The 57,305-nt window shown below is 71.2% G+C and carries 51 protein-coding genes, 1 tRNA gene and 1 other RNA gene (1 of these 53 running past the window's edge); 38 read left to right on the forward strand and 15 right to left on the reverse strand.

Annotated elements, in window-relative coordinates:
• On the forward strand, positions 1–483 hold a 483-nt coding region (locus tag ACGFZA_RS30550; RefSeq protein ID WP_393683341.1), incomplete at its 5' end, for an LPXTG cell wall anchor domain-containing protein.
• Between the two features lie 157 nt (positions 484–640).
• On the opposite strand, the gene ACGFZA_RS30555 is transcribed toward ACGFZA_RS30550, so the two are convergent.
• A complete protein-coding gene (locus ACGFZA_RS30555; protein WP_385283164.1) occupies positions 641–844 on the reverse strand; it encodes a hypothetical protein in 204 nt (67 codons plus the stop codon).
• 279 nt (positions 845–1,123) lie between these two features.
• On the opposite strand from ACGFZA_RS30555, the gene ftsE reads away from it, so the two are divergent.
• The 11 genes from ftsE to ACGFZA_RS30610 all read left to right on the forward strand — a co-directional run bounded on the left by ftsE (position 1,124) and on the right by ACGFZA_RS30610 (position 13,116).
• Positions 1,124–1,813: a cell division ATP-binding protein FtsE gene (gene ftsE, locus ACGFZA_RS30560; protein ID WP_024489199.1), complete on the forward strand. Its 690-nt coding sequence runs from the start codon at positions 1,124–1,126 to the stop codon at positions 1,811–1,813.
• A gap of 23 nt (positions 1,814–1,836) precedes the next feature.
• Complete coding sequence (gene ftsX / locus ACGFZA_RS30565) at positions 1,837–2,754, forward strand: permease-like cell division protein FtsX (protein WP_393683343.1); 918 nt, start codon at positions 1,837–1,839, stop codon at positions 2,752–2,754.
• Between the two features lie 67 nt (positions 2,755–2,821).
• Complete coding sequence (locus ACGFZA_RS30570) at positions 2,822–4,009, forward strand: S41 family peptidase (protein WP_385283158.1); 1,188 nt, start codon at positions 2,822–2,824, stop codon at positions 4,007–4,009.
• A gap of 18 nt (positions 4,010–4,027) precedes the next feature.
• On the forward strand, positions 4,028–4,516 hold the full coding sequence (gene smpB, locus ACGFZA_RS30575) for an SsrA-binding protein SmpB (RefSeq protein ID WP_385283155.1): 489 nt from the start codon (positions 4,028–4,030) through the stop codon (positions 4,514–4,516).
• Between the two features lie 120 nt (positions 4,517–4,636).
• Positions 4,637–5,024, forward strand: a transfer-messenger RNA (tmRNA) gene (ssrA, locus tag ACGFZA_RS30580).
• Positions 5,025–5,390: 366 nt separating this feature from the next.
• The gene (locus ACGFZA_RS30585; protein WP_385283152.1) at positions 5,391–6,074 is read left to right on the forward strand and encodes a hypothetical protein; all 684 of its coding nucleotides are present in this window, start codon (positions 5,391–5,393) and stop codon (positions 6,072–6,074) included.
• Positions 6,075–8,270: a glycosyltransferase gene (locus tag ACGFZA_RS30590; RefSeq protein WP_393683346.1), complete on the forward strand. Its 2,196-nt coding sequence runs from the start codon at positions 6,075–6,077 to the stop codon at positions 8,268–8,270.
• Positions 8,267–9,670: an acyltransferase family protein gene (locus tag ACGFZA_RS30595; RefSeq protein WP_393683348.1), complete on the forward strand. Its 1,404-nt coding sequence runs from the start codon at positions 8,267–8,269 to the stop codon at positions 9,668–9,670. Before ACGFZA_RS30590 ends, ACGFZA_RS30595 begins: the two co-directional genes overlap by 4 nt.
• 143 nt (positions 9,671–9,813) lie before the next feature.
• The gene (locus ACGFZA_RS30600; RefSeq protein ID WP_393683350.1) at positions 9,814–11,145 is read left to right on the forward strand and encodes a nitrate/nitrite transporter; all 1,332 of its coding nucleotides are present in this window, start codon (positions 9,814–9,816) and stop codon (positions 11,143–11,145) included.
• A gap of 192 nt (positions 11,146–11,337) precedes the next feature.
• The gene (locus ACGFZA_RS30605) at positions 11,338–12,480 is read left to right on the forward strand and encodes a uroporphyrinogen-III synthase (protein ID WP_385283142.1); all 1,143 of its coding nucleotides are present in this window, start codon (positions 11,338–11,340) and stop codon (positions 12,478–12,480) included.
• Between the two features lie 51 nt (positions 12,481–12,531).
• On the forward strand, positions 12,532–13,116 hold the full coding sequence (locus ACGFZA_RS30610; protein ID WP_393683352.1) for a GNAT family N-acetyltransferase: 585 nt from the start codon (positions 12,532–12,534) through the stop codon (positions 13,114–13,116).
• Between the two features lie 13 nt (positions 13,117–13,129).
• Here the strand turns inward: ACGFZA_RS30610 and ACGFZA_RS30615 are convergent, their stop codons facing one another.
• Complete coding sequence (locus ACGFZA_RS30615; protein WP_393683354.1) at positions 13,130–13,672, reverse strand: GNAT family N-acetyltransferase; 543 nt, start codon at positions 13,670–13,672, stop codon at positions 13,130–13,132.
• Between the two features lie 117 nt (positions 13,673–13,789).
• Between ACGFZA_RS30615 and ACGFZA_RS30620 the strand changes: the two genes are divergently transcribed.
• The 6 genes from ACGFZA_RS30620 to ACGFZA_RS30645 all read left to right on the forward strand — a co-directional run bounded on the left by ACGFZA_RS30620 (position 13,790) and on the right by ACGFZA_RS30645 (position 20,955).
• The gene (locus ACGFZA_RS30620; RefSeq protein WP_393683356.1) at positions 13,790–14,413 is read left to right on the forward strand and encodes a CGNR zinc finger domain-containing protein; all 624 of its coding nucleotides are present in this window, start codon (positions 13,790–13,792) and stop codon (positions 14,411–14,413) included.
• A gap of 88 nt (positions 14,414–14,501) precedes the next feature.
• A complete protein-coding gene (locus tag ACGFZA_RS30625; protein ID WP_385283135.1) occupies positions 14,502–15,089 on the forward strand; it encodes a sigma-70 family RNA polymerase sigma factor in 588 nt (195 codons plus the stop codon).
• Entirely contained in the window at positions 15,086–15,937 is an 852-nt protein-coding gene (locus ACGFZA_RS30630; protein WP_385283132.1) for an anti-sigma factor family protein, read from the forward strand. Before ACGFZA_RS30625 ends, ACGFZA_RS30630 begins: the two co-directional genes overlap by 4 nt.
• A 152-nt stretch (positions 15,938–16,089) precedes the next feature.
• Positions 16,090–18,468, forward strand: coding sequence for a HelD family protein (locus ACGFZA_RS30635; protein ID WP_393683359.1), 2,379 nt, complete (start codon positions 16,090–16,092; stop codon positions 18,466–18,468).
• Positions 18,469–18,897: 429 nt separating this feature from the next.
• Positions 18,898–20,331 carry an NAD-dependent malic enzyme gene (locus tag ACGFZA_RS30640; RefSeq protein WP_385283127.1) on the forward strand — a complete coding sequence of 478 codons (1,434 nt, stop codon included), beginning with the start codon at positions 18,898–18,900 and terminating at the stop codon, positions 20,329–20,331.
• Positions 20,332–20,673: 342 nt separating this feature from the next.
• Entirely contained in the window at positions 20,674–20,955 is a 282-nt protein-coding gene (locus tag ACGFZA_RS30645) for an HU family DNA-binding protein (protein WP_003968811.1), read from the forward strand.
• Between the two features lie 128 nt (positions 20,956–21,083).
• Here ACGFZA_RS30645 and murA read toward each other — a convergent pair whose 3' ends face one another.
• Positions 21,084–22,424, reverse strand: a complete 1,341-nt coding sequence (murA, locus tag ACGFZA_RS30650) for a UDP-N-acetylglucosamine 1-carboxyvinyltransferase (RefSeq protein ID WP_030922987.1) — start codon at positions 22,422–22,424, stop codon at positions 21,084–21,086.
• Positions 22,425–22,699: 275 nt separating this feature from the next.
• Between murA and ACGFZA_RS30655 the strand changes: the two genes are divergently transcribed.
• The 9 genes from ACGFZA_RS30655 to ACGFZA_RS30695 all read left to right on the forward strand — a co-directional run bounded on the left by ACGFZA_RS30655 (position 22,700) and on the right by ACGFZA_RS30695 (position 33,691).
• Entirely contained in the window at positions 22,700–23,260 is a 561-nt protein-coding gene (locus ACGFZA_RS30655; RefSeq protein WP_385283124.1) for a YqgE/AlgH family protein, read from the forward strand.
• Positions 23,261–23,289: 29 nt separating this feature from the next.
• Complete coding sequence (locus ACGFZA_RS30660) at positions 23,290–23,583, forward strand: DUF3039 domain-containing protein (RefSeq protein WP_148018922.1); 294 nt, start codon at positions 23,290–23,292, stop codon at positions 23,581–23,583.
• A 228-nt stretch (positions 23,584–23,811) separates the two neighbouring features.
• Positions 23,812–25,119 carry an extracellular solute-binding protein gene (locus ACGFZA_RS30665; RefSeq protein ID WP_393683362.1) on the forward strand — a complete coding sequence of 436 codons (1,308 nt, stop codon included), beginning with the start codon at positions 23,812–23,814 and terminating at the stop codon, positions 25,117–25,119.
• Positions 25,120–25,121: 2 nt separating this feature from the next.
• Positions 25,122–26,096 (forward strand): carbohydrate ABC transporter permease, encoded by a 975-nt coding sequence (locus tag ACGFZA_RS30670; RefSeq protein ID WP_385283118.1) that lies wholly within the window; start codon positions 25,122–25,124, stop codon positions 26,094–26,096.
• The gene (locus tag ACGFZA_RS30675) at positions 26,093–26,941 is read left to right on the forward strand and encodes a carbohydrate ABC transporter permease (RefSeq protein ID WP_385283115.1); all 849 of its coding nucleotides are present in this window, start codon (positions 26,093–26,095) and stop codon (positions 26,939–26,941) included. Before ACGFZA_RS30670 ends, ACGFZA_RS30675 begins: the two co-directional genes overlap by 4 nt.
• A gap of 4 nt (positions 26,942–26,945) precedes the next feature.
• Complete coding sequence (locus tag ACGFZA_RS30680; protein WP_393683365.1) at positions 26,946–28,580, forward strand: beta-N-acetylhexosaminidase; 1,635 nt, start codon at positions 26,946–26,948, stop codon at positions 28,578–28,580.
• 322 nt (positions 28,581–28,902) lie between these two features.
• Positions 28,903–29,799, forward strand: a complete 897-nt coding sequence (locus tag ACGFZA_RS30685) for an FAD binding domain-containing protein (RefSeq protein ID WP_385283109.1) — start codon at positions 28,903–28,905, stop codon at positions 29,797–29,799.
• Entirely contained in the window at positions 29,796–31,352 is a 1,557-nt protein-coding gene (locus ACGFZA_RS30690; RefSeq protein ID WP_393683368.1) for a 2Fe-2S iron-sulfur cluster-binding protein, read from the forward strand. The genes ACGFZA_RS30685 and ACGFZA_RS30690 overlap by 4 nt, the downstream gene beginning before the upstream one ends.
• Positions 31,349–33,691, forward strand: coding sequence for a xanthine dehydrogenase family protein molybdopterin-binding subunit (locus tag ACGFZA_RS30695; RefSeq protein ID WP_385283103.1), 2,343 nt, complete (start codon positions 31,349–31,351; stop codon positions 33,689–33,691). Before ACGFZA_RS30690 ends, ACGFZA_RS30695 begins: the two co-directional genes overlap by 4 nt.
• A 190-nt stretch (positions 33,692–33,881) precedes the next feature.
• On the opposite strand, the gene ACGFZA_RS30700 is transcribed toward ACGFZA_RS30695, so the two are convergent.
• A tRNA-Cys gene (locus ACGFZA_RS30700) sits at positions 33,882–33,953 on the reverse strand.
• Between the two features lie 196 nt (positions 33,954–34,149).
• Between ACGFZA_RS30700 and ACGFZA_RS30705 the strand changes: the two genes are divergently transcribed.
• The 4 genes from ACGFZA_RS30705 (at position 34,150) to ACGFZA_RS30720 (ending at position 38,188) form a co-directional block, all read left to right on the forward strand.
• Complete coding sequence (locus tag ACGFZA_RS30705; RefSeq protein ID WP_385283100.1) at positions 34,150–35,628, forward strand: MFS transporter; 1,479 nt, start codon at positions 34,150–34,152, stop codon at positions 35,626–35,628.
• 40 nt (positions 35,629–35,668) lie between these two features.
• Positions 35,669–35,869, forward strand: coding sequence for a ribbon-helix-helix protein, CopG family (locus ACGFZA_RS30710; protein WP_026290595.1), 201 nt, complete (start codon positions 35,669–35,671; stop codon positions 35,867–35,869).
• Complete coding sequence (locus ACGFZA_RS30715) at positions 35,866–36,255, forward strand: type II toxin-antitoxin system death-on-curing family toxin (protein ID WP_385283096.1); 390 nt, start codon at positions 35,866–35,868, stop codon at positions 36,253–36,255. The genes ACGFZA_RS30710 and ACGFZA_RS30715 overlap by 4 nt, the downstream gene beginning before the upstream one ends.
• Before the next feature lie 151 nt (positions 36,256–36,406).
• Positions 36,407–38,188 carry a DEAD/DEAH box helicase gene (locus tag ACGFZA_RS30720; RefSeq protein WP_393683372.1) on the forward strand — a complete coding sequence of 594 codons (1,782 nt, stop codon included), beginning with the start codon at positions 36,407–36,409 and terminating at the stop codon, positions 38,186–38,188.
• A 76-nt stretch (positions 38,189–38,264) separates the two neighbouring features.
• On the opposite strand, the gene ACGFZA_RS30725 is transcribed toward ACGFZA_RS30720, so the two are convergent.
• Positions 38,265–38,816 carry a hypothetical protein gene (locus ACGFZA_RS30725; protein WP_385283090.1) on the reverse strand — a complete coding sequence of 184 codons (552 nt, stop codon included), beginning with the start codon at positions 38,814–38,816 and terminating at the stop codon, positions 38,265–38,267.
• 291 nt (positions 38,817–39,107) lie between these two features.
• Between ACGFZA_RS30725 and ACGFZA_RS30730 the strand changes: the two genes are divergently transcribed.
• From ACGFZA_RS30730 to ACGFZA_RS30745, 4 genes are all read left to right on the forward strand, one after another.
• The gene (locus tag ACGFZA_RS30730; protein ID WP_393683375.1) at positions 39,108–40,727 is read left to right on the forward strand and encodes a WxL domain-containing protein; all 1,620 of its coding nucleotides are present in this window, start codon (positions 39,108–39,110) and stop codon (positions 40,725–40,727) included.
• Positions 40,728–40,842: 115 nt separating this feature from the next.
• Positions 40,843–42,855: a hypothetical protein gene (locus ACGFZA_RS30735; RefSeq protein WP_393683377.1), complete on the forward strand. Its 2,013-nt coding sequence runs from the start codon at positions 40,843–40,845 to the stop codon at positions 42,853–42,855.
• A gap of 336 nt (positions 42,856–43,191) precedes the next feature.
• Positions 43,192–43,833: an IclR family transcriptional regulator gene (locus tag ACGFZA_RS30740; protein WP_266779352.1), complete on the forward strand. Its 642-nt coding sequence runs from the start codon at positions 43,192–43,194 to the stop codon at positions 43,831–43,833.
• Positions 43,834–44,361: 528 nt separating this feature from the next.
• Positions 44,362–45,150 (forward strand): PDZ domain-containing protein, encoded by a 789-nt coding sequence (locus tag ACGFZA_RS30745; RefSeq protein WP_385288919.1) that lies wholly within the window; start codon positions 44,362–44,364, stop codon positions 45,148–45,150.
• On the opposite strand, the gene ACGFZA_RS30750 is transcribed toward ACGFZA_RS30745, so the two are convergent.
• The 8 genes from ACGFZA_RS30750 to ACGFZA_RS30785 all read right to left on the reverse strand — a co-directional run bounded on the left by ACGFZA_RS30750 (position 45,080) and on the right by ACGFZA_RS30785 (position 51,584).
• Positions 45,080–46,429, reverse strand: a complete 1,350-nt coding sequence (locus ACGFZA_RS30750; RefSeq protein ID WP_393683380.1) for an MFS transporter — start codon at positions 46,427–46,429, stop codon at positions 45,080–45,082. The two genes, ACGFZA_RS30745 and ACGFZA_RS30750, sit on opposite strands and share 71 nt — an antisense overlap.
• A 2-nt stretch (positions 46,430–46,431) precedes the next feature.
• Positions 46,432–46,632, reverse strand: coding sequence for a hypothetical protein (locus ACGFZA_RS30755; RefSeq protein ID WP_393683382.1), 201 nt, complete (start codon positions 46,630–46,632; stop codon positions 46,432–46,434).
• A 15-nt stretch (positions 46,633–46,647) separates the two neighbouring features.
• Positions 46,648–47,256, reverse strand: a complete 609-nt coding sequence (locus ACGFZA_RS30760; protein WP_385288924.1) for an ArsR/SmtB family transcription factor — start codon at positions 47,254–47,256, stop codon at positions 46,648–46,650.
• A gap of 78 nt (positions 47,257–47,334) precedes the next feature.
• Complete coding sequence (locus ACGFZA_RS30765) at positions 47,335–48,300, reverse strand: glycine betaine ABC transporter substrate-binding protein (RefSeq protein ID WP_393683384.1); 966 nt, start codon at positions 48,298–48,300, stop codon at positions 47,335–47,337.
• Between the two features lie 11 nt (positions 48,301–48,311).
• Entirely contained in the window at positions 48,312–49,196 is an 885-nt protein-coding gene (locus tag ACGFZA_RS30770; protein WP_385288929.1) for an ABC transporter permease, read from the reverse strand.
• Positions 49,193–50,455, reverse strand: coding sequence for a betaine/proline/choline family ABC transporter ATP-binding protein (locus tag ACGFZA_RS30775; RefSeq protein ID WP_385288932.1), 1,263 nt, complete (start codon positions 50,453–50,455; stop codon positions 49,193–49,195). Before ACGFZA_RS30775 ends, ACGFZA_RS30770 begins: the two co-directional genes overlap by 4 nt.
• On the reverse strand, positions 50,448–51,095 hold the full coding sequence (locus ACGFZA_RS30780) for an ABC transporter permease (protein WP_385288935.1): 648 nt from the start codon (positions 51,093–51,095) through the stop codon (positions 50,448–50,450). The genes ACGFZA_RS30775 and ACGFZA_RS30780 overlap by 8 nt, the downstream gene beginning before the upstream one ends.
• Before the next feature lie 15 nt (positions 51,096–51,110).
• Positions 51,111–51,584: an Lrp/AsnC family transcriptional regulator gene (locus ACGFZA_RS30785; protein WP_385288938.1), complete on the reverse strand. Its 474-nt coding sequence runs from the start codon at positions 51,582–51,584 to the stop codon at positions 51,111–51,113.
• A 132-nt stretch (positions 51,585–51,716) separates the two neighbouring features.
• On the opposite strand from ACGFZA_RS30785, the gene hppD reads away from it, so the two are divergent.
• Positions 51,717–52,862, forward strand: a complete 1,146-nt coding sequence (gene hppD, locus ACGFZA_RS30790; RefSeq protein WP_385288941.1) for a 4-hydroxyphenylpyruvate dioxygenase — start codon at positions 51,717–51,719, stop codon at positions 52,860–52,862.
• Positions 52,863–52,941: 79 nt separating this feature from the next.
• On the opposite strand, the gene ACGFZA_RS30795 is transcribed toward hppD, so the two are convergent.
• A complete protein-coding gene (locus ACGFZA_RS30795; protein ID WP_393683387.1) occupies positions 52,942–54,681 on the reverse strand; it encodes a tetratricopeptide repeat protein in 1,740 nt (579 codons plus the stop codon).
• A 97-nt stretch (positions 54,682–54,778) separates the two neighbouring features.
• On the opposite strand from ACGFZA_RS30795, the gene ACGFZA_RS30800 reads away from it, so the two are divergent.
• Positions 54,779–56,146 (forward strand): FAD-binding oxidoreductase, encoded by a 1,368-nt coding sequence (locus tag ACGFZA_RS30800; protein WP_385278562.1) that lies wholly within the window; start codon positions 54,779–54,781, stop codon positions 56,144–56,146.
• A gap of 28 nt (positions 56,147–56,174) precedes the next feature.
• On the opposite strand, the gene ACGFZA_RS30805 is transcribed toward ACGFZA_RS30800, so the two are convergent.
• The gene (locus ACGFZA_RS30805; RefSeq protein ID WP_385278560.1) at positions 56,175–56,651 is read right to left on the reverse strand and encodes an SsgA family sporulation/cell division regulator; all 477 of its coding nucleotides are present in this window, start codon (positions 56,649–56,651) and stop codon (positions 56,175–56,177) included.
• A gap of 245 nt (positions 56,652–56,896) precedes the next feature.
• Between ACGFZA_RS30805 and ACGFZA_RS30810 the strand changes: the two genes are divergently transcribed.
• A protein-coding gene (locus ACGFZA_RS30810) for an RDD family protein (RefSeq protein WP_393683390.1) crosses the window boundary here: on the forward strand, positions 56,897–57,305 show its 5' portion. It continues 1,157 nt past the right edge of the window; the window shows 409 of its 1,566 coding nt (coding positions 1–409); the start codon lies at positions 56,897–56,899; its stop codon lies off the right edge, out of view.

Consider the following 57,305-nt stretch of genomic DNA (forward strand, 5'->3'; position numbering starts at 1 on the left):
GGTGGCGGGGATGCCGCTGCTGGTGGCGGGGACGCTGCTGCTGGTGGCGGGGATGCCGCTGCTGGTGGCGGGGATGCCGCTGCTGGTGGCGGGGATGCCGCTGCTGGTGGCGGGGATGCCGCTGCTGGTGGCGGGGACGCTGCTGCTGGTGGCGGGGATGCCGCTGCTGGTGGCGGGGATGCCGCTGCTGGTGGCGGGGACGCCGCGACCGGCGGCTCCGGCTCCGGGACCAACGGCTCCACCACCGGCGACACCGGCACCTGCACCGTCTCCCTCGACGGTGCCGAGTGCGTCGACTCCGACAACACCGACACCGACTCGGTCGGCAACCAGCCGGTCGAGCAGGGCAAGGGCAAGGACGAGCTCGCCGAGACCGGTGCGGCGGAGACCACGTTCCTGCTGGTCGGCGCCGCGACGATGATCGCCGGAGGCATCGGTTTCCGGATCCTCCCGCGCCTGGTGAACGGCCGCACCGCCGCCTGACGGGCAGCAGCGGTATGCGTACACGTACGCACGCAGGGGCCTCGGATACCGATCACTGGTATCCGGGGCCCCTGTGCATGCGCCTGCGCGTACGAGGATGAACGTTTTGCCGACCTGGCGAAAGCCGGAAGCGCGGGCGGGTGGACAGGCGGACGCGCTACACGGTCTGGTGCGCCAGCAGCGCCAGCGCGGCCAGCAGCACCACCATCAGGGCGATCAGCATCGCGGGGCTGAGCCCCGCGAACGGTCCCTGCTCCTGCTCCTGCTGCTCCAGTCGCGCGCGGCTGGCCCGGCATACGGGGCAGCGCCCCTCGCTCACGGGCGCCGCGCAGCTCGCGCACACCAGTCGGTCATAGGTCATGCGCTTTCCTCCTCCCGCGCGGCGGAGCCGCACAAGCCTTCTCTCCGCACAACGCTCACGGAAACGCAACCGTTCCCCCTACCACTGTGCCAGCTCGCGCGGATTTCGGCGCGGCCCGCCGGATACCTCCCGGTCCGGGAGGGGAGCGGGCCCGTTCCGGCGGTGTCCGACCGCTGCCGTTTCACCGTAAATCACCCATCCCGGTACGCGCGCCTGCACGCCTGAGCCCGGTTCGCGTATGGTCACGCTCACCTACTCCCGGCCGACCGTGGTGCATCCGTGATCCGATTCGACAACGTCTCCAAGACCTACCCGAAGCAGAGCCGTCCCGCTCTACGGGATGTGTCTCTCGATATCGAGAAGGGCGAGTTCGTCTTCCTGGTGGGCTCCTCCGGCTCCGGCAAGTCCACCTTCATGCGTCTCATCCTCCGCGAGGAGCGCGCCAGCCAGGGCATGGTCCACGTCCTCGGCAAGGACCTCGCGCGCATGTCCAACTGGAAGGTGCCGCACATGCGGCGCCAGTTGGGCACGGTGTTCCAGGACTTCCGCCTCCTTCCCAACAAGACCGTCGCGGAGAACGTGGCGTTCGCCCAGGAAGTGATCGGCAAGCCGCGCGGCGAGATCCGCAAGGCCGTCCCGCAGGTCCTCGACCTCGTCGGTCTCGGCGGCAAGGAGGACCGGATGCCCGGTGAGCTCTCCGGTGGTGAGCAGCAGCGCGTGGCGATCGCGCGGGCCTTCGTCAACCGGCCCATGCTGCTGATCGCGGACGAGCCGACCGGCAACCTCGACCCGCAGACCTCGGTCGGGATCATGAAGCTGCTGGACCGGATCAACCGGACCGGCACCACCGTGATCATGGCGACCCACGACCAGAACATCGTCGACCAGATGCGCAAACGCGTCATCGAGCTCGAGCAGGGCCGTCTCGTCCGCGACCAGGCGCGCGGCGTCTACGGCTACCAGCACTGAGCACCCAGCACTGAAAGGACGCCATGCGCGCCCAGTTCGTCCTGTCGGAGATCGGCGTCGGCCTCCGTCGCAACCTCACGATGACCTTCGCCGTCGTCGTCTCCGTCGCCCTCTCGCTCGCCCTGTTCGGTGGCGCGCTGCTCATGCGCGAGCAGGTCAGCACGATGAAGGACTACTGGTACGACAAGGTCAACGTCTCCATCTACCTCTGCGGCAAGGGCGACGCGGAGACGGTGGTCCAGTGCGCCAAGGGTGCGGTCACCGACCCGCAGAAGAAGCAGATCGAGGGCGATCTGAACAAGATGGACGTCGTGGAGAAGGTGATCTACGAGTCGTCCGACGAGGCGTACAAGCACTACCAGGAGGAGTTCGGCGACTCCCCGATGGCGGGCAACATCACGCCGGACCAGATGCCGGAGTCCTTCCGCGTCAAGCTGCACGACCCCACGAAGTACAAGGTGGTCGCCACGGCCTTCGCCGGGCGTGACGGGGTGCAGTCCGTCCAGGACCAGAGAGGGCTCCTGGACAACCTCTTCAACCTGATGAACGGCATGAACGTCGCGGCGCTCTTCGTGATGGCGCTGATGCTCGTCATCGCCCTGATGCTGATCGTGAACACCGTCCGGGTGTCCGCGTTCAGCCGACGGCGGGAGACGGGCATCATGCGGCTCGTCGGCGCCTCCGGCTTCTACATCCAGATGCCGTTCATCATGGAGGCCGCGTTCGCCGGCCTGATCGGCGGTGTACTGGCCTGCGTCATGCTGCTGGGCGGGCGCTACTTCCTGATCGACGGCGGTCTCGCGCTCCAGGACAAGCTGAACCTGATCGACTTCATCGGCTGGGAAGCGGTCCTCACCAAGCTCCCGCTGGTCCTGGCAATCGGGCTGCTGATGCCCGCGGTCGCCGCTCTCTTCGCGCTGCGCAAGTACCTCAAGGTGTGACAAGCGCCCCAGCGGCGCGCGGCCAACGGGCCGTGCGCCCCCGGGGCGTTGTCCTAGACTCGGCGCCATGCCGGGCCCCGAATGTCGTGTCGGGCCCCGCGGTCTTCGCCGCGGGGCGGCCCTGACATTGGTCTTCGCGAGTGTGCTCGCCACGGCCGCGGCGACCGGCTCGCTGCCGCACGGGGGCGGGCACGACACCGAGGTGGAGACCCGGTCCGTCGCCGCCGCCGCCGACCGCGACGCGGTGGCCGACGCGGCTGCCGAGGCCGTGGCCGACGGCAAGTCCGGTACGGAGGCGGCCGAGGAGGTCGTCAGCCGCAGCGGGGACCGCTGGGGCGCGGTCTACGACGAGCGGGAGTACGAGGAGTTCGAGCAGGCCCTCGACGGCTCGTACACGGGCGTCGGGATCGCCGCCAGACGCTCCGCCGACGGGCTGGTCGCGGTCGCCCGGGTCCAGCCGGGCAGCCCCGCCGCACGAGCCGGAATCCGGGCGGGCGACGTGCTGCGCACGGTCGACGGCAGCCGGGTCGACCGGCGCCCGGTCTCCGACGTCGTGGCCCTGCTGCGGGGCGACCGCACAGGTGCGGCCGCGGGGAGCACGGTCGTGCTGGGCGTCCAGCGGGGCTCCGTCACCCGGACCGAGACGCTGCGGCGGGCCCGTCTCGCCACGGAGGCCGTCTCCGTGCGGCGGATCGGACCGGACCGGGCCGATTCCTCCGCGGCTGTACTGATCGACGTCGACTCGTTCACCAAGGGGTCCGGCGCCGCGGTCCGCGACGCGGTCCTGAAGGCGCCGGCGGACGCCGGTGTGCTGCTGGATCTGCGCGGCAACTCCGGCGGACTCGTCGCCGAGGCCGTCACCGCCGCCTCCGCCTTCCTGGACGGCGGCCTGGTCGCCACGTACGACGTGCACGGCGAGCAGCACGCCCTGTACGCCGAGGGGGGCGGCGACACCGAGCGGCCCGTCGTCGTCCTCATCGACGGCGGGACCATGAGCGCGGCCGAACTCCTGACGGGCGCGCTGCAGGACCGGGGCCGGGCGGTCACGGTCGGTTCGCGGACCTTCGGCAAGGGGTCGGTCCAGATGCCGAGCAGGCTCGCGGGCGGTTCCGTGGCCGAGCTGACCGTGGGGCACTACCGCACTCCGGCGGGCCGCGGCGTCGACGGCCGGGGCATCACGCCCGACCTCGCGGTGAGCGCGCGGGCCCAGGAGCGGGCCGAGACGGTATTGAGTGGCCTCGGGGGTGGGTCGTAGTGCGAAAATGGCCGCACTATGGCTAAGGAAAAAGACACCGGGCGCAAGATGGTCGCGCAGAACAAGAAGGCGCGCCACGACTACACCATCCTCGACACCTACGAGTGTGGCCTCGTCCTGATGGGGACCGAGGTCAAATCCCTGCGGATGGGCCGGGCCTCCCTGGTGGACGGTTTCGTACAGATCGACGGCGGCGAGGCGTGGCTGCACAACATCCACGTCCCCGAGTACGTCCAGGGGACCTGGACCAACCACGCCGCCAAGCGCAAGCGCAAGCTGCTGATGCACCGGGCCGAGATCGACAAGCTGGAGTCGAAGTCGCAGGAGACCGGGCACACGATCGTGCCGCTGGCCCTGTACTTCACCAACGGCCGGGTCAAGGTCGAGATCGCGCTGGCGAAGGGCAAGAAGGAGTACGACAAGCGGCAGACGCTGCGCGAGAAGCAGGACACGAGGGAGACGAACCGGGCGATCTCTGCGGCCCGCCGCCGTCAGCGGAGCGCCTGAGCGCCCCGCGCCAGTGACTGCCGGCCGGTGCGGCAGGAATACGCTGGCATCGTCGTGCGTTGGTCACGTACGATGGCACTGCACCCCACGGGGTGTGTACCACCTTTGAAAAATCAACATGGGGATGATCGGTTTCGACAGCGGATGTCGAAGCAGGGGAAGCGAGTCGAGGAAGCGGCAATGATCTCGTAAACCATATGTCGCAAACAATAATCGCCAATTCCAAGCGCGATTCCTCCGCCTTCGCCCTCGCTGCCTAATTAGCAGCTAAGCGAAGACTCTGCGGAGTGTCAGCCCGGGGGTGATCCCGACCCGGATCCTGGCATCACTAAGGGATCTAAACTTCTAAGCCCGGTCACGGGGCCTAGGAGGAAATCAAACAGTGGCTGGGCCTGTCGGAGGCTTGTTCGTGTGACCTCCGGGGCCGAGAAAAGCGTAGCGAACTGCACTCGGAGAAGCCCTGGTTCCGCACCGTTGGACGCGGGTTCGATTCCCGCCATCTCCACAATTCCCATGTGAACGAGGACCCCGCTGCCACCGGCAGCGGGGTCCTCGTTTTTGTGTCCCCCTGCGTCGTGCCGCCGAGGGCCGCGACCGGCGTGCAGGGGCGTGCGCCCCGGCGTGCACTCCTGCACCGTGCTCCCACGGCTGACCCCCTCGGGGCAGTGCCCGCACCACGGTTCGAAAACGGATGTATCTCTCATGAGGAACAACACCGCTCCGTGGGGCCGGAGTCTCCTCGGCGTGCGCTACATTCATGGCCCGGGTGCACTGTGGTAGGGGGCGCACGTGGACAGGGTGGGGGCCCGGTCCAGCGGCACATATCCGGTCAGTTGCGCGCACCCGGTCCTGAGTGGGGGAAGTGCGTACAACTGTGGAAACTTGGCGTGAAGGTGCCCGTACGGGGCACACCCACGAGCCGAACGAAGTCACCATCCAGCTCGACGGTCTGGGACGACAGCTCTCCGAGCTGCTCCCGGAACCCAGCGCTCCGGAGGGCTCCGACGGCCCGGTCTTCGTCGATGAGAGCGGCCGGCGCAGCAAGACGCTCCGGCGGCTCGGCTGGGTCCTGGCCGCGATCTGCGTCGGGTACGCGGTGACGCTCGTCGTCGCCCTGCTCGGAGGCAACTCCATGGCGCCCGTGCTGCCGCTCTCCGGTCAGGAGGAGCAGCAGAAGGCCGAGGAGGTACGGACACCGGCCACGCTCGGGGAGAGCCCGGGTGCCCAGGCATCACCGGGAGCCACCTCGGACGTCCCCCCGTCCGTCACCCCGGAGACCGGAGGAGGCGCGGCCGGAACCGGCGGCGCCGACGGGGAGGGGAGTGCCCCGGCCGCGCAGACCGGTTCCTCCGTCCCGGCCCGCGTCGTGCCGTCCGCGCACACCGGCGCGGCATCGAGCACCAGCGGCGGCGAGCCGGCGGGCGAGACGTCCGTCTCCGCGCCGGCCGTGGACCCCGGGACCCCGAGCACCGATCCGGCGCCCACGTCCCCGGACCCCGTGACGCCGCCCGCCACCACATCTGATCCCCCTGTGCAAGAGCAAGAAGGCGCCAGCTAGATGACCAACCCCGCCCCGCGGGTCAGGCACCACCGTAAGAAGCAGAGCCGGCGGCGCAGACTTCCCATGCGCTACATGCTGCCGTTCCTGTTCCTCGTTGCCCTGCTCGCCATGTTGATGCTGCGCGGCTACGTGCACAGCGAAATCCTCGCCGACCACCGGATCCAGCCACCGGCGGCCACCGACCGGGTGCCCGAGCAGGTTCTGGAGGGCGGCCCCGTCATCGACGCGCGCAGCGCCACCGAGCCCGCCGAGACGCTGCGGATCCCCGACCACCGGATCGTGCTGACCTTCGACGACGGCCCCGACCCGGTGTGGACCCCCCGGGTGCTGGACGAGCTGAAGAAGTACCACGCGCACGGCGTCTTCTTCGTCACCGGCACCATGGCCTCGCGCTACCCCGATCTGGTGGAACGCATGGTCGAGGAAGGGCACGAGGTCGGGCTGCACACCTTCAACCACCCCGACCTCTCCTACCAGTCCACCGACCGCATCGACTGGGAGCTGTCCCAGAACCAGCTGGCGCTGGCGGGTGCGGCCGGTATCCGTACGTCCCTGTTCCGGCCGCCGTACTCCTCGTTCGCCGACGCCATGGACGACAAGTCCTGGCCGGTCACCCAGTACGTCGGCAGCCGCGGCTACCTCACCGTCGTCAACAACACCGACAGCGAGGACTGGAAGCGGCCCGGGGTCGACGCGATCATCGACCGGGCCACGCCCGAGCACGGCGACGGCGCCGTCATCCTCATGCACGACTCCGGAGGCGACCGGTCCCAGACCGTCACCGCCCTGGGGAAGTTCCTGCCCGCGATGCAGGAGCGCGGCTACGAGTTCGACAATCTCACCGCCGCCCTCGGCGCCCCCAGCGCGCACACCCCGGTCACCGGATACGCGCTCTGGAAGGGCAAGGCGTTCGTCTACGCCGTGCAGGTCTCGGAGCACCTCACCGACGTGATGGTGGCGGGTCTCGCCGTCGTCGGGGTGCTGGTCCTGGCCCGGTTCGGCCTGATGCTGCTGCTGTCCTTCGCGCACGCCCGCCGGGTCCGCGGCCGGGACTTCAGCTGGGGCGAGCCGCTGACCCGCCCGGTGTCCGTCCTGGTGCCCGCGTACAACGAGAGCAAGTGCATCGCCAACACGGTGCGTTCGCTGGTGGCGAGCGACTATCCGCTGGAGGTCATCGTCATCGACGACGGTTCCACGGACGGCACCGCGGACCTCGTCGACCGGATGCGGCTGCCGGGCGTCCGGGTGGTGCGCCAGCGCAACGCGGGGAAGCCCGCCGCCCTGAACAACGGAATCGCGCACGCCCGTCACGACATCATCGTGATGATGGACGGCGACACGGTCTTCGAACCGTCCACCGTCCGCGAACTCGTGCAGCCCTTCGCCGACCCGCGGGTCGGCGCCGTCGCCGGCAACGCCAAGGTCGGCAACCGCGACTCGCTGATCGGCGCCTGGCAGCACATCGAGTACGTGATGGGCTTCAACCTCGACCGCCGGATGTACGACATGCTCCGCTGCATGCCCACCATCCCCGGTGCGGTCGGGGCGTTCCGCCGCGACGCGCTCAACCGGATCGGCGGCATGAGCGACGACACCCTCGCCGAGGACACCGACGTCACGATGGCCCTGCACCGCGACGGCTGGCGCGTCGTGTACGCGGAGAACGCCCGCGCCTGGACCGAGGCGCCGGAGTCCGTGCAGCAGCTCTGGTCGCAGCGCTACCGGTGGTCGTACGGCACGATGCAGGCCATCTGGAAGCACCGCCGCGCGGTGATCGAGCGCGGCCCGTCCGGCCGCTTCGGACGTGTCGGGCTGCCGTTCGTCGCCCTGTTCATGGTCGTCGCTCCGCTGCTGGCACCGCTCATCGACGTCTTCCTGCTGTACGGGCTCGTCTTCGGTCCCACCGAGAAGACGGTTGTCGCCTGGCTCGGCGTCCTCGCGGTGCAGGCCGTCTGCGCCGCGTACGCCTTCCGGCTCGACCGGGAGCGCATGACCCATCTGCTCTCGCTGCCCCTCCAGCAGATCCTCTACCGGCAGCTCATGTACGTGGTGCTGCTCCAGTCCTGGATCACCGCCCTCACCGGCGGCCGGCTCCGCTGGCAGAAGCTGCGCCGCACGGGGGTCGTGGAGGCGCCGCGTGCCCTGCCGAGCCAGGGGACCGGACGCAGCACCGACCGGAGGCCCGTCGCATGACCTACCCCAGCCCCAGACCCACCCCGCCCGGACCGGGCCCGCGCGGGAACGACGGGCCGTACCAGCCGTCCGCCGCCTACGAGCCGTACCCCGCGTACCAGCCGTACGACCCCTACGGCCCCCGGACCCAGCCGCTGCCGCAACAGGCATCGCCGGACCGGATCGTGCCGCCGGGGTTCCCGGACGCACCGGCCTCCGCGATCCCCGGGGCAGAACCCGCGCCCGGGCCGAAGAAGCCCGGCCGGGACCGCTACTTCGACCTGCTCCGGGCCCTCGCGCTGTTCCGCGTCGTCCTCTACCACCTCACCGGCTGGGCCTGGCTGCCGATCGTCTTCCCGTCGATGGGCGTCATGTTCGCCCTGGCCGGCAACCTCATGGCCCGCTCGCTGAAGCGGCCCGCCGCACAGGTGATCCGCAGCCGCGTCCGCCGTCTGCTGCCGCCGCTCTGGCTGCTCGGCGCGATCGGGGTCACCGGGATGGTGCTCCAGGGCTGGGGGCCGGACGCCGACGGGCACCCCGGCTGGTGGTGGACCCATCTGCTGCTCTGGATCCTGCCGCTGAGCGATCCGCCGTTCGCCGAGGAACTGCCGGGCATCCACGGCTTCCTGGGCGAGACCTGGGGGAGCGACCTCGCCGGGCCCCTCTGGTACATCCGCGCGTACCTCTGGTACGTCCTGATGTCGCCGCTGATCCTGCGGGGCCTGCGCAAGATGCCCTGGCCGACCCTGCTCGCCCCCCTGGCGCTGGCCTTCGTCATGTCCAGGGAGATGATCTCCACGCCGGAGCGCATCGACTCGGCGATCACCGACTTCAGCACGTTCGGTGCCTGCTGGGTGCTCGGGATGGCCCACCAGGAGGGGATCCTGAAGCGGCTGCCCTCCTACCTCGTGCCGTCGCTCGCCCCGGTCGTCGCCGCGCTCGGCCTGTGGTGGGCCTCGCACGAGGGATTCCGGGCCGGGTTCGACCTGGACGCCATTCCGCTGGCGCAGGCCCTGTGGTCGTTCGGCTGCGTCCTGCTCCTGCTGCACTACAGCCCGTCCTGGACCCAATGGCCCAAGCGGCTGCAGGGCTGGGACACCACGATCACGCTGCTCAACTCACGTGCGGTCACGATCTACCTCTGGCACAACGTCTGCATCCTCGTCGCGGCGACGGTGTACGACCGGCTGTGGGCCGTCGACTTCCTGGGCGAGAACGTGCCCTGGCTGCTGGAGAGCTGGGTACCGGTCCTGCTCTTCGCCTGGGCGCTGATCGCGGTGTGCATCCTCGCGTTCGGCTGGACCGAGGACGTGGCGGCGAAGCGGCGGCCGCAGCTGTGGCCGAACGGCGCCCCGAAGAGGACACGGCGGCCGGGGGCGGCCCGGAGCGGGCCCGAGCGGCAGCCGGTCCGCGGCCGCTGAACCCGGCCGCCGGCCACCGTCTCACCGGGCCGCCCCCGGCCCGGTGAGAGCAAGGTTGCGCACCGGTCACCTCGCGGCACCACACCGAAACGCGCGCTCTCTAGCGTCGGGGACAACACCCCGACCACCCGTGGAGGCGCGTGATGGCTGGCCGTTGGATCGAGCACTGGGAACCCGAGGACGAGACGTTCTGGCGGGAGAAGGGCGAGCGGATCGCCCGCCGGAACCTCTGGTTCTCCGTACTCTCCGAGCACATCGGGTTCTCCATCTGGACCCTGTGGTCGGTGATGGTCCTGTTCATGGGCCCGGAGTACGGGGTGGACCCGGCCGGGAAGTTCTTCCTGATCTCCACGGCGACGCTGGTCGGGGCCCTCGTGCGGATTCCCTACACCTTCGCCGTGGCCCGGTTCGGCGGACGGAACTGGACCGTGTTCAGCGCGTTCACGCTGCTGGTGCCGACGGTCGCCGCCTTCGTGGTGATGGAGCCGGGGACCTCGTACACCACCTTGGTGGCCGTGGCCGCGCTGACCGGCATCGGCGGCGGCAACTTCGCCTCCTCGATGACGAACATCAACGCCTTCTTCCCGCTGCGCAAGAAGGGCTGGGCGCTCGGACTGAACGCGGGCGGCGGCAACATCGGCGTACCCGTCGTACAGCTCATCGGGCTGCTCGTGATCGGAACCGCGGGCGCCATGCACCCGCGGATCGTGCTCGGCGTGTACATCCCGCTGATCGTCCTCGCCGGGCTGTGCGCGGCGAAGTTCATGGACAACCTGGCGCCCGTGCAGAACGACACCGGGGCCGCGAAGGACGCCGCGCGCGACCCGCACACCTGGATCATGGCGGTGCTCTACATCGGCACCTTCGGCTCCTTCATCGGCTACAGCTTCGCCTTCGGGCTCGTCCTGCAGACCCAGTTCGGCCGGACCCCGCTGCAGGCCGCGTCGCTCACCTTCGTCGGGCCGCTGCTGGGTTCGCTCATCAGGCCGGTCGGCGGCTGGCTGGCCGACCGGTACGGCGGTGCCCGGATCACCCTGGCGAACTACGCCGCCATGGCCGTGGCGACCGGTGTCGTCGTCTACGCCTCCGGCATCGAATCGCTCACCGTCTTCCTCGTCGGTTTCACGGCCCTGTTCGTCCTGACGGGGCTCGGCAACGGATCGACGTTCAAGATGATCCCGGGCATCTTCCACGCCAAGGCGATCGCCCAGGGGCTGCGCGGCGAGGAGGCGGCGGCCCAGGGGCGGCGGCTGTCCGGAGCGGCGATGGGGCTCATCGGCGCGGTCGGGGCGCTCGGCGGGCTGGCCATCAACCTCGCCTTCCGGCAGTCCTTCCAGACCTCGGGCACCGGAACGGCGGCCTTCTGGTCCTTCCTCGCCTTCTACGGCGTGTGTTTCGCACTCACCTGGGCGGTATACCTTCGCCGCACGACAGCGGTTCCGGCGAAGCCCCAGCTCAGCTACGCCGAAGTGTGATGATGACCTGCGGCCTCCTGTTCGGATCATGCCGGGCTCGTGGGGTCCGGCCCGATCCGGACGAAAGGCCCTGTCGATGTCGGGTGCCGTAACGGGCGGGAAATACGGGTGAACCGAGCCTGTCACGCTTCGTTGGCAGGCTCGGCCCTCCGCACCATTGAGCAGCAGCGGGACGAGAGCCGGGTAGACCATATGCACGACGACGAACAGCACGGGCCCCTCGCGGGTTTCACGGTCGGTGTCACCGCCGCGCGCCGGGCGGACGAGCTCGGCACCCTGCTGCGGCGGCGGGGTGCCACCGTGGTGCACGCGCCCGCCCTGCGGATCGTGCCTCTCGCCGACGACAGTGAACTGCTCGCCGCCACCAAGGAACTCATCGACGTGGTCCCCGACGTGGTCCTCGCGACCACGGCGATCGGCTTCCGCGGCTGGATCGAGGCGGCCGACGGCTGGGGCATCGGGGAACAGCTGCTGGACACCCTGCGCGGCGTCGAACTGCTGGCCCGCGGACCCAAGGTCAAGGGCGCGGTCCGCGCCGCCGGGCTGACCGAGACCTGGTCACCGGCGTCCGAATCCATGGCGGAGGTGCTGGAGCGGCTCCTGGAGGAGGGCGTCGAGGGCCGCCGCATCGCCCTCCAGCTGCACGGCGAACCCCTGCCCGGCTTCGTGGAGTCGCTGCGCGCGGCCGGCGGCGAGGTCATCGGCGTCCCCGTCTACCGCTGGATGCCGCCCGAGGACATCGCCCCGCTCGACCGGCTGATCGACATCACCATCGCCCGCGGTCTGGACGCGCTCACCTTCACCAGCGCCCCCGCCGCGGTGTCCCTGCTCCGCCGGGCCGAGGAACGCGGGCTGCTGACCGACCTGATGGGCGCCCTGCAGGGCGAGGTCCTCTCGGCGTGCGTCGGACCGGTCACCGCACTCCCTCTGCAGGACCGCGGCATCGACACCGCCCAGCCGGAGCGCTTCCGGCTCGGACCGCTCGTTCAGCTGCTCTGCCGCGAGCTGCCCTCCCGGGCACGGATCCTGCCGGTCGCCGGGCACCGCGTCGAGATCCGCGGCCACGCCGTCCTCGTCGACGACGAACTGCGTGCGGTGCCGCCCGCCGGCATGGCCCTGCTGCACACCCTGGCCCGCAGGCCGGGCTGGGTGGTGGCCCGCGCCGATCTGCTGCGCGCCCTGCCCGGCAGCGGTACGGACGAGCACGCGGTGGAGACGGCGATGGCCCGGCTGCGCACCGCGCTCGGGGTGCCCCGGCTGATCCAGACGGTGGTCAAACGCGGCTACCGGCTGGCCCTGGACCCGGCGTCGGACGCCAAGTACGCCGACTCCTGAGCGCCGTGAAAATGCTGGTGCGCTGCTGTGACCCGTGATTACGGTGGGCGGATGAGCAATGACACCCATCATCTCGGCAGCGGGGTGCGGCTGCGCCCCGTGAACGTGGCCGACGCGGGCCCCCTCGCCGAATCGATGACCCGCAGCCGTGCGTACATGAAGCCCTGGGAGCCCGCGCGGCCCGACTCCTTCTACACCGAGGAGGGGCAGCGCGAGCGGCTGGAGGGGTTGCTGGCCGACTACGCCGCGGGGCGCGTGATGCCCTGGGTGCTCTGCGACGCGCAGGACCGGGCGATCGGCGGGTTCAACCTGAACGCCATGGTGCTCGGTCCGTTCCGCAGCGCCACCCTCGGCTACTGGGTGGACGTGGACTACGCGGGCCGCGGACTGGCCACCGCCGCGGTACGGCTGATCTGCGAAATCGCCCGGGACGAGCTGCGGTTGCACCGGGTCGAGGCCGGGACGGTGCTCGACAACACGGCGTCCCAGCGAGTGCTCGCCAAATGCGGTTTCGAGGAGTTCGGCCTCGCCCCGCGCTATCTCCACATCAACGGGGAATGGCGCGACCACCGGCTCTTCCAGCGCATCCTGCACGACGGCCCGGTGACCGGCGCGGAGGCGGAGTCCGGAGCCTGAGGAGGCGGTCGGGTCAGGGTGCCCGGCGCGTGTGGCGGTGCCCCTCCCGCGGCCAGGGCGGGTGCGCGGGCAGCAGCTCCGCGAAGCCGTATCCGGCCTTCTCCGCGACCCGGCACGACGCGCCGTTGTCCACCTGGTGCAGCAGGTCGAGCCGGACGAGTCCGTCCCCGGCGAACGCCGTGAACGCCCAGTCGGTGAGCGCTCCGAGGGCCTGCGGGGCGATGCCCCGGCCGCGGGCGTGCGCCGCCGTCCAGTAGCCGACCTCGGCCGAACCGGACCCGGGCGCGGGACGCACGAGCACGACGTTTCCGACCGGCCCGTCCCCGAGCGCCGGGTCCACCACGGCGAAGCCGTGACGCAGCCCGGACGCCCGGCCCTCCTCCTGGCCGCGCAGCCAGCGCGCCGCCGCCTCCTCGTCGTTCACCGGGGCACGCGACCCCGCCTGGATCGCCGGGTCGCGGTACGCGTCGAGCAGGACCGCGAGGTCGTCCGGCAGCCAGGGGCGGAGCACCAGGGAGCCGGCCCGGATGCGGGCGGTGCGTGGGTGGTCGTCCATCCGGCCATCGTACGAGGGGAGTTGCGTCGGGTCCGCGCCGTGGCAGGGGTTACGGGCGGAGGCCGCGGCGGGCACTCTGGTGGGGACGGCGACCGGACCCGAGGCGGTGGCATGCGCATGGCGGCGCGCAAGGGCTCGTACCACTGGCGATTCGACTCCGGACGGCTCTGCCTGGACCTGGCCGCGACAGCGGCCGGGACCCCGGGCACCGCCGACCCGCTGGACCGGCCCGAACGGCTCGCCGAGTGGCTGGTCGCCGCCGGGGCCGTACCGCGGGGCACCCGGCTCGACGACGTGGACGACCACTGGCTCGTACGGTTCCGGCAGTTGAGGAGCGCCGTGGACCGGCTGCTCACCGCGCAGCTCGGCGGTCGGGCGGCGGACGGCGCCCTGGAGCGCGTCAACGCGCTCGCGGCCGCCGCGCCGCCCGGCCTGTGCGCCGTGCGCGCCGGTAACGGAGCCCTGGTGCGCGGCCTGAGCACCGAGCCCGGCTGCGGGGCGCTGCTGGCCGCCGTGGCGCGGGACACCGTGGAACTCCTGACCGATCCGGCCGCCCTGGCCAGGCTGCGCCGCTGCGAGGGGGACCACTGCCGCCGCGTCTACCTGGACACCTCACGCGGCCGGCGCCGGCGCTGGTGTTCCAGCGAGGTCTGCGGCAACCGCGAACGGGTCGCCCGGCACCGGCGGCGGCACACCGGGACGGCCGGCCCCTCCGCGGACCGCGAAGTCGCGGATCCGTAAAGAATCTTGGACGCGCGTTGAATGGACCGCCCCGCATCCCCGTATCGATGGCCAAGGAGCTCGACAGGGTCTCGACCGGGAGGTTCGGGTGCGCAAGGATGCGGCCGTGGCCGATGACCGTCCGCACAGGGCCCGGCATCGCGGTGGGCCGCCCCCCTCACCCTCCGCCGTCCCCGACGAGGAGCTGATGCGGGCGCTCTACCGCGAACACGCCGGACCTCTGCTCGCGTACGTGCTCCGCCTCGTCGCCGGCGACCGACAGCGCGCCGAGGACGTGGTGCAGGAGACACTCATCCGTGCCTGGAAGAACGCCGGTTCGCTCAACAGGGCCACCGGTTCCGTCCGGCCCTGGCTCGTGACGGTCGCCCGGCGCATCGTCATCGATGGCCACCGCAGCCGGCAGGCCCGGCCGCACGAGGTCGACCCGGCACCGCTGGAGGTCATTCCCGCGGAGGACGAGATCGACAAGGCGCTGTGGCTGATGACGCTCTCGGACGCACTCGACGATTTGACCCCGGCCCACCGGGAAGCGTTGGTCGAGACCTACTTCAAGGGCCGTACGGTCAACGAGGCGGCCGAGGCGCTCGGCATACCCAGCGGCACGGTGCGCTCCCGGGTCTTCTACGCACTGCGCTCGATGAAGCTCGCACTCGAAGAGAGGGGGATCACGGCATGAGCGACCAGGAATGGGAGCCCTTCGGGCCCCGGCCGGCCGGCCCCTCCGGTCCCCCCGGCCGTTTCACCGACGCCCCCGGCGGCCCCGTGGACGAGGCGGGCCACGACGCGGCGGGCGCGTACGTCCTGGGCGTTCTGGACGAGAGCGAGGCCGCCGCCTTCGAGACGCATCTGGCCGGCTGCGCCCGCTGCGCCGCCCACCTCGACGAGTTCGCCGGGATGGAGCCGATGCTCGCGATGCTCGCCGAGTCCCCGGCGGCCGTGCCAGGCGCGCGGCCGGTCCCGCACGTCCCGGCGCCGCCCGCGCCCCGGGTGCTCGGCAGCCTGATCGACGAGGTCGCGGCCAAGCGCGCCCGGCGCACCCGGCGGACGCGGTATCTGGTGGCGGCGGCAGCGGCGCTGATCATCGGTGGCCCGGTGGTCGCGGTGGCGGTCACCGGCGGCGGCCCGGGCAGCGTGGAGGCGGCCGACCCGCACCCCACCAGCCCCGCCGAGGACGCCTTCTTCCACCACATGAAGGAGAAGGCGGAGGCGACCGACCCGGTCACCGCGGTCGACGCCACGGTCGGCATGGAGCCGAAGGCGTGGGGCACCCACACCGTGCTGGAGCTGAAGAACGTGAAGGGCCCGCAGAAGTGCAGGCTGGTCGCCGTCTCGAAGACCGGTGAGGAGGAGGTCGTCACCTCCTGGTCCGTCCCGAAATGGGGATACGGCATCGCGGACTCCGCCCACCCCGCCGCCAGGTACCCGCTCTACGTCCACGGCGGGGCCGCCATGGCCCGGGCGGACATCGACCACTTCGAGGTCCGTACGTTCGACGGCGAACGGCTGGTGAGCGTCGGCGTCTGAGGGCCGCGGAACGGGCCCCCGGGGCCGGTCCCGCGGCCTCCGACACGCAATCGATACCCCGGAGTGCAAGATCGAGGGCGGCGGCAGGTGCGCGACGGCCCCCCTTCGCATAGGCTTGACGGCTGCCCAATGCACGTCAGAAGGGGGCCTCGGTGGCCGCGCAGGATGCCGCTGTCGATTCGTTGCGGGACCGGGAAATCGGTGTCGAGCAGGAACATCTCGACCGTGTTTACCACCGCCTCGAGGAGAAGATCCACGAGGCGGAATTTCTCATGAATGACGCCGTCAAGCGCGGCCAGGTGGGTACACCGGGAGCGCTCGCCGAACGTGACGCCCAGGTGTTCCGCGCCGGAATCCACCTCAACCGGCTGAACAGCGAGTTCGAGGACTTCCTCTTCGGAAGGATCGACCTGCTGCTCGGCAAGGACGGCGAACGCGGCCCGGACGGCGCGTTCACCTCCGTCGAACCCGCCGACGACGTCGTACGGGAGGACGGCACCGCCGACATCGCCGAGACGCTGCACATCGGCCGGATCGGGGTCCTCGACTCCGACTACGCGCCGCTGGTCATCGACTGGCGCGCCCCGGCGGCCGCGCCGTTCTACCGCTCGACGCCGAAGGAACCGGGCCGGGTGGTACGCCGCCGGGTCATCCGCTCCAAGGGCCGCCGGGTCCTCGGCGTCGAGGACGACCTGATGCGTCCCGAGCTGACCGCGTTCCTGGGGGGCGGCAAACTCCCCGTCATCGGCGACGGCGCGCTGATGGCGGCGCTCGGACAGGCCCGCAGCCACACCATGCGGGACATCGTCTCCTCCATCCAGGCCGAGCAGGACCTGGTGATCCGCGCGCCCGCTGCCTCGGTCACCGAGGTCTCCGGCGGTCCCGGCACCGGCAAGACCGCGGTCGCCCTGCACCGGGCCGCGTACCTGCTCTACCAGGACCGGCGGCGCTACGCGGGCGGCATCCTCGTCGTCTCGCCGACGCCGCTGCTGGTCGCGTACACCGAGGGCGTGCTGCCCTCGCTCGGTGAGGAGGGCCAGGTCGCGATCCGTGCGGTCGGCTCGCTCTCCGACGAGGCGGCCGGCAACGAGGGCGCCACCACCTACGACGAACCCGCCGTCGCCCGGATCAAGGGCTCCTCCCGGATGCTCCACGTGCTGCGGAAGGCTGCCCGCGGGGCGCTGGACCAGCCCGGCTCCCGCCCGGCGGCCCAGGAGGGCCAGCTGGCGTTCGGCGAGGCCGAGCAGGCCCCTCAGGAGACCGGCGCCCCGACCCGGCTCAGGGTGGTGGCCTTCGGCGCCCGCGTCGAACTGCACGAGGACGAGCTCCGGCGCATCCGCAACAACGTGCTCAGCGGCACCGCACCGGTCAACCTGCTGCGCCCCCGGGCCCGCAAGCTGCTGCTCGACGCGCTGTGGAACAGGTCGTCGGGCCGGGGCCGCTACACCGATCAGGAGCTGGCGGCCGAACTGCGCTCGTCGTTCGACGAGGACGTCTCCACCGAGACGCCGTTCATCGAGTTCCTGAACGCCTGGTGGCCCGAGCTCACCCCGCGCGGGGTGCTCGCGTCCATGGCCGACGAGAAGCGGCTCGCCCGGTGGGCGCGCCGCACCCTCAACCAGGGCGAGGTGCGCCGGCTCGCGCGCTCCCTGAAGCGTCTGGACGCGGAGGGCCGGGGGCCGCTCTCCGTCCACGACGTGGCGATCCTCGACGAACTCCAGACGCTGCTCGGGACGCCGAACCGGCCCAAGCGCAAGCGCGAGTTCGATCCGCTGGACCAGCTCACCGGTCTGGAGGAGCTGATGCCGCAGCGCGAGGAGACCCAGTGGGAGCGGGCCGAGCGGCTCGCCGCGGAGCGTACGGAGTACGCCCACGTCATCGTCGACGAGGCGCAGGACCTCACGCCGATGCAGTGGCGGATGGTCGGCCGCCGCGGCCGGCACGCCACCTGGACGATCGTCGGGGACCCGGCGCAGTCCTCCTGGTCCGATCCGGACGAGGCGGCGGCGGCCCGTGACGAGGCGCTGGGCAGCCGCCCCCGCCGGAACTTCACGCTGACCGTCAACTACCGCAACCCGGCGGAGATCGCCGAGCTGGCCGCCAAGGTCCTGGCGCTCGCGATGCCGGGCATGGAGTCCCCGGCCGCGGTCCGCTCGACAGGCGTGAAGCCGCGCTTCGAGACCGTGCGGGACGGCGATCTGGCCGGCACCGTGCGGGAGGAGGCCCGGCGGCTGCTCGGCGAGGTGGACGGCACGGTGGGTGTCGTCGTCGCGATGAACCGGCGGGCGCAGGCCCGCGGCTGGCTCGCGGAGCTCGGCGAGCGCGTGGTGGCGCTCGGCAGCCTGGAGGCGAAGGGCCTGGAGTACGACGCCACGGTGGTCGTCTCGCCCGCGGAGATCGCGGACGAGTCCCCGGCGGGGCTGCGGGTGCTGTACGTGGCGCTGACGCGCGCGACGCAGCAGCTCACGGTCGTCTCGGGGGAGCGCGACCTGCCCGACGAGGACGGGGTGCCGGACCTGCTCAGGGACTGACGGGCCCGGTCCGGCGGGGGTGCGGGAGCCTTTTTTCGGTCAACCTGCGCTGGGGGAATCACTTCCCCGGGGTGTTTGTTAGCCTGGAGTCGGCACCGGCTCGATCCAAGCCCCCGGGCCCAACCTTCGTCGCTTCGAGCGACCACTTGCCGCGAGGCGAGCATGGCGGGCCGGTGCCGTTCAACTGAAGAAGACAGACTCGCGTCACCTTGCGGTGGCGCGGGTCTGTTTTCGTTTACGGGCCCGGATACAGGGCCCGACAGGGGTTCCATCGACCCCCTCATATCTCGTATGGTGGAAAAAACTTTCCGAAGTGTGGCAGTCATTACCGGCTACTCGTCGGTAGGTGCGAATATCGGAAGGCGTGTCCGGCGGCAACAGATCCGGCCACGCATAGCAATGAAGCTAAGGAAAGCGAAGGACTCGGCCATGGCAACGGCGCCCAGCGTCTCGTACTCGATGACGGTCAGGCTGGAGGTGCCCACGAGCGGCACAGCGGTCTCCCAGCTCACCACGGCCGTGGAGTCCTCCGGCGGTTCGGTCACCGGCCTCGACGTGACCGCTTCCGGCCACGACAAGCTGCGGATCGACGTCACGATCGCCGCTTCCTCCACGTCGCACGCCGACGAGATCGTCGAAGGTCTGCGCGACATCGAGGGCGTCATCCTCGGCAAGGTGTCCGACCGTACGTTCCTGATGCACCTCGGCGGCAAGATCGAGATGGCGTCGAAGCACCCCATCCGCAACCGTGACGACCTCTCGATGATCTACACCCCGGGTGTGGCCCGGGTGTGCATGGCGATCGCCGACAACCCCGAGGACGCCCGGCGCCTCACCATCAAGCGCAACTCCGTCGCAGTCGTGACGGACGGCTCCGCGGTGCTCGGCCTCGGCAACATCGGTCCGATGGCCGCCCTGCCCGTGATGGAGGGCAAGGCGGCCCTCTTCAAGCGCTTCGCCGGCATCGACGCCTGGCCGATCTGCCTGGACACGCAGGACAGTGACGCGATCGTCGAGATCGTCAAGGCGATCGCCCCCGGCTTCGCGGGCATCAACCTGGAGGACATCTCCGCGCCGCGCTGCTTCGAGATCGAGGCACGGCTGCGCGAGGCCCTCGACATCCCCGTCTTCCACGACGACCAGCACGGCACCGCCATCGTCGTCCTGGCCGCCCTGACCAACGCCCTGCGCGTGGTGGGCAAGGGAATCGGGGACGTACGGGTCGTCATGTCCGGTGCCGGAGCGGCCGGTACGGCCATCCTGAAGCTGCTCATCGCCGCGGGCGTCAAGCACGCGGTCGTCGCCGACATCCACGGTGTGGTGCACGCCGGCCGCGAGGACCTGGTCTCCGCCGACGCCGACTCGCCGCTGCGCTGGATCGCCGACAACACCAACCCCGAGTCCGTCACCGGCACCCTCAAGCAGGCCGTCGTGGGCGCCGACGTCTTCATCGGCGTCTCCGCCCCGAACGTCCTGGACGGCGAGGACGTCGCGGCCATGGCCGACGGTGCGATCGTGTTCGCGCTCGCGAACCCGGACCCCGAGGTCGACCCGGCGATCGCACGCCGGACGGCTGCGGTCGTGGCCACCGGCCGCTCGGACTTCCCGAACCAGATCAACAACGTCCTCGTCTTCCCCGGCGTCTTCCGCGGGCTGCTGGACGCCCAGTCCCGCACCGTCAACACGGAGATGATGCTCGCCGCCGCGCGCGCCCTCGCCGACGTGGTCGCCGAGGACGAGGTGAACGCGAACTACATCATCCCGTCCGTCTTCAACGACAAGGTCGCCGGAGCGGTCGCGGGAGCCGTCCGGGAAGCCGCGAAGGCGGCCGGTACGGCTGTGACGGGCCCCACGTCCGTCTGATATCCGGCGCGTCGCGGGTCGCGGCGCCCCAAACGCCCCTTTAGGGTGGGCGGGCGACGCGTCCCGCAGAGCCCCGCATCAGGTGCGGACCGCTTCTGGGGAGTCGACGGAACGTCACCATGACGAGGCAGTGGTGCTTTTCGTGTGACTCCGGAGGGTGCCGGATTGGCTTTCCCGCCGCAGGTGGGGGCAGGATGCTTTCCCAAGGACTTCGTCCGGGGGAGACCCCACGGGGCGCGAAGGTCTAAAAAACGGACCCGGGTCCGGGGACTGTCCGAGGGCCCTGGCAGCATCGGCTTCGATCTCACGCCTCACAGGCAAGAAGAACACGGGAGTAACAACATGAACCGCAGTGAGCTGGTGGCCGCCCTGGCCGACCGCGCCGAGGTGACTCGCAAGGACGCCGACGCCGTGCTGGCCGCGCTCGCCGAGACCGTCGGTGAGATCGTCGCCAAGGGCGACGAGAAGGTCACCATCCCCGGTTTCCTGACCTTCGAGCGCACCCACCGTGCCGCTCGCACCGCTCGTAACCCGCAGACCGGCGACCCGATCAACATCCCGGCCGGCTACAGCGTGAAGGTCTCCGCGGGCTCGAAGCTCAAGGAAGCCGCCAAGGGCAAGTAAGACCCTGGGCACGACGAAGGGCGGTCACCCCGACCAGGGTGGCCGCCCTTCGGCGTACGGGCCGCAGAACGCCGTTCTGGGCCCGGGGGGAGGCAGTCCCGGGGGCGCGGGGCCCCCGGGAGCCGGACTCAGACCAGCGAACCGCCCGGCAGCTCCACCTTGGCGCCGAGCTTCTCCAGCTTGTCCATGAAGTTCTCGTAGCCGCGGTTGATCAGGTCGATCCCGTGCACGCGGGACGTCCCCTGGGCCGCCAGCGCGGCGATCAGGTACGAGAAACCGCCGCGCAGGTCGGGGATGACCAGATCGGCGCCCTGCAGCTTCGTCGGCCCGGAGACGACCGCGGAGTGCAGGAAGTTGCGCTGGCCGAAGCGGCAGTCGCTGCCGCCCAGGCACTCGCGGTAGAGCTGGATGTGCGCGCCCATCTGGTTGAGCGCCGAGGTGAAGCCGAGCCGCGACTCGTACACCGTCTCGTGCACGATCGACAGGCCGGCGGCCTGCGTCAGCGCCACGACGAGCGGCTGCTGCCAGTCGGTCTGGAAGCCGGGGTGCACGTCCGTCTCCAGCGCGATGGCGTTGAGGGCGCCGCCCGGGTGCCAGAAGCGGATGCCCTCGTCGTCGATCTCGAAGGCTCCGCCGACCCGGCGGAAGGTGTTCAGGAACGTCATCATCGAGCGCTGCTGGGCGCCGCGCACGTAGATGTTGCCCTCGGTCGCCAGCGCCGCGGACGCCCAGGAGGCGGCCTCCAGGCGGTCCGGGATCGCCCGGTGCGTATAACCGTCGAGGCGGTCGACACCGGTGATCCGGATGGTCCGGTCGGTGTCCATGGAGATGATCGCGCCCATCTTCTGCAGTACGCAGATGAGGTCCTCGATCTCCGGCTCCACGGCCGCGTTGGACAGCTCGGTGACGCCCTCGGCGAGTACGGCGGTCAGCAGTACCTGCTCGGTGGAGCCGACCGACGGGTACGGCAGCCGGATCTTGGTGCCGCGCAGCCGCTGCGGGGCCTCCAGGTACTGGCCGTCGGCCCGCTTCTCGATCGTCGCGCCGAACTGGCGCAGCACGTCGAAGTGGAAGTCGATCGGCCGGCCGCCGATGTCGCAGCCGCCGAGGCCGGGGATGAACGCATGGCCCAGCCGGTGCAGCAGCGGGCCGCAGAAGAGGATCGGGATGCGCGACGAGCCCGCGTGGGCGTCGATGTCGGCGACGTTCGCGCTCTCGACATGGGTGGGGTCCAGGATGAGCTCGCCCGGTTCGTCACCCGGACGGACCGTCACGCCGTGCAGCTGGAGCAGTCCGCGCACCACCCGCACATCGCGGATGTCGGGTACGTTGCGCAGCCGGCTGGGCCCGCTGCCGAGCAGCGCGGCGACCATTGCCTTCGGCACCAGGTTCTTGGCGCCTCGGACGCGGATCTCGCCCTCCAGCGGGGTTCCGCCGTGGACAAGCAGGACATCGTCTGTGCCGGTCATGAATCTCGCGTTCCGGAGTGGTCGGGCAGGGGGCCAACCGAAAGGGTAATGGCCCGGCACCCCCCTTCCATAAGAGAGCGGGGGGTGTACGAACGTCATGAATCCGCCACAACACGCTGTGCTCCCCGGATCTTGCGGAGGGTTACCGTCCGGATGGGCGGCCCGGCCGTGCGCTCCTCGTGCACCCGTGCGCCCTGAGCTGCGCTCGGGCACCTCGGGCCCCCGGACCCGCCCTTGGCCCCCGCGAAGGCCGAAGATGCGGGATCATTTCTGCCATGACGGAGGTGTCCTCGCTCACAGGGCGACTGCTCGTGGCCACACCCGCCCTCGCCGACCCGAATTTCGACCGCGCGGTGGTCCTGCTCCTCGACCACGACGAGGAGGGCTCGCTCGGCGTGGTCCTGAACCGCCCGACCCCGGTCGGCGTCGGTGACATCCTCGCGTCCTGGGCGGACCTGACCGGTGAGCCGGACGTCGTGTTCCAGGGCGGCCCCGTGTCGCTGGACTCGGCGCTGGGTGTGGCGGTGATCCCCGGCGACGAGGGCCCCCTGGGCTGGCGCCGGGTGTACGGGGCGATCGGTCTGGTGGACCTGGAGACGCCCCCGGAGCTGCTGGCCGCGGCCCTCGGTTCGCTGCGGATCTTCGCCGGTTACGCGGGCTGGGGCCCCGGCCAGCTGGAGACGGAGCTGTCCGAGGGTGCCTGGTACGTCGTCGAATCCGAACCGGGCGACGTCTCCTCGCCCCGCCCGGAGAATCTCTGGCGGGCGGTCCTGCGCCGCCAGCGCAGCGAACTGGCCATGATCGCCACGTATCCGGACGACCCTTCGCTGAACTGATGCCCGGTCTTTCAGTACGCTTGGCGGTTATGAGCACTCTTGAGCCCGAGCGCGGGTCAGGCACCGGAACCCTCGTGGAGCCGACACCACAGGTGTCGAACGGCGACGGCGACCACGAGCGCTACGCCCATTACGTCCAGAAGGACAAGATCATGGCGAGCGCCCTGGAGGGCACCCCCGTGGTCGCACTGTGCGGCAAGGTCTGGGTACCGGGGCGCGACCCCAAGAAGTACCCCGTCTGCCCCATGTGCAAGGAGATCTACGAGTCCATGGGCGCCGGCGGCGACAAGGACAAGGGCAAGGGCGGCAAGGACAAGAAGTAGTCCGAGCGGCACCAGGAACAGCCCGGGAGAGCCCCCGGGGCACGCAGGCGCGTGCCCCGGGGGCTCTCCCGCGTGCGGGGCCGCCGGCGTTGCACGCTCTGCGTCCGTCGGTCACAGAGTGGTGGAGACCACTTGTCGGCGTGATGGTCCGGACCTACCCTCCTGCAAGTTGTGCAGAACGAAACGAGCGTTGCACATGATGCAACGCCTACCGGTAGGGGTTCCCGGATGAAGTTTTCTGCCCGAATTGCCGCCCCGGCCGCGGCCCTTGTGCTGGCCGGCCTGACCGCCACCGCCTGTGGCGCGCCGAAGACCTCCGACACCGGCGCCAAGGAGGACGCCAGGACCGGCACGCTGCGCGTCTGGCTCTTCCAGGAGGTCGGCAACAAGCCCAAGGAGAAGGTCGTCGACACCGCGGTCGACGGCTTCAGGAAGACCCACAAGGACACGAAGGTCGAGATCGAGTACATCCCGGTCGAGACCCGCGCCCAGCGCGTCAAAGCCGCGTTCAACGACCCCGAGAGCGCCCCCGACCTCATCGAGTACGGCAACACGGACACCGCCGGCTACGTCAAGGACGGCGGACTGGCTGACGTGAGCGCGGAGTTCGCCGCCTGGGACGAGGCCGAGGACACCGATCCGACGGCCGAGCAGTCGGTGACGGTCGACGGCAAGGTCTACGGCGCGCCGCTCTTCGTCGGCGTGCGGGCCCTGTACTACCGCACCGACGTCTTCGCGGAACTGGGGATCAAGGCCCCCAAGTCCCAGGCCGAACTGATCTCCACCGCACGGAAGATCCACAAGAAGAAGCCGGATCTGTACGGGCTCGCGGTCGGCGGCGCGTACACCTACGGCGCGATGCCGTTCATCTGGGCCAACGGCGGCGAACTGGCCGACGGGAGCGGGTCCGCGTACAAGGCGGCCATCAACAGTGACAAGGCGCGCAAGGGCATCGAGGCCTACACCTCGCTCTTCGGCGACACCAACTGCCCGGCCGCCAAGTGCGCCGCCATGGGCGGCAACGCGACCGTCACCGCCTTCGCCGCGGGCAAGGCCGCGATGGCCATCGGCGGCGACTTCAGCCACACGGCCGTCGAGGCCGGCACGGTCAAGGGCAAGTACGCCGTCGTCCCGCTGCCGGGGGTGGCCGAGGGCTCTGTCGCCCCGGCGTTCGCGGGCGGGAACAACATCGGCGTACTGAGGAGCAGCGCGCACCGCACGCTGGCCGTCGACCTGATGAAGGCGCTGACCGGCAAGGCGACCCAGGCCAGGATGTTCGACGCGATGGGCTTCCTGCCGACGTACACGGACGTACGGGCCGATGCCGCGAAGCGGGAGCCGTTCGTCGGGCCGTTCGTCGAAACGCTCGGCGCGGGAGCCAGGTTCGTGCCCGCCTCGCCGGCCTGGGGGCAGATCGACTCCTCGCTGATCCTGCCGACGATGTTCCAGGAGATCGTCAGCGGCCGTAAGGACGTGGCGAAGGCCGCGGACGACGCGGCGAAGAAGATGGACGCGGCGTTCGCCGACGCGGGCTGACGATGACGGCGAACAGCACGGCGTACAAAGCGCCCCCCGCCACCGGAACGGACGGCCCCCCTCCCCGCCCGCTCCGGCGCCGCCGCCCGGCCTCACCCGCCGGGCGGCCGGGCTGGACCCCCTGGCTCTACCTGCTGCCCGCACTCGTCCTGATCGGCGGGCTGCTGGTCTACCCGATCTACCAACTGGGCCTGATCTCCTTCCTGGAGTACACCCAGGCGCAGGTCAGCGGCGGTGAGCCGGCGACCTTCCAGGGGTTCGGCAACTACACGGCGCTCTTCCACGACAGCCAGTTCTGGCAGGTGCTCCTGGCGACCGTGGTCTTCGCCGCGGCCTGCGTACTGGCGACCCTGCTCACCGGCTGTGCGCTGGCCGTCCTGCTGACCCGGGTGCGGGCCGTCCCGCGGCTCGCGCTGATGATGGCCGCGCTCGGCGCCTGGGCGACCCCGGCGATCACCGGCTCGACCGTCTGGGTCTTCCTCTTCGACGCCGACTTCGGGCCGGTTAACCGGGTGCTGGGGCTCGGCGACCACTCCTGGACGTACGGGCGCTACAGCGCCTTCGCGCTGGTGCTCCTCGAAGTCCTGTGGTGCTCGTTCCCGTTCGTGATGGTGACCGTGTACGCGGGCATCAGGGCGATCCCCGCCGAGGTGCTGGAGGCGGCCGCGCTGGACGGGGCCTCGCAGTGGCGGATCTGGCGGTCGGTCATGGCGCCGATGCTGCGGCCGATCCTGGTCGTCGTCACCATCCAGTCGGTCATCTGGGACTTCAAGGTCTTCACCCAGATCTACGTCATGACGAACGGAGGAGGCATCGCCGGCCAGAACCTGGTGCTCAACGTGTACGCGTACCAGAAGGCGTTCGCGTCCTCGCAGTACAGCCTCGGCTCGGCGATCGGCGTCGTGATGCTGGTGATCCTGCTGGCCGTCACGCTGGTCTATCTGCGCCTGGTGCGGCGCCAGGGGGAGGAACTGTGAGCCTGCCGACCCTGCTGCGTGTCCGCCGGCCGGGCCGGCTCGCGGCCGAGGCCGCCGCCCTGGTCATCGCCGCCGTCGTCGCCTTCCCGCTGTACTGGATGGTGCTCTCCGCCATCAAGCCGGCGGGCGAGATCCAGTCCGCGCACCCGCGGCCCTGGACGCTGTCGCCGTCCCTGGACTCCTTCCGCCGCGTCTTCCAGCAACAGGACTTCGGGCGCTACTTCCTCAACAGCCTGCTCGTCGCCGGCACGGTCGTCGTGGTCTCCGCGCTGGTCGCCTTCCTGGCGGCGACGGCGGTCACCCGGTTCCGGTTCCGCTTCCGGACCACGCTGCTGATCATGTTCCTGGTCGCGCAGATGGTGCCGGTCGAGGCGCTGACCATCCCGCTGTTCTTCCTGATGCGGGACTTCGGCCAGTTGAACACGCTCGGCTCGCTGATCCTGCCGCACCTCGCCTTCTCGCTGCCGTTCGCGATCTGGATGCTGCGCGGCTTCGTCAAGGCCGTCCCGGAGGCCCTGGAGGAGGCCGCGTACATCGACGGGGCGAGCCGTACCCGGTTCCTGTGGCAGATCCTCTTCCCGCTGGTCTTCCCCGGGCTGGTCGCGACCAGTGTCTTCTCGTTCATCTCGACCTGGAACGACTTCCTGTTCGCGAAGTCCTTCCTCATCAGCGACACCTCCCAGTCGACGCTCCCGATGGCGCTGCTGGTCTTCTTCAAACCCGACGAAAACGACTGGGGAGGGATCATGGCAGCCTCGACGGTGATGACCGTCCCCGTGCTGGTCTTCTTCGTACTCGTACAGCGACGCCTGGTCTCGGGACTGGGCGGAGCGGTTAAGGACTGACGACATGGACATGGAACTGATCCCGGCGCCCGTGAGCGTCGGTGACCAAGGGCGGTGCGGATTCGTCCTGGACCCGTCCACCACCATCGAGGCGGCGCCCGGTACGGAGAGCACCGAACGGTGGCTGCGCACCACGCTCGGCGCCGCCTTCGGCCTGCCGCTCGCACCGGGCGGCGAGGGCGCGGCGCGCGCCGTCCGGCTCCGCGTCGACCCGTCTTTGGCGTCCGAGGGCTACCGGCTGACCACCCAGCCCGACGAGAGTGTCGTGATCACGGGCGGCAGCGCCGCCGGGGTCTTCTGGGGCGCCCAGACGCTGCGCCAGCTGCTCGGGCCCGAGGCGTTCCGCCGGGCACCCGTCGACGGCCGCACCCGGACCGCCCTGGCGTTCACGGACATCGAGGACCGCCCCCGCTTCGGCTGGCGCGGGCTGATGCTCGACGTGTCCCGGCACTTCCTGCCGAAGGACGACGTCCTGCGCTACCTCGACCTCCTCGCCGCCCACAAGCTGAACGTCTTCCACTTCCACCTCACCGACGACCAGGGCTGGCGCGTCGAGATCAAGCGCTACCCGCGCCTGACCGAGGTGGGAGCCTGGCGGTCACGCACCAAGTACGGCCACCGGGCGTCCGAGCTCTGGGACGAGACCCCGCACGGCGGCTACTACACGCAGGACGACATCCGCGAGATCGTGGCGTACGCCGCCGAGCGGCACATCAGGGTCGTCCCCGAGATCGACATCCCGGGCCACTCGCAGGCCGCCATCAGCGCCTACCCGGAGCTGGGCAACACCGACGTCGTCGACACCGCCGCGCTGACCGTCTGGGACACCTGGGGCGTCAACCCGAACGTGCTCGCCCCCTCGGACCACACCCTGCGCTTCTTCGAGGGCGTCTTCGAGGAGCTGCTGGAGCTCTTCCCCGCGGCCACCTCGCCGTTCATCCACGTCGGCGGCGACGAGTGCCCCAAGGACCAGTGGAAGCAGTCGCCGGCCGCCCAGGCCCGCATCAAGGAACTCGGCCTGGCCGGCGAGGACGAGCTGCAGTCCTGGTTCATCCGCCACTTCGACAACTGGCTCACCGCGCGCGGCCGCCGGCTCATCGGCTGGGACGAGATCCTGGAGGGCGGCCTGGCCGAGGGCGCGGCCGTCTCCTCGTGGCGCGGGTACGCGGGCGGCATCGCGGCCGCCGAGGCCGGGCACGACGTCGTGATGTGCCCGGAGCAGCAGGTGTACCTGGACCACCGTCAGCACGGCGGCCCCGACGAACCGATGCCCATCGGATACGTCCGCACCCTGGAGGACGTGTACCGCTTCGAGCCCGTACCGCCGGCGCTCTCCGAGGAAGCGGCCCGGCACGTCCTCGGCACCCAGGCCAACGTCTGGTCCGAGGTCATGCAGAACCGGTCCCGTGTCGACTACCAGGTCTTCCCCCGCCTCGCGGCCTTCGCCGAGGTCGCCTGGTCGGCCCTGCCCGCCCCCGCGGACCGGGACTTCGCGGACTTCGAGCGCCGCATGGCCACGCATTACGCGCGACTTGACGCGCTCGGCGTCGAATACCGGCCGCCGGGCGGCCCGTTGCCGTGGCAGCGGCGCCCCGGTGTCCTCGGCCGCCCGATCGAGGGAACACCCCCGAACGTGTGAGTTCCGGACGAGGTCCGGCTGCCGCCACCACGGTCCCAGGGGCCGTGGTGGCGGCGCCGTTTCGCGCGGAAGTCCGTCCGGGGGAGCCTTCGCCCACCGGAAGGGATATGTCGTACAAGCGCGTGGAAGAGCGGCAATTCGCGCGCAGCGCCGAAGAAGTGCGAAACGGGATCATTCCCCTGGTCAGGGACGGATACACCCTTCGCGGACCCTCGCGTCGGGCCGGTCCGAAGATGTGCCAGAGTTGCCACGTCCGGGCTTTGAGCACGTACCGTACGGCGAAACAGGCCGGACGCCGGGACACCGGGAAGGGGCAGCTGGGTTGACCACGCACGCACCGCAGGCGACGCAGTCCGTCACGCTGCCTGCCTCGCTGGACGAGGCCGTGGCGGCACTCGGCGCCATGCCCGCCGCCGTCCCCGTGGCAGGTGGCACGGACCTGATGGCGGCCGTCAACAAGGGCCTCCTGCGGCCCGCCGGGCTGGTCGGCCTCGGCCGGATCAGCGAGCTCCGCGGCTGGCACTACCAGGACGGCCACGCCCTGCTGGGCGCCGGTCTCACCCACGCACGCATGGGACGGCCCGACTTCGCCGCCCTCATCCCCGCGCTCGCCGCGTCCGCGCGCGCGGCCGGCCCGCCCCAGATCCGCAACGCCGGAACGCTCGGCGGCAACATCGCCACCGCCGCACCGACCGGCGACGCCCTGCCGGTGCTGGCCGCGCTGGAGGCCGAGCTCGTCATCGCGGGCCCCGGCGGCGCGCGCCGCGAGATTCCGGTCTCGCACCTGCTGGCCGGCCGCGAGATGCTGGAGCCGGCCGAGCTGATCGGCTTCGTCCGTGTCCCCCTGCTGCACGCCCCGCAGGTCTTCCTCAAGGCGACCGGACGCACCGGCCCGGGCCGGGCCACCGCCTCCGTCGCGATCGTGCTCGACCCCGCCCGGCGCGGCGTGCGCTGCGCGGTCGGCGCCATCGCGCCGATGCCGCTGCGGCCGCTGGAGGCCGAACGCTGGATCGGCTCACTGATCGACTGGGACGGCGAACGAGGCCTCGCCCCCGACGCGCTGGCCGCCTTCGGCGAGTACGTCGCCGCGGCCTGCATCCCGGACCAGGCACCACCGGCCGACGGAGGACAGGCGCCACCGCTGCCCGCCGCGGTACTGCACCTGCGGCGCACCGTCGCCGCGCTGGCCCGGCGCGCGCTGGGGAGGGCACTGTCGTGAGCAACGAGAACCACGCCGATCGGCCCGGGGGCTGGGAGCCGATCCCGCAGGGCGGCGAGTACGACGCCGAGGCGACCGCCTTCGTCCACCTGCCGCCGGAGGACCTGGCGAACATCCCGCTGGCCGCGCCCGGCCAGGGATACGTGCCGCCGATGATCCTTCCGCTGACCCCCGCCGCGGGCCTCGACCCGGCGGCCACCGGCAACTGGGCCGTCCCGGCGCAGGACCGGCACGACCCGCAGGAAGCCGGCACGGAGCCCGCGCCCGCCGCGGTGCACTGGCCGGACCCCAACCAGCAGCAGGCACCGTACGGATACCCCGAGCCCGGTCCGCAGGCGTCCCACGCGTACCCGGACCAGTACCCCGCGGACCGGGGTGCCACCGGCCAGTGGAACTTCGCCGAGTCCGGCGGCCCCGCCGAGACGGGCGGCCACACCGGACAGTGGACGATCCCGGTCGCCGACGGCGAGCTCCCGGAGGAGTCCGGCGAGTTCTCTGCCTCCGCACTGGCCGCCGGCCTGTACACGGACCGCACCCCGCCGGCCACGCTGCCGGGCGGTGCGCCCGCTCCGTGGGCGACGCAGGAACCGCAGCCCGGCGCCAGGGACACCCCGGTGCTGGGAACGGACCTGGGCCACCTGCCGGAGCCCGCGTCCGACGCACCGGCCGAGGCCCTCGCGGACGAGCCCGGCCCGGACCCGGCCGCACAGGCCGGCCCCGGCACGCCCGAGGACCCCGCGCACCCGACCCCGGAGGACGGGGCCGCGCAGGACGCCACCCCCGAGGACGCGCGGCAGCCCGGCACGGCGGCCCCGGACACCGCGGCCCCGGAGGCGGCAGCCCCCGACGAAGCGGTGCCCACGGACACCCCGGCCGATGCCGCGCCGGACGAAGCCCCGGCCGACGCGGTCGTGGACGAGGCGCCCGCCGCCCCGCTCGACCTGCCCAGCGAGCATCCCGCCGCCTCCTACGTGCTCCACGTGAACGGCGCCGACCGGCCCGTCACCGACGCCTGGATCGGCGAGTCGCTGCTCTACGTGCTGCGCGAGCGCCTCGGTCTCGCCGGTGCCAAGGACGGCTGCTCGCAGGGCGAATGCGGTGCCTGCAACGTCCAGGTGGACGGCCGGCTCGTCGCCTCCTGCCTGGTCCCCGCGGCCACGGCCGCGGGCAGCGAGGTCCGTACCGTCGAGGGCCTCGCCGTCGACGGCGAGCCGTCCGACGTCCAGCGGGCCCTGGCCGACTGCGGCGCCGTGCAGTGCGGCTTCTGCATCCCCGGTATGGCGATGACCGTCCACGACCTGCTGGAGGGCAACCACGCCCCCAGTGAGCTGGAGACCCGCCAGGCGCTGTGCGGCAACCTCTGCCGCTGCTCCGGCTACCGCGGTGTGCTCGACGCCGTGAACGAGGTCATCGCGGGCCGCGAGGCCGCCGCCGAGGCGGCGTCCGCGCCCGCGCAGGAATCCGCGGAGCCGGACGAGGCCCGCATCCCGCACCAGGCGGCGCCCGGCGCGGGTAGTGTGCAGGCCCATCTGCAGGACGGAGGCATGGCGTGAGCGACGCAGCCACCGCGGCGGGCGCGACCCACACGGCGATCAGCATCCCGTCGCTGGACGGCCCGAGCGGCCCCGACACCGAGCAGCCGCTGCTCGGCCTCGGCGCCTCCCTGCCGCCCGCCGACGCCCGCGCGAAGACCGAGGGCACCTTCCCGTACGCCGCCGACCTGTGGGCCGAGGGACTGCTCTGGGCGGCCGTGCTCCGCTCCCCGCACCCGCATGCCCGCATCCTGTCGATCGACACCTCGGCCGCCGCCGGGATGCCGGGCGTCCGCGCGGTCGTCACCCACGAGGACGTCCCCGGCGAGAGCGACTACGGGCGTCGCGTCGTCGACCGCCCCGTCTTCGCCTCCGACCTCGTCCGCCACCACGGCGAGCCGATCGCCGCGGTCGCCGCGGACCACCCGGACACCGCCCGGCTGGCCGCCGCCGCGATCGCCGTCGAGTACGAGGTGCTGGAACCGGTCACCGACCCGGAGAAGGCGTTCGCCGCCGAACCGCTGCACCCCGACGGCAACCTGATCCGCCACATCCCGCTGCGCTACGGCGACCCCGAGATCGTCGGCGAGGTCGTCGTCGAGGGCCTGTACCGCATCGGCCGCCAGGACCCGGCGCCCATCGGGGCCGAGGCCGGACTCGCCGTGCCCCGTCCCGACGGCGGCGTGGAGATCTACACCGCCTCCACCGACCCGCACACCGACCGCGACCTGGCCGCCGCCTGCTTCGGCCTCGAACCGGACCGGGTGAAGGTCGTCGTCACCGGAGTGCCCGGCGCCACCGGCGACCGCGAGGACCCCGGCTTCCAGCTCCCGCTCGGCCTGCTCGCGCTGCGCACCGGCTGCCCGGTCAAACTGGCCGCCACCCGCGAGGAGTCCTTCCTCGGCCACGCCCACCGCCACCCCACGCTGCTCCGCTACCGCCACCACGCGGACTCCGAGGGCCGCCTGGTGAAGGTCGAGGCCCAGATCCTCCTGGACTCGGGCGCCTACGCGGACGCCTCGTCGGAGTCGCTGGCCGCCGCGGTCGCCTTCGCCTGCGGTCCGTACGTCGTGCCGCACGCCTTCATCGAGGGCTGGGCCGTCCGTACGAACAACCCGCCGTCCGGCCATGTGCGGGGCGAGGGCGCGATGCAGGTCTGTGCCGCGTACGAGGGCCAGATGGACAAGCTGGCGGCCAAGCTCGGCATCGAACCCGCCGAACTGCGCATGCGCAACGTCCTGTCCACCGGCGACATCCTGCCCACCGGACAGACCGTGACCTGCCCCGCACCGGTCGCGGAGCTCCTGCGTGCCGTACGGGACTTCCCGCTCCCCTCGCTGCCCAAGGACGCCCCGGAGGACGACTGGCTGCTGCCCGGCGGCCCCGAGGGCGCGGGTGAGCCCGGCGCCGTGCGGCGCGGGGTCGGATACGCGCTCGGCATGGTCCACATGCTCGGCGCCGAGGGCACCGACGAGGTCTCCACGGCCACGGTCCGGGTCCACGACGGAGTCGCCACCGTCATCTGCGCCGCGGTCGAGACGGGGCAGGGCTTCTCCACGCTGGCCCGCCAGGTCGTGCAGGAGACCCTGGGCATCGAAGAGGTGCACGTCGCGGCCGTCGACACCGACCAGCCCCCGGCCGGCCCGGCGACCCACGGCCGCCACACCTGGGTCTCCGCCGGAGCGGTCGAGCGCGCGGCGAGGATGGTCCGCACCCAGCTCCTCCAGCCGCTGGCCCACAAGTTCGGCATGTCCACCGAGCTGCTCCAGATCGCCGACGGCAAGATCACCAGCTACGACGGGGTGCTCTCCACGACCGTCGCGGAGGCGATGGACGGCAAGGAGCTCTGGGCCACCGCCCAGTGCCGCCCCCACCCCACCGAGCCGCTGGACGAGTCCGGTCAGGGCGACGCCTTCGTCGGCCTCGCGTTCTGTGCGATCCGCGCGGTGGTGGACGTCGACATCGAACTCGGCTCGATCCGTGTCGTGGAGATGGCGATCGCGCAGGACGTCGGCCGGGTCCTGAACCCGTCCCAGCTGGCCACCCGGATCGAGGCGGGCATCACGCAGGGCATCGGGGCCGCCCTGACGGAGAACCTCCGCAGCGCCCGCGGTCTCGTCCGCCACCCCGACCTGACGGGGTACGCCCTGCCGACGGCGCTGGACGCACCGGACATCCGCATCGTCAAGCTCGTCGAGGAACGCGACGTGGTGGCCCCCTTCGGCGCCAAGCCCGCCTCGGCGGTCCCGGTCGTGACCTCGCCGGCCGCCGTGGCCGCGGCGGTCCGCTCGGCCACCGGGCGCCCGGTCAACCGTCTTCCGATCAGGCCCCAGGCCGCCGTCGCGGCCCCCAAGTCCTGAGGCCCGTACAGCCGTCGTTCGCCGGGTCGCTCCCGCGACCCGGAGGACGACGGCTCCTCGCCGCTGGACGGAGTGAACCCCGGAGCTTCGAGGGGGAGGCGGCGCGCTTCGCCTCCTGACCGCGAGCCCGTCCGGACATGCCACCGCCCGCCCCTCTGCGCTTCTGTGCGAGGGGCGGGCGGTGGTGCGGAGACCGTGACCGGATTCGAACCGGTGTAACTCGAGTTGCAGTCGAGCCCCTGAGCCTCTCGGGCACACGGTCGTGCGTTGTTCTGTGCTCGACCGTAGGCCCGGGGCGGCCGGCCGTTCAAGGGTGCGGGCCGCCGTGCCACGCGACTGTCATACGGCGTTCACGTTTCCGGGGTGCCCCACAGGCGGCGGTCCTACGACCAAGGGACGAGAACGGGGGCGACCCGCGACAGGGTTCATGACGGATTGTGCCCCTTACTCTTGGGCTTATGACCGCCCTGGAACCGCGCGACGCCGATGTCTCGCCCCGCACCGAAGACACCGTCGAAGCCCTCGGGACAGCGGTGGCGGCACCGCCCGAAGGAGTCCTCGGCCGGACCTACCGGGCGCTCAGCGTCGGCATCGTCTCCGTCGTGTTCCTGATCGCCTTCGAAGCGACCGCGGTGGGCACCGCGATGCCGGTCGCGGCCCGTGAACTGCACGGCATCCCGCTGTACGCGTTCGCGTTCTCGGCGTACTTCACCACCAGCCTCTTCGCCATGGTGCTCTCCGGCCAGTGGGCCGACAGGCGCGGGCCGCTCGCACCGCTCGCCACCGGGATCAGCGCCTTCGGGGCGGGGCTGCTGCTGTCCGGGACCGCGGGCACCATGTGGATGTTCATCGCGGGCCGGGCGGTGCAGGGGCTCGGCGGCGGGCTGGTGATCGTCGCGCTGTACGTGGTGATCAGCCGGGCCTACCCGGAACACCTGCGGCCGTCGATCCTGGCCGCGTTCGCCGCGAGCTGGGTGATCCCGTCCGTCGTGGGGCCCCTGGCGTCCGGGAGCGTGACCGAGCACCTGGGCTGGCGCTGGGTCTTCGTCGGCATCCCCGTGCTGGTGGTCTTCCCGCTGGCGCTCGCGCTGCCCGCGATCCGGCGGACGGCGTCCGGTCCCGCCGACCCGTCGGCGCCCGCCGTGCCGTACGACCGCCGGCGCATCGCGCTCGCGCTGGGCATCTCGCTGGGCGCCGGTCTGCTCCAGTACGCCGGGCAGGAACGGAACTGGTTCTCCCTGCTGCCGGCCGCAGCCGGTGTGGCGCTGCTGGTCCCCGCCGTCCGGGGACTGCTGCCGCCAGGCACCGGACGGGCCGCGCGCGGGCTGCCCGCCGTGGTGCTGCTGCGCGGGGTGGCGGCCGGATCGTTCATCGCCGCCGAGTCGTTCGTCCCGCTGATGCTGGTCACCCAGCGCGGGATGTCCCCGACGCTGGCCGGACTCTCGCTCGCCGCGGGCGGCGGGACGTGGGCGCTGGGCTCGTACGTACAGTCCCGGCCCCGCGCGGAAGCGCACCGCGAGCGGCTGATGGTGGGCGCCATGGTGCTGGTCGCCGCCGCGATAGCGGCCGCGCCCGCCGTACTGATCGACGGGGTGCCGGTCTGGACGGTCGCCGTGGCCTGGGCCGTCGGCTGCTTCGGCATGGGCGTGGTGATCGCCTCGACCAGCGTGCTGCTGCTGAAGCTGTCCGCGCCGGAGGAGGCGGGGGCGAACTCCGCGGCCCTCCAGATCTCGGACGGGCTCTCGAACGTCCTGCTGCTGGCGGCGGGCGGCGCGGCGTTCGCGGCGCTCGGCGGGGGAGCGGTGGGGGCGGTCCACGAGGCGGTGGAGGCGGGCGCGTCCGGCTCGCACCCGGGGGCGTTCGCGGTGGTGTTCCTGCCGATGGCGGGGGTGGCGCTGGTGGGGGCGTGGGTGGCTACGCGGGTGCGGACACACTGACTGGTACCAATCTGGCCCCATGTGGTGGTACCGTTTTGGTATGGCCATGAACCTGCGTCTTCGTGACGACCAGACCGAAGCCCTCAAGCAGCGTGCCGAGCAGGAGGGCACGAGCATGCACGCCATACTGCTCCAGGCCGTGGACGACTACCTGGCCCGGACCGCTCAGCAGGCCATCGTCCGTAAGACGGCGAAGGAGCAGGCGGCCAAGTGGAGTGAGCTCATGGAGCGGCTCAAGTGAGCTGTGTCTACCTGACCTCCGAGGACATCCTCGTCATCGCCGAGCACGCGTGTCCGGACATGCAGATCGTCGTCCGCGACGCCGGACTCCTGGAGTCGGCCGCCCATCGGCCGTCCGCGGCCATGTTCGGTGAAGAGGCGTATCCGGACGTCGTCGGGAAGGCGGCCGCACTCCTTCAGTCCCTGGCGATCAACCATCCGCTCTTCGACGGGAATAAGCGCACCGCCTGGCTGTCGTCCGTGACCTTCCTGGCCATGAACGGAGTCGATCTCCGCCCCGACATCGACGCGGCGGAACGCCTGGTCATCGCGGTCGCCACGGGCGAAATGGACGAAGTCGAGGCGATCTCCCAAGGGCTGCGCGACCTGGTCGTGGACGGGGTGTGAGAGCCGTCGCAATTACGTGCGGGGCGGCGCAGTCCGCGGCGGATCGCACCCCGCCCCCCGGTAAGGTGGCCCGGTTGTCGTATCGCGCACGGGCCCGTCCCGGTCCGTGCGGACAGCACCACACGTACCCGAGAGACCCGAACCGGAGACCGTGACTACTACCGCCTCCCACCACCTCTCACCCGCCTTTCCCGGCCGCGCCCCCTGGGGTACGGCCGGAAAGCTGCGAGCCTGGCAGCAGGGCGCCCTCGAGAGGTACGTCCAGGAGCAGCCGCGCGACTTCCTCGCGGTCGCTACCCCCGGCGCCGGGAAGACCACCTTCGCGCTGACCCTCGCCTCATGGCTGCTCCACCACCACGTCGTGCAGCAGATCACCGTCGTCGCGCCCACCGAACACCTGAAGAAGCAGTGGGCGGAGGCGGCCGCCCGGATAGGGATCAAGCTCGACCCCGAGTACAGCGCCGGCCCCGTGAGCAAGGAGTACCACGGGGTCGCGGTCACGTACGCGGGCGTCGGCGTCCGTCCGATGCTGCACCGCAACCGCTGCGAGCAGCGCAAGACCCTGGTGATCCTCGACGAGATCCACCACGCCGGTGACTCGAAGTCCTGGGGCGAGGCCTGCCAGGAGGCGTTCGACCCGGCGACCCGCCGGCTCGCCCTCACCGGCACGCCGTTCCGCTCCGACACCAACCCGATCCCCTTCGTCGCGTACGAGGAGGGCAACGACGGGATCCGGCGTTCCTCGGCCGACTACACCTACGGCTACGGCAACGCGCTCGCCGACGGCGTCGTCCGGCCCGTGATCTTCCTCAGCTACAGCGGCAACATGCGCTGGCGCACCAAGGCCGGTGACGAGATCGCCGCCCGGCTCGGCGAGCCGATGACCAAGGACGCCATCGGGCAGGCCTGGCGCACCGCGCTCTCACCCACCGGCGACTGGATCCCCAACGTCCTCAGCGCCGCCGACAAGCGGCTCACCGAGGTCCGCAAGGGCATCCCGGACGCGGGTGGGCTCGTCATCGCGACCGACCAGGAGTCGGCGCGCGAGTACGCCAAGATCCTCAAGAAGGTCACCGGCGAGAAGGTGACCGTCGTCCTCTCCGACGAGAAGGCCGCGTCGAAGAAGATCGACCAGTTCACCGAGGACGAATCGCGCTGGATGGTCGCCGTCAGGATGGTGTCGGAGGGCGTCGACGTGCCGCGTCTGGCCGTCGGCGTGTACGCCACCACCATCTCGACGCCCCTCTTCTTCGCCCAGGCCGTCGGCCGCTTCGTGCGCTCCCGCAGGCGCGGCGAGACCGCCTCCGTCTTCGTCCCCACCATCCCGATGCTCCTCGACTTCGCCAACGAGATGGAGGTCGAACGGGACCACGTCCTCGACAAGCCCAAGAAGGGCAGCGACGAGGAGAACCCGTTCTCCGAGGAGGACAAGCTCCTCGCCGACGCCGAGAAGCTGGAGGACGAGGAGACCGAGGAGCAGCTGCCCTTCGAGGCGCTGGAGTCCGACGCGGTCTTCGACCGGGTGCTGTACGACGGTGCCGAGTTCGGCATGCAGGCACACCCGGGCAGCGAGGAGGAGCAGGACTACCTCGGCATCCCCGGCCTGCTCGAACCCGACCAGGTGCAGCTGCTGCTCCATAAGCGGCAGACCCGGCAGATCGCCCACAGCCGGCAGAAGCCCGCCTCGGAGGCGGACCTGCTGGAGAAGCCGGCCCAGGACCGGCCCGTGGTCACGCACAAGCAGCTGCTGGGGCTGCGCAAGCAGCTGAACACGATGGTGTCGGCCTATACGCACCAGAGCGGCAAGCCGCACGGCGTCATCCACACCGAACTGCGCCGGGTGTGCGGCGGACCGCCGAGCGCGGAGGCCACCGCCGGGCAGATCGAGCAGCGGATCAAGAAGGTCCAGGAGTGGGCCACCCGGATGACGTGATCCGGCCGGGCCACGACGCACCGGCCCGGGGCGGGGACCGCGGTCCCCGCCCCGGGCCGGCGTCATGCGCGGGCCGTTACCAGACGAACGCCGCGGACTGGACGGACGTCGCCACGCAGTACACGGTGGCGGACGTCGGGGACGAGGTCACGATCTGCAGCGACCAGTTGGTGGCGGTCGCGGGAGCCGACAGCACCACGGAATTGGTGCTGTTGCCGGTGGCCAGGGTGCCGGAGCTGAGCTTCAGCGGCCCCAGGGTGATCGGATTGGGGTAGCTCATGCCCGGGTTGGCCTTGGCGGAGAACTGGACCTGACTGGTGACTCCGCCCGCGGTCTTGGAGACCTTGAGCGTCGTCGTGATGCTGTTCGGGTCGGCACTGGACCCGGACGGCATGGTGATCGCCGAGGACGTGAGCTTGATGGACTTGGTCGTGCCGTTGTCGGCGGCGGTCAGGGTGGCGCTGCCGTTGCCCCAGGAGCCGCAGTCGAAGGTGGCCGTCGCGGTGAGCGGGGCCACCGCGGACGCGGTCGGGGACGACAGGGCGAGCAGGGCGCCGGTCGAACACGCCGCCGCCAGGATCAGCGGGAGGCGTCTTCGGTCCGACGCGTGGTTCGAAGAGATCGACATGACGGGTGGAACTCCTTCCGGTTGAATTCCGCAGATCCGCCGTCTCGCTGCACTCGGTGCATTCGCTGTAGGTGCGGATCTGCGTGCCGGGCCCGGCATGTCGGGTGCAGTGAAACGGTGATCTTCGAAGAAGTCAACAGGTATGCGAAAAACGTCATCCGGAATCCCTTTGGGGCATTTCCGAAAAGGATCAATTGGCTCTCTCTTGACTTCTCTGCACGCGACCTCCTCAATGTGCGCAATCAATGGTCCATGAAAGGGTGTCAGGTGATCCGACGACGAAGACCCGGTGTGACCGGTCTGCTCGCGGCCTGCTTCGTGCTGTCACTGGGCTGCGTCGGGGCGACGGCCGCACCGTCCCCGCCCGCCGATCCGGTCGCCGTGGCCGGGACGGTGACCCCGACCGTGCACTGCGTCCTGCCCGCGGGGCAGGGCGAGGCGACCGGGCCGCAGGAGATGACCGTCGACCTGTCGCCGGCCGTCGTCGAACCCGGTGGCAAGGTGCACGCGACGGTGACGCTGGGCCCGTCCCCGGCCACCAGCGCCGTCGCCCTGGAGGACGTGCCGACCATCCCCAGCCTCGACCTCGCGATGTCCGGCGGGGCCACCGGCACCGTCACCGTGCGCGGCGCAGAGTTCACGATGGACGTCCCGGTCGGGGCGCCCATCGAGATCCCGGCGTACGAGGGCGACTTCCTGGTCCCGGCGGACGCCTCGGGCGAGATCTCGTTCGCTCCGGTCCGGACGCTGACGCAGACCAAGGTGTTCGGATCGGTCTTCGAGACCCCCTGCGACATCGTCGACGGCGGCGGCTCCCTCGGGACCGTCACCGCCGAGGGCTCGGCCTCCGAGCCCGCCACGCTCACCGCTCCCGCCGACCCCGCGCGCCCCAACACCGCGGTGAAGCTGGGCGGTTCGGGATGGACGCCGGATGCCGCGCCCGTCCCGTCGCTGTGCGCGGAGGGCGGTGGCGGCTGCGATCCGCTGAAGTTCACCTCGCACACCCTGCGCATCGACTCCTACGGCACCCTCACCGGCACCGCGACCCTCGGTGAGGCCGGAGCGGTGCCCGACGGCCGCTACCTGGTGAAGGTCAACGACGGCACCAAGGAGGCCACCGCACCCCTCACCGTCGAAGCCGTCGCGGCCGGCAACCGGGAGATGACACTGTCGTCCGACAGCGGTCCCGTCGGCAGCGTGATCACCGTCAGCGGCCGGAACTACAACCCGGACCGCTGGATCAACGTCATCGGCCTCGATGCCTCGGGCACCACGCTCGACGACAGCGCGGTCTACGTGAAGAGCGGCGCGGACGGCACCTTCGCCGTCGAGTTCACCGTCATCTCCGACGCCGTCACCGCCGTCCAGGCCGACGAGGGCAACGACCCGGCGACCGTACGCACCGCCCCGTTCACCGTCACCACCGGTGGCGGCGGGGGCGGCGGCACGGCCGAGCAGCAGGTGAGCACCCAGGTCAGGGCCGGAACGCTGTCCATGACCCAGGACGGCGACACCGTCGACTTCGGTACGACGGTCCTGGGCGAGGGCAGCGGCGTGCAGCGGGCCCACCTCAACCGGGTGGAGGTGCAGGACGCCCGCGGCACCAACAGCGGCTGGTCCCTGACCGCCACCCTCACCGGCTTCACGAGCGCCGACGGGAGCACCATCCCGGCCGGTGCGGTGCGATGGGCACCGGCCTGCACGGCACAGGACGGCAGCGTGGGGGCGCCGGTCGCCGGCTCGCCCACCGTGCTCGGGAGCGAGGCGGCGAGCCTCTGCCGGATGAATCCGGACGGATCACGTCCGTTCACCGGCGGGAAGTTCGACGCCGAGGCAGGTCTCGCCCTCACGGTTCCCGAATTCACCCGGCCCGGAGATTACAGCGCCACCCTGACCCTGACCCTGCTGTAAAAGCCGCAGGGAAAGCATCGAGGACGCCCGTCTGTTCCGTACGGCAATGGAGCAGGCGGGCGTCTTCCATTCCGCATTCGGATCACTCGCATTCCGTTTCCTTTGGAGGAGCCGCATGTTCGCGCATCGCAGACCCGCCGGAAGGCCGGCCCGCCCGGTATGGCGGCGCGCCGTCGCCCTCGGCGCCGGAGCCTTACTCGCGTGGACCGGGGGAACCGTCGCGTTCGCCCCCCTCGCCCACGCCGGCACCATCACCCCGACCGTCCACTGCACCCTGCCCGCCGGTCAGGGCGAGGCGACCGGACCGCAGCAGTTCAGCATCGAGCTGACCCCCGACGTCGTCGACCCGGGCGGCAAGGTCCATGCGAGGGTGGCGCTCGGCCCGTCCCCCGCCACCAGCGGACTCAGCCTCAACGACGTGCCCACCACCCCGAGCGTCGACCTCGCCATGTCCGGCGGCGCCACCGGCACGGTCACCGTCACCGGGCCCGAGGTCACCCTCGACGTCCCGTCCGGGCAGCCGATCGAGATCCCGCCGTACGAAGGGGACTTCCTCATCCCCGCCAACGCGAGCGGCCCGATCACCTTCACCCCGCTGCGCAACGTCACCCGCACGAAGGTGCTCGGCTCCACCTACACCACGACCTGCGCGGTCACCGCGGGCGGCGGCTCCATCGGCACCGTCACGGCGGAGGGCAGCGCCGGCCAGCCGGCCACCCTGATCGCCCCCACGACACCGGCCCGGCCCTCCACCTCCGTAGCCCTGTCGGGCAGCCGCTGGACCGTGGGCGCCACCCCCGTACCGTCGCTCTGCGCGACGGACGGCGGCGGCTGCGACGCCGGGAAGTTCGCGAGCAGTTCCCTCGCGATCAACAGCTCCGGACAACTGACCGGCAGCGCCGTGCTCGCCGCGGCCGGCACGGTGCCGGACGGCTCGTACCTCGTGAAGGTCGGCGACGGCACGAAGGAGGCGACCGCGCCCCTGACCGTCCGGGCCTTCGTCCCCGACGGCCCCCGTGCGATCGCCCTGTCCCGCGGCAGCGGACCGGTCGGCAGCGTCATCACCGTCACCGGCAGCGACTACTACCAGGACCGGTGGATCAACACCGTCGGTCTCGACGCCACCGGAGCGACGCTCGACGACACGGCCGTCTATGTGAAGAGCCGGCCCGACGGCACGTTCTCCGTCGACTTCACCGTCTCGGACCCGGCGGTCGCCGCGATCCAGGTCGACGAGGGCAACGACCCGGCGACCGTGCTGACCACCCCGTTCACCGTGACCGAGGCCACCGCGACGCTCTCCGCGGGCGCGGCCAAGGTCAAACCGGGCGGCACGATCAGCGTCTCCGGCAGCGGCTGGCCCTCCGGGGTCACCCCCACCGCCGCCCTGTGCGCGACCGACGGCAGCGGCTGCAACGCCGCCGGGATCAGCGGCTCCACCCTGCGGATCTCCGCCGACGGCACCCTGACCGGTACGGTCACCGCCGCCGGATCCACCGCCCGCGGCGTCTACGCGCTCCAGGTCACCGCAGGCGGACAGCAGGCCCTTACCCAGCTGACCGTCGCCCCGACCTTCGTCGTCCTCACTCCGGCCGCCGGGCCCAAGGGAACCGCGGTCACCGTGCTCGGCCAGGGCTTCGCGAAGGTGGCGACCGTGTCGATCGTCGGGCTGCGGGCGAACGGCTCGCAGACCTCCGACCCGGTGCGCACCAAGGTGGTCGGCCTCGACGGGGCGTTCTCGCAGACCTTCACCGTCAACGCGGCCGACACCGTCGCCCTCCGGGTCCGCGAGGTCCTCGTCAACCCGCGCACGGAAACGGCCGCCTTCACCGTCCAGGACGGCACCGCCCCCACAGGGGCCTCCTTCGCGCTCTCACCGCCCGAGGGACCGCCCGGCACGGTCGTCCAGGTGACCGGCCGGGGCTTCGCACCCGTCGCCACGGTCTCCGTCACCGGACGCACCGCGGACGGCAAGCAGACCGCCGACTCCTACGTCACCCGGATCATCGGACTCGACGGCACGTTCGCCCTCAACTTCACCGTCCGGGACCCGGCGACGAAGGCGATCAGGGCCTGCGAGGTGCTCGTGAACGGAAAAACTGTCCAGCAATTGTTCACGGTGAGTTAACGTCGGTTCACATCCGGTGTACGGAGCGTCGCGAGGGAGTCGGCCGACATGGACGCGCGTAGATGTGCGCCGTGCGGCCGGCGCCCCGCTGACCGGCACTTATGCTCATGCCGCACAACCGCATTTCCGTGGGCGCCCGGATTCTGGACGAGGTCTTCCGCTGAGCGGACTGGCTCGCTACTGTCCCAAAAATGTGAACGCCCCGTGGCAACGCCGCCGCGGAGCGCAGCCGGTGCCTTGGCCAGGCCGGCGGCCTCTCCGTGCGTTGCCGCTGGGACCGGTGACGCACAATCCGTGGGAACAGCCGCCGCCGCTCACCAAAGAGGAGAGGGCGTCGTGACCGCGGAGACCTCCCAGACGCTCGACCGAGGACTGCGTGTCCTCAAACTGCTCGCCGACACCGACCACGGCCTGACGGTCACCGAGTTGTCCAACAAACTCGGCGTGAACCGCACCGTGGTCTACCGTCTGCTCGCGACCCTGGAGCAACACACCCTGATACGCCGGGACTTGGGCGGCCGCGCACGAGTCGGCCTGGGCGTGCTGCGCCTGGGCCGCCAGGTGCATCCGCTCGTGCGGGAGGCTGCGCTGCCCGCGCTGCGGTCCCTGGCCGAGGACATCGGGGCCACGGCCCATCTCACGCTGGTCGACGGCTCGGACGCGCTGGCGGTCGCGGTCGTCGAACCGACCTGGACGGACTACCACGTGGCCTACCGGGCCGGCTTCCGCCACCCGCTGGACCGGGGTGCGGCGGGCCGGGCGATCCTCGCCGCCCGGCAGAAGCCGGTGGGCGAGACGGCCTTCACCCTCACTCACGGCGAGCTCGAAGCGGGCGCCAGCGGGGCCGCGGCCGCGCTGATGGGGGTGACGGGGGTCGAGGGCAGCGTCGGCGTGGTGATGCTCGCGGACGCCGTGCCGGAGCGCGTGGGACCCCGGGTGGTGGACGCGGCCCGCGAGGTCGCGGACGCGTTGCGCTAGCGCGGGGCGCGGTCCCTTGCCCTTGCCCCGGGCGGGGGGTTCCGTCCTCAATCGCCGGACGGGCTTGGTGGTGCGGGTGTTCCCGTGGGGTGCGGGGTGCGCCTCTGCCGGGTGGGTGGGGGGCCGGGGCCCCTCCGGGGCGTCTCCTCAAACGACGAACGTTCCGCCGGTACGCGAGGGACCCGGGTCGATGTTCGTCGTTCTGCGGGGACTCCCCTGCACGGCCCCGGCCCCGGCCGTCCTGCGTCTGCGACGGACGCCGGGCCGGTGTGCAGACGCAGGCGATGCCGGGTGGGGGCGTGCAGGGGAGTCCCCGCAGGAAATGGCGTACGACCTGGGTCCCTCACGGTCCCGGGTGAACACGCCATTTCTGAGGAGACGCCCCGGAGGGACCCCACCCCCACCCACCGGGCAAAGGCGCACCCCGCACCACGCGGAGCGACCCGCACCTCTCAAGCCCGTCCGGCGATTGAGGACGGAACCCCGGGCACAGAACCCCGCACACGTGCGGCCGGTTAGATTGGGTGGGTGTTCACACGTCGCTCGCGCCCCCGCACCCTCGCCCTGTGCGCCCTCCCCGTCCTCGCCCTTTTTGGCGTCGCCGCCTTCGCGCCGTTGCCGTTCACGCTGGCGCAGCCGGGTACGACGGCGAATGTGCTCGGCGACGACCACGGCACCCCCGTGATCAGCATCGAGGGCACCCCCACCCGGCCCACCGAGGGCCAGCTGCGGATGACGACGATCGTGGCCACCGGGCCCGAAGCCGATGTCGGGATCGGTGACGTGATCGACAGCTGGTTCCGTACGGACCGGGCGGTCATGCCGCACGACTCCGTCTACCCGTCCGGCGGCTCCGAGAAGGAGATCGAGAAGCACAACCTCGACGACATGGTGGAGTCGCAGGACTCCGCGGTCGACGCCGCCCTGAACTACCTCGGCAAGAAGCCGGGCTCGGTCGACGTGACGCTGCACCTCGCGGACGTGGGCGGCCCCAGCGCCGGCCTGTTCTTCGCGCTCGGCATCGTCGACAAGCTCGACGGCGACGGCTCGGGCGGCGATCTCACGGGTGGCCGCACCATCGCCGGTACGGGCACCATCCAGGCGGACGGCGAGGTCGGCGCGGTCGGCGGCGTCTCGCTCAAGACGCAGGCGGCCCGGCGGGACGGCGCGACCGTCTTCCTCGTGCCGAAGGGCGAGTGCAAGGAGGCGAAGTCCGAGCTGCCGAAGGGGCTTCGGCTGATCCCGGTCACGACTCTGAAGGGCGCGGTGTCCTCGCTGCGGGCGCTGGATCACGGGGGGAAGATCCCGAGCTGCTGACCGGGTCCGCCGCAGGCCTGCCGGGCACCCCGGACGGCATGTCGTCCATCGCCCGCCAGGCCGGGAAGACCAGCGGGCTCAGCGTCGCGATCAGGTACACCGCTCCCATCGCGAGCAGCGCCCCCGTGGCGCCGGCGCTCTCCACCAGCAGGCCGGCCGCGAGCCCGCCCACCGGCATGGCCAGCTCGCACCCCGCGGTGATCGCACCGGAGACCCGGCTGCGCAGCACGTCGGGGACGCTCCCGTAGATCACCGTCGTCAGGATCGGGTTCAGGACCCCGCCCGCGATCCCGCTCAGCACCATCGTCACGGCGAGGGGGAGCGTCGTGCCGGTCAGCGCGGCGACCAGGAACCTCGGCGCCCCGCACAGCACCACGCACACGGCGAACACGGTCCGCCGCGAGTAGCGGTGCCCCACGGCCCCGTACAGCAGTGCCCCGGTCAGTCCGCCCGCCCCGAACAGCGCGGTGAGCAGCCCGAGATCGCGCGCCCCGCCCAGTTCGGCCGAGGCGTGCACCGGGAGCAGGACGGCGTTCCAGCCCTGGTCGGTGCCGTTCATGAACAGGACCATCACGACGACGCCCAGCAGCAGCCGGTTGCCGAACAAGTAGGCGTAGCCCTCGCGGAGTTCGCGCCGGTAGGTGCGCAGGGAGACGGGCGCCGCGTCCTTGACCGGTTCTGCCGCGCGTACGCCCCGTACCCCCGCCGCGATCAGCGCGGCCGAGACCAGGAACGTCGCCGCGTCCAGCAGCAGCACGGTCTCCGCGCCGACCAGTGCGATGAGTACGCCGGCCAGTGCGGCCCCGACCATCCGGGCCCCGCGCGACACCGCGTCGAAGAGGCTGGCGGCGCGGGCGAGCGTGGTGCCCGCGTGCTCGGCCAGATCGGGCACGAGGACGTAGCGCGCGGTGTTGCCCGGGGTGTGGGCGAGTCCGTTGAGTGCCATCAGGGCGCAGAGCATCCAGAAGGCGAGGGCGTCGGCGTAGTACAGCAACGGCACTGCGGCTACGGCGAGTCCGCATACCGTGTCGGAGCCGATGGCCACCCGCCGTCGGCCGATGCGGTCGATGACGGGTCCGCCGATCAGGGCGGAGACGACGATCGGCAGGGTCGCGCAGAAGGCGACGATCCCGGCCCGTCCGGCGCTTCCGGTGGTTTCGAGGACGAACCACGGGACGCCGATCAGGGTGAGTGAAGTACCCGCTGTGGAGATGGAGTTGGCGGCCAGTACGGAGATGAGCGGCAGCCGGCCGGGCGTGTTGTTCGTCCCCCCGTCCACGGCTACGCCGTGCGAGGTGCGCGCGGGACCATGGCGGTCCGGTCCGGCAGGACGCGCAGGCCCAGTTCGACCAGGGTCCAGCCCAGCCGGGTCCGCAGTGCCTCGCGCGCGGCGTGGCGGTGGACGAGGCGGAAGTCGGCCGCCTCGTCGCGCAGTTCGGCGGAACGGATGCGGTGCAGTGCGAGGTGCGTCTCGGGGTGCATGGCGGGGTGGTCCCTTCAGTCGGTGGGGCGCGGGAAGACGTGCAGGTGGGTGCGGACGACGGCGGATCCCTCGGTGCCCTCGGGGACGCGGCCGCGGTAGCTGTTGACCAGTTCGTGGATCCTGTCGGCGAGCTCCCTGGAGAGCTCCGGGGTGAGCCGCACCTTGAAGTCACTGAGGTCCGAGCCCTCGAACCACTCCCGGGGCCATTCGTGCATCGTGCCGAGCCAGGTGTTCAGCTGCTGTGCGTGCACGGTCGCGACCTCGTGGAGTACGACGCCCATGGCGCCGCGGACCTCGGGGTCGGGGTCGTACAGGAACTCGGGGTCGAAGGAGGCGCCGGCGTGCACGGCGCGCCACCAGCGCTCGCGTCCCTTGCCGAGCGTCGGATCGTCCTCCACGAAGCCGTACGCCGCGAGCTGGCGCAGGTGGTAGCTGGTGGCGCCGCTCGACTCACCGAGCCGGTCGGCGAGGCCCGAGGCGGTGGCGGGCCCGAACTCCCGCAGGGCGTTCAGCAGCCTGATGCGCAAGGGGTGGGCCAGTCCGCGCAGGGTGCGGGCGTCGATGCTGAGGACCTGCGGGTCCGGTGCGGTGGCGGCGTTGTCGTCGCCCTCTGTCGGTGGCATGCCTCAACCATAGAGTTACAAAGATGCCTTTGCAACAAGTCTTTGCAACATCTTCTTTGTAACTTTGGCGGGGCCGGATCACCCCTCCTTGATGAACCCCTCCTGGATCAGCCAGTCCTTCGCGACCTCGTGCGGGTCCTCCCCGTCGACGTCCACCTTGCCGTTCAGCTCCTGAGCGACCTCCGTGGTCAGCCGTGCGCTGAGCGGGTCCAGCAGGTCGGCGATCACCGGGTACTTGTCGAAGGTCGCGGAGTGGATGACGGGCGCCGCGTTGTAGTTGGGGAAGAAGTGCTTGTTGTCCGTCAGCACGTCGAGGTTCATGGCCTTGATGCGGCCGTCGGTGGTGAACACCTCGCCCAGCAGGCAGGAGTTGGACTTCGACACCTGGGTGTAGACGATGCCCGCGTCCATCTTCTTGATGTTGGCGGCCGGGATCGACATCCCGTAGGCCTTCTCCATCCCGGGCAGTCCGTCGTTGCGCGAGGCGAACTCGTTCTCCACGCAGATCGTGACCGCCGAGGGGTTCTTCTTGGACAGGGCGGCCACGTCGGAGAGCGTCTTCAGGTGGTACTTCGCGTTGTTCTTCTTGCTGATGGCGAGCGCGTAGGTGTTGTTCAGGGTGGACTGCGGCAGCCACGTCACCCCGTTCTTCCGGTCCGCGTCGCGCACCGCTTCCCACTGCTCCAGCGGGTCGGTGATGGGTTTCGCGTGGCCCAGGTAGGTGATCCAGCCGGTGCCCGTGTACTCGTACATCGCGTCCGCGTCGCCCTGGACGATGGCCTCGCGGGCGCTGATCGACCCGGGGAGGTTCGTGCGGTCCAGGACCTCGGCTCCCGCGGCCTTGAAGATCAGGCCGATCATCTGGCCCAGGATGATGTTCTCGCTGAAGTTCTTCGAGGTGACGGTCAGCGAGGCGCCCTGCAGCGGCTGCCCCTCCACGGACGGTCCCGGCACCACGTCGTCCACCATCGGCGAACCGCTCTTCAGCCCGCATCCGGCCAGGGCGAGGGCCAGGGCGGCGGCGCCCGCCAGGACCGTACGCACGCGTCGCGTCCTCACTTCCCCACCTCCAGTCCGCGCGGTGTCAGCGCCACCTCGACGAGCGAGGCCAGCCAGTCCACCAGCAGCGCCAGTACCACCGTGAGCACGGAACCGAGCACCAGTACCGGCATGCGCTGCGTCTGGATGCCGGAGGTGATCAGGTCACCGAGCCCGCCGCCACCGCCGAACGTCGCCAGCGTCGCCGTGCCCACGTTGAGCACCAGCGCGGTCCGTACCCCGGCCAGGATCAGCGGCACGGCGAGGGGGAGTTCGACCTTCCGCAGTGTCCCCATCGCCGACATGCCGATACCGCGCGAGGCCTCCACCAGCGTCGGCTCGATCGCCTTCAGCCCGGCGACCGTGTTGGACAGGACCGGCAGCACCGCGTAGATCACCATGCCGGTGATCGCCGTCGACGGACCGATGCCCAGCCAGATCACCAGCAGCGCCAGCAGGCCGATCGCCGGCGTCGCCTGCCCGATGTTGGCGATCGCGGTGACCAGCGGCGCGGCCTTGCTCAGACCGCGCCGGGTCAGTGCGATGCCCAGCGGAATGGCGATGATCAGCACCCAGAACGTCGAGATGGCCGTCAGCCTGACGTGCTGCCACCAGCGCAGCTGGACCGTGTCGCCCGCCAGGGAGTTCTCCGCGATCGAGTCGAGCTCGACGTTGGTGATCCAGACGTACGTGATGACCAGCACCACCGCGAGCGCGGCGGGGACGATCACCAGCTTGCGCCAGGTCAGACGGCGCGGCGGCCCGGCCGGCGGCGGGGCCGGTTCCTCCTCCTGGTCGTGGAAGGCGAGGCCCTTGACGTCGTGTTCGCCCGGCGGCCGGTCCCGGTCGGACGCGGGGACCGGCCGGTCGGAGCGGGGACCGGGCGAGGAGTGGGGAGTCATGCGCCCGCACCGCCCTCCAGCTCCTGGACGGTCTGGTGGGTGCGCAGCTCCTCCAGGTCGTGCTGGTGCTCGATGGCGGTGAGCCGGTCGGCCTCCAGGAGTTCGTGCACGGAGTTCATCAGGGTGGCCATGTCGACGACGCCGATGAACTCGCCGCGCCGCCCGGTCACCGCGACCCGGCCGCCGCTGTCGGTCAGCACCGCCTCCAGCGCGTCGTGCAGCGTCGCGTCCCTGGTCACCGTGTCGTGCACCAGCTGCCCGGCCCGCGCCAGCGAACCGCGGGCCCGCATCAGGTCGCCGCGCCGCAGCCACTTGTACGGGCGGTTCCTGCGGTCCAGCATCAGCAGCTCGTTGTGCGACCCTGCGCGCAGCTTGTTGAAGATCGACTGGAGGGGTTCGTCGACCGTCACCGTCGGGAACTCGGCGATCTCCACGTCCCGGACGCGGGTGAGGTTGAGCCGCTTCAGCGCCGCGCCCGCCCCGACGAAGCCGGAGACGAAGTCGTCCGTCGGATTGGTGAGGATGGCCTCGGGAGTGTCGAACTGCGCGATGTGCGAGTGCTCGCGCAGCACGGCGATCCGGTCGCCCAGCTTGATCGCCTCGTCGAAGTCGTGGGTGACGAAGACGATCGTCTTGTGGAGTTCGTGCTGGAGGCGGATCAGCTCGTCCTGGAGGTGGTCACGCGTGATCGGGTCGACCGCGCCGAACGGCTCGTCCATCAAGAGCACCGGCGGATCCGCGGCCAGCGCCCGTGCCACGCCCACGCGTTGCTGCTGACCGCCGGAGAGCGCGCGCGGATAGCGGCCGTGGAACTCGCGCGGGTCCAGGCCGACCAGGTCGAGCATCTCCTCGACCCGGTCCTTCACCTTCGACTTCGACCAGCCCACCATCTTCGGTACGAGGGCGATGTTCTCGGCGACCGTCATGTGCGGGAAGAGCCCGGACGACTGGATCGCGTAACCGATCTTGCGGCGCAGTTTCACCGGGTCGATGTCGGTGACGTCCTCGTCGCCGATCCTGATCCGGCCGGAGGACGGCTCGATCAGCCGGTTGATCATCTTCAGGGTGGTGGACTTCCCGCAGCCGGACGGGCCCACGAAGATGACGGTCTCGCCCGCCTTGATGTCCATCGAGACGTTGTCCACGGCCGGGCTGGGGTTGCCCGGATAGGTCTTGGTCAGCTCCTCCAGCTGGATGGTCGCGCCGGACGTGGCGTTGGCGGCCGGCTCCGGTTCGGTCTCTGCGACGGTCTCAGACACGGATCCCCCTCGGGATGGTGAGCCGCCCCAGCAGCACGTACGCGGCGTCGAAGAGCAGGGCGAGGATGACGATGCCGAGCGTGCCCGCGAGCACCGAGTTGATGGCGTTGGCACTGCCCAGCGAGGCGATACCGCGGAAGATCTCATTGCCCAGACCGGGCCCCGAGGCGTAGGCGGCGATGGCGGCGATCCCCATCAGCATCTGGGTGGAGACCCGGATGCCGGTGAGGATCGGGGGCCAGGCGAGCGGCAGTTCCACCTTCCGCAGCCGGGCGAGCCGCGACATCCCGATGCCCTTCGCCGCGTCCACGAGCGCCGGGTCGACGCCGCGCAGCCCGACGATGGAGTTACGGACGATGGGCAGCAGCCCGTACAGCGTCAGGGTGATCACCGTCGGCGCCACCCCGAGCCCCACCAGGGGGATCAGCAGACCGATCGCGGCCAGCGACGGAATGGTCAGGACGGTCGCCGTCGAGGTGATCGCCACCGAGGAACCCCAGCCGCTGCGGTAGCTGACCACCCCGATCAGGACACCGAGCACGGTGGCGATGACCATGCACTGGAAGACGGCGCTGGCGTGCTGGAACGCGTCGGTGAGCAACTGCTGGTGCCGATTCCCCAGGTACTCCCAGAAGCTCACACGTCACTCCTCGGCTCAGTCGGTGTCCTGCGCGGCCTGCTCGACGAGCGGGATGATGCGCAGGGGTACGGGGTTCTCCATGACGATCGCCGTGGAGGCCCGGACAATGCCATCAAATCCGACAACCCGGTCGATCACCCGCTGGAGATCGGCGTTGGAACGGGCCACGAGCCGGCACAGCATGTCGCCGTGCCCGGTGGTGGTGTGCAGCTCCAGCACTTCCGGTACGCCGCCCAAGTGGGCGCGCACGTCGGCCCCTTGGCCCTGTTTGATCTCCAGCGTCGCGAAGGCGGTCACCGGATAGCCGAGGGCCGCCGGGTCCACGTCCGGACCGAAGCCGCGGATCACGCCATTCGACTGAAGGCGGTCCAGGCGTGCCTGCACCGTCCCGCGCGCCACGCCGAGCCGGCGTGAGGCCTCCAGGACCCCGATCCGCGGCTCGCGCGCCAGCAGGACGATGAGCCGCCCGTCGAGAGGGTCGATCGCCATGGCAGGCCTCCGGGGGTGGTGTGATGGTCATCATGTACAGATAGCCCGCTCATCATGGCGAACCGCTGTGCAGGATGCCCAACGATTTCGCGAACTGTTGCGCACCTTGCGAAGTGGCGGGACGCTTCGGGCATGACTGAGACGATGAACAGCACCCCCGGCACCGTCCGGCAGGCCGATCCCTTCCCGGTCAAGGGAATGGACGCGGTCGTCTTCGCCGTCGGCAACGCCAAGCAGGCGGCGCACTACTACTCGACGGCCTTCGGCATGAAGCTGGTCGCCTACTCCGGACCGGAGAACGGCAGCCGCGAGACCGCCAGTTACGTGCTCACCAACGGCTCCGCCCGCTTCGTGTTCACCTCCGTCATCAAGGCGTCCACGGACCACGGCCGCTTCCTCGCCGACCACGTGGCCGAGCACGGCGACGGTGTCGTCGACCTGGCCATCGAGGTCCCCGACGCCCGCGCCGCGTACGCCTACGCCGTCGAGCACGGCGCGCTCGGCCTCGCCGAGCCGCACGAGGTGAAGGACGAGCACGGCACCGTCGTCCTGGCCGCCATCGCCACGTACGGCAAGACCCGCCACACCCTCGTCGAGCGCACCGGCTACGACGGCCCCTACCTCCCCGGCTTCGCGGCCGCCGACCCGATCGTCGAGCCCCCGGCCAAGCGGTTCTTCCAGGCCATCGACCACTGCGTCGGCAACGTCGAGCTCGGCCGGATGAACGAGTGGGTCGGCTTCTACAACAAGGTCATGGGCTTCACCAACATGAAGGAGTTCGTGGGCGACGACATCGCCACCGAGTACTCCGCGCTCATGTCCAAGGTCGTCGCCGACGGCACGCTCAAGGTCAAGTTCCCGATCAACGAGCCGGCCGTCGCCAAGAAGAAGTCCCAGATCGACGAGTACCTGGAGTTCTACGGCGGCGCCGGCGTCCAGCACATCGCGCTCGCCACGAACGACATCGTCGCCTCCGTGAAGGCGATGCGTGCGGCCGGTGTCCAGTTCCTCGACACCCCCGACTCGTACTACGACACCCTCGGCGAGTGGGCGGGCGAGACCCGGGTGCCCGTGGAGACCCTGCGCGAGCAGAAGATCCTCGTCGACCGCGACGAGGACGGCTACCTCCTGCAGATCTTCACCAAGCCGGTCCAGGACCGGCCGACCGTCTTCTTCGAGATGATCGAGCGCCACGGCTCGATGGGCTTCGGAAAGGGCAACTTCAAGGCCCTGTTCGAGGCGATCGAGCGCGAGCAGGAGAAGCGCGGCAACCTCTGATCCACCGCGAACGGGGAGCACCGCGCGACGGGCGGGCCGGACCTCCGGCCCGCCCGTCGCGCGGCCGCGGCACGGGGCGTCAGCGGCCCGCCGGTGACGCGGGCGCCGACGGCTTCGCCGGGGAGTGCGCGGCCCCGCCGGTCTTCTCGGAACCGGCCTTCGGTGCGGCAGGCTTCGCCTTCTGCCCCGGCGGACCGGCCGCCGGGGCCGGCGCCTCACCGGGCCCCTGCGCGGGCTCCCCGGGAGGCGCCGCGGGCTCCACCGGAGCGGGCTCCGGATCAGTGGCCGGCGACGGCTCCGGGGCGGGCGGCGCGGCCGGCTGCATGTCCTGCGGACCGCCCGCCGGGGGGAGCCCCAGCGTGTCCAGTGCCTCCTGCGCCCGGGGCGCGTCCAGCGGCGAGAACTGCGGATTGGTGCGCAGGGCCTCCTCCAGGTGGCGGCGGGCCGGACCGAAGTCCTTCAGCGCCCGCTGGACCATGCCCAGGTGATACGCGTACGACGCGTTCTGACCGCCCGAGTCGACCGCCTGCTCCGCGTACTCCAGCGCCGAGTCCGGATCGCCCGAGCGGTGCAGGGCCCAGCCCAGCGCATCGGCCACCGCGGCGCTGTGATGGCCGCGGTCCCACTCCGCCCGCAACAGTTCCACGGCGGCTGCCGCGTCGCCGTGAGCGGCCTCGAAGCGGCCCAGGAGCAGGGAGTCGTCCACGCCCTGCGCCTTCGTACGGGCCAGCGCCCTGCGCAACTGCGTGTACTGGTTGACCGAGTCGCCGTCCAGGCCGAGCGACTCGTACAGCTCGCCCAGCTCCAGCATGTAGGCCGGACGCGGCGACTTCCTCAGCGCCGCCTGGTAGTCGCGCTGGGCCTCGTCGGTGCGGCCGAGAGCCGCCAGCGCGCGCGCCCGGCCGGCGAGGGACGGGTGATGGGCGGGATCGGTGCGCAGCGCGGCCCCGTACTGCGCCACCGCCTCCTGCGGCTCGCCCCGCTCCCAGGCCAGCTCGCCCAGCCGGGACAGGCAGGCGGCCTTCTCCGCGGGTGTCTTCGCCCGGTTCGCGGCGTCCTGCGCGGTGGCCAGCGCGTCCTCGCGCCAGCCCCGGTCCCGGTACATCTGGGCCGTCAGGCCCAGCGCCGGGACACCGGACCGCAGCGCCGCGTACTTCTCCACCGCCGTCGTCGCCGACTTGTAGTCACCCAGGCCGTTGTACGCCTCGACCAGCTGCGGGTACACCGTCCACTGCTTGGGCTGCCGGGACCGTACCGTCTCGCCCCACTTCTTCGCCGTCACGAAATCGTGCCGGGCGTTGGCGAGCGAGGCGAGACCCACCCAGGCGGCCTCGTTGCCCCGCTCGCCCGGCTGCACGTCCAGGGACCGCTTCAGCGCCCGCTCGGCGCGGGCGTAGGAGGCCGCGTCCGAGGACCGCTGCCCCCACTCCACGTACGCCGACCCGAGCACCGCCCACGACCGCGCGTCCGACGGATGCGTGCCCACCCACTTCTGCCGGTCCCCGATGAGCGCCGTCAGATCGGCGAGCGAGGCGGGGGAGCCCGCGGCCGTGGCGCTCATCGCCCGTGAGACGGGTCCCGGGAGGGGTGGCGGCGCGTCCTGGTCGTCGTCGGGCACCGCGACCACCGCACCCGTCACCAGCACCGCCCCCGCCACCACACCGAACGCCGCCCGGCGCAGGGTCGTGCGCAGCGAGGCGGGCGGCGGCTCGGCCAGGGACGCGAGGTCGCGCGGGGACGCGTAGGGCGCGGTGGGGGGAGTGTCGAGGTCGTGGTCCGGCCCGTGGGCCGTCGGGGTCTGCTGTGGCGTGACGTCCATGCCGATCACTCTGCGTCAGTACGAAGATCACACCACGCCTTGCGATCGCTGCCGCAGACGGGTTCACACCAATGGGCCCGGGTGCCAGTCTTGGATCATGGACGATCTTCTCGAACTACTGCGTGCGGGTCTGCCGGCCGAGGCCCTGATCACCGACCCCGACATCACCGCCTCCTACGCCAACGACATGGCCAGCTTCTGTGACGCGGGCACCCCCGCCGTCGTCACGCTGCCCCGCACCGTCGAGCAGGTCCAGCACATCATGCGCACCGCCACCGCCCTGCGCGTCCCGGTCGTCCCCCAGGGCGCCCGCACGGGCCTGTCCGGAGCGGCCAACGCCTCGGACGGCTGCATCGTGCTCTCCCTGGTGAAGATGGACCGGATCCTGGAGATCAGCCCCGTCGACCGCATCGCCGTCGTCGAGCCCGGCGTCATCAACGCCGTCCTCTCCCGTGCGGTCAACGAACACGGGCTGTACTACCCGCCGGACCCCTCCAGCTGGGAGATGTGCACCATCGGCGGGAACATCGGCACCGCGTCCGGCGGCCTGTGCTGCGTGAAGTACGGGGTCACCGCCGAATACGTCCTGGGCCTCGACGTCGTCCTGGCCGACGGACGCCTGCTCACCACCGGCCGCCGCACCGCCAAGGGCGTCGCCGGATACGACCTCACCCGGCTCTTCGTCGGCTCCGAAGGCAGCCTCGGCATCGTCGTCAAGGCCGTGCTCGCGCTCAAGCCGCAGCCGCCGCGGCAGCTCGTCCTGGCCGCCGAGTTCCCCAGCGCGGCGAGTGCCTGCGACGCCGTCTGCCGCATCATGGAACGCGGTCACACACCGTCACTCCTCGAACTGATGGACCGTACAACCGTCCGTGCCGTCAACGCGATGGCCAACATGGGCCTCCCCGACACCACCGAGGCACTCCTGCTCGCCGCCTTCGACACGCCGGACCCCTCCGCCGACCTCGCCGCCGTCGCCGAACTCTGCACCGCGGCCGGAGCCACCGAAGTCGTCCCCGCCGAGGACGCGGCCGAGTCCGAAATGCTGCTCCAGGCCCGGCGGATGTCGCTCACCGCGCTGGAGACCGTCAAGTCGGCGACCATGATCGACGACGTGTGCGTACCGCGCTCGCAGCTCGGCGCCATGCTCGAAGGCACCGCGGCCGTCGCCGAGAAGTACGACCTCACCATCGGCGTCTGCGCACACGCGGGCGACGGCAACACCCACCCCGTCGTCTGCTTCGACCACACCGACCCCGACGAGTCCCGCCGGGCCCGCGAGTCCTTCGACGAGATCATGGCGCTCGGCCTCGGCCTCGGCGGCACGATCACCGGCGAACACGGCGTGGGCGTCCTCAAGAAGGAGTGGCTCGCCCGGGAACTCGGCGAGGTGAGCGTGGAACTGCACCGGGGCATCAAACAGGCCTTCGACCCGCTGGGTCTCCTCAACCCGGGCAAGGTCTTCTGAGAGGCCGTCCGACGCCCCGGCCGCCCTCTCAACCCTCACCGTCCTGCGACTCGTCCGACGGCCACGGGTCGCTCATCCACAGGTCGTCGGCCGGCAGCGGCGCGAGCAGATCGGCCAGTGCCTCGTCGATGCCGAGCCGCTCGGACTCCGTACCCGGCGCGACGGCGTGCAGCGTCCGCTCCACCCAGGTGGCCACCGCCGTGGACGGCACCTCCAGCAGGGCGTTGCCGTCGGGCGAGGTCAGCGCCACGCAGATGACGCTGCGCCCCTCGACCTTGGTGGGCCAGATCCGTACGTCCCCGTGCCCGCACGGCCGGAACACCCCCTCGATCAGCAGATCGCGGGCGAACGTCCAGTGCACGGGGGCGTCCGAGCCGATATGGAAGGCGATGTGCACGGCGTAGGGATCCGCGGTGCGATACGTCAGCCGGGCGGGCACGGGGATGCTGCGCTCGGGCGACAGGACCAGCTTGAGCTCCAGCTCGCGTTCCACGACGGTGTTCATGAGGTGCGTCCTTTCGATGCCTGTGGGCCGGTCGCACGACCGCCCGCACAGGGAGAGAGCACCCTCCCCGCCATCCATTACGCGACTTCGGGAAAAATATTTCGGAGCGACCGGAAAGTGGCCCAAACACGAGGACCGGCCCGTTGACAGGCGGGTGTCTGATAGATGTGGACCCTTGTATGAGGACCGGCCGTTCCCCCACTGCCGGCCGGTCCCAGGCCTCGAAGAGATACGGGACCACGGTGATGAGCGCCCCAACCCCGGCACCCGGTGACGAAAGCCCCCGCGAGGGGTACTACCCCGACCCGTCCATTCCCGGATACGTCCGGTACTGGAACGGCGCTTCGTGGGTGCCCGGCACCAGCCGGCCCGCCCCGCAGCAGGGCGAACCCCTGCCCACCGCGCCCGCCGGGGAGGAGGCCGAACCGCCCGCCCCCGTGCCCGCCCCCGCCGCCGTGGACGAGACCGGCCCGGTCTTCTTCGACGAGGAGTCGTACGAGGGCGGCCGCCCCGAACCCGCCACCGCCTGGCAGGCCGACGCCTCCCGGCAGGCCGGCTTCGGCGGCGAGCACGACCGGCGGGTCTCCTGGGGCGGCCCGCCCGCACCCCGGACCGGACCCGCCGAAGCCGATCCGCGGACGCCCGCCGCCGGTA

This window comes from Streptomyces sp. NPDC048211, assembly GCF_043202315.1.
Lineage (GTDB): Bacteria > Actinomycetota > Actinomycetes > Streptomycetales > Streptomycetaceae > Streptomyces.

What these genes read in the sequence shown, in the direction of transcription:
- ACGFZA_RS30555 (WP_385283164.1), bottom strand. Translation starts at nt 844, where the DNA reads ATGACCTATGACCGACTGGTGTGCGCGAGCTGCGCGGCGCCCGTGAGC.
- ftsX (WP_393683343.1), top strand. Translation starts at nt 1,837, where the DNA reads ATGCGCGCCCAGTTCGTCCTGTCGGAGATCGGCGTCGGCCTCCGTCGC.
- ACGFZA_RS30570 (WP_385283158.1), top strand. Translation starts at nt 2,822, where the DNA reads ATGCCGGGCCCCGAATGTCGTGTCGGGCCCCGCGGTCTTCGCCGCGGG.
- smpB (WP_385283155.1), top strand. Translation starts at nt 4,028, where the DNA reads ATGGCTAAGGAAAAAGACACCGGGCGCAAGATGGTCGCGCAGAACAAG.
- ACGFZA_RS30590 (WP_393683346.1), top strand. Translation starts at nt 6,075, where the DNA reads ATGACCAACCCCGCCCCGCGGGTCAGGCACCACCGTAAGAAGCAGAGC.
- ACGFZA_RS30595 (WP_393683348.1), top strand. Translation starts at nt 8,267, where the DNA reads ATGACCTACCCCAGCCCCAGACCCACCCCGCCCGGACCGGGCCCGCGC.
- ACGFZA_RS30600 (WP_393683350.1), top strand. Translation starts at nt 9,814, where the DNA reads ATGGCTGGCCGTTGGATCGAGCACTGGGAACCCGAGGACGAGACGTTC.
- ACGFZA_RS30605 (WP_385283142.1), top strand. Translation starts at nt 11,338, where the DNA reads ATGCACGACGACGAACAGCACGGGCCCCTCGCGGGTTTCACGGTCGGT.
- ACGFZA_RS30610 (WP_393683352.1), top strand. Translation starts at nt 12,532, where the DNA reads ATGAGCAATGACACCCATCATCTCGGCAGCGGGGTGCGGCTGCGCCCC.
- ACGFZA_RS30615 (WP_393683354.1), bottom strand. Translation starts at nt 13,672, where the DNA reads ATGGACGACCACCCACGCACCGCCCGCATCCGGGCCGGCTCCCTGGTG.
- ACGFZA_RS30620 (WP_393683356.1), top strand. Translation starts at nt 13,790, where the DNA reads ATGGCGGCGCGCAAGGGCTCGTACCACTGGCGATTCGACTCCGGACGG.
- ACGFZA_RS30630 (WP_385283132.1), top strand. Translation starts at nt 15,086, where the DNA reads ATGAGCGACCAGGAATGGGAGCCCTTCGGGCCCCGGCCGGCCGGCCCC.
- ACGFZA_RS30640 (WP_385283127.1), top strand. Translation starts at nt 18,898, where the DNA reads ATGGCAACGGCGCCCAGCGTCTCGTACTCGATGACGGTCAGGCTGGAG.
- ACGFZA_RS30645 (WP_003968811.1), top strand. Translation starts at nt 20,674, where the DNA reads ATGAACCGCAGTGAGCTGGTGGCCGCCCTGGCCGACCGCGCCGAGGTG.
- murA (WP_030922987.1), bottom strand. Translation starts at nt 22,424, where the DNA reads ATGACCGGCACAGACGATGTCCTGCTTGTCCACGGCGGAACCCCGCTG.
- ACGFZA_RS30655 (WP_385283124.1), top strand. Translation starts at nt 22,700, where the DNA reads ATGACGGAGGTGTCCTCGCTCACAGGGCGACTGCTCGTGGCCACACCC.
- ACGFZA_RS30660 (WP_148018922.1), top strand. Translation starts at nt 23,290, where the DNA reads ATGAGCACTCTTGAGCCCGAGCGCGGGTCAGGCACCGGAACCCTCGTG.
- ACGFZA_RS30665 (WP_393683362.1), top strand. Translation starts at nt 23,812, where the DNA reads ATGAAGTTTTCTGCCCGAATTGCCGCCCCGGCCGCGGCCCTTGTGCTG.
- ACGFZA_RS30670 (WP_385283118.1), top strand. Translation starts at nt 25,122, where the DNA reads ATGACGGCGAACAGCACGGCGTACAAAGCGCCCCCCGCCACCGGAACG.
- ACGFZA_RS30680 (WP_393683365.1), top strand. Translation starts at nt 26,946, where the DNA reads ATGGACATGGAACTGATCCCGGCGCCCGTGAGCGTCGGTGACCAAGGG.
- ACGFZA_RS30705 (WP_385283100.1), top strand. Translation starts at nt 34,150, where the DNA reads ATGACCGCCCTGGAACCGCGCGACGCCGATGTCTCGCCCCGCACCGAA.
- ACGFZA_RS30710 (WP_026290595.1), top strand. Translation starts at nt 35,669, where the DNA reads ATGGCCATGAACCTGCGTCTTCGTGACGACCAGACCGAAGCCCTCAAG.
- ACGFZA_RS30725 (WP_385283090.1), bottom strand. Translation starts at nt 38,816, where the DNA reads ATGTCGATCTCTTCGAACCACGCGTCGGACCGAAGACGCCTCCCGCTG.
- ACGFZA_RS30735 (WP_393683377.1), top strand. Translation starts at nt 40,843, where the DNA reads ATGTTCGCGCATCGCAGACCCGCCGGAAGGCCGGCCCGCCCGGTATGG.
- ACGFZA_RS30755 (WP_393683382.1), bottom strand. Translation starts at nt 46,632, where the DNA reads ATGCACCCCGAGACGCACCTCGCACTGCACCGCATCCGTTCCGCCGAA.
- ACGFZA_RS30760 (WP_385288924.1), bottom strand. Translation starts at nt 47,256, where the DNA reads ATGCCACCGACAGAGGGCGACGACAACGCCGCCACCGCACCGGACCCG.
- ACGFZA_RS30770 (WP_385288929.1), bottom strand. Translation starts at nt 49,196, where the DNA reads ATGACTCCCCACTCCTCGCCCGGTCCCCGCTCCGACCGGCCGGTCCCC.
- ACGFZA_RS30785 (WP_385288938.1), bottom strand. Translation starts at nt 51,584, where the DNA reads ATGGCGATCGACCCTCTCGACGGGCGGCTCATCGTCCTGCTGGCGCGC.
- hppD (WP_385288941.1), top strand. Translation starts at nt 51,717, where the DNA reads ATGACTGAGACGATGAACAGCACCCCCGGCACCGTCCGGCAGGCCGAT.
- ACGFZA_RS30795 (WP_393683387.1), bottom strand. Translation starts at nt 54,681, where the DNA reads ATGGACGTCACGCCACAGCAGACCCCGACGGCCCACGGGCCGGACCAC.
- ACGFZA_RS30800 (WP_385278562.1), top strand. Translation starts at nt 54,779, where the DNA reads ATGGACGATCTTCTCGAACTACTGCGTGCGGGTCTGCCGGCCGAGGCC.
- ACGFZA_RS30805 (WP_385278560.1), bottom strand. Translation starts at nt 56,651, where the DNA reads ATGAACACCGTCGTGGAACGCGAGCTGGAGCTCAAGCTGGTCCTGTCG.